The following is a 56,688-nucleotide window of genomic DNA, read 5'->3' on the forward strand; positions in this document are numbered from 1 at the left end:
AGCGCCTCCGGCTCGCTCGCCACCTTGGCTTCCCGCACGATCTTGCCGTTGGCGTCAACCACACACACGCTCGAGCATTCCAATGACACATCGATTCCGGCATAGTGCTCCATGGTCGTCTCTCCATGATGCTTGGAGCGAGGTCCATCCTCGACTCCGTCACACCATCAATGTGAGGGACGACCGCCCGCCCTCCAAGCAAGCCGCGCGCAGCGCGCCACCCATAGCGCCGTAGCAAGCGCGGCTTGCTTGGAGGGCAGACCGCGGCCCGTTACCCCATCTACAAGCGGCAACCGCTTGCTCGCGCCACAATGTACATCGGTGTTTATTGAGTCCCGGTGTGATTGGCGCCTAACCCGCGGCATCAAGCGCGAGCACGCGCCCATCTGCGCGAGTTGCATTCTCCTGTACCGCGCTCCGCCGGCCCACGATATGATCCGCCACGAACTCCGTGTCGCGACCGATGCCGACGAACCGGCCTGAACCCCAAGTGTAAAGCCAGGGCAATCCGATCACATAGGCGCCATCGACCGAGGTGATACCGCGCTTGTGCGTGGGATAACCTGCGCCGTCGAACATCGGCAAATCCACCCACGACCAGTCCGAACGAAAGCCGGTGGTCCAGATGATGCTGGTGATGCCGGCTGCCGCAAGGTCGAGCTCCGTCGGGGTCTCGGCGGGCGACCACACCGGCGCATAGTGCGGCGTCAGCGGCGCATCGATCCCGCCTCTCGCAATGTGGTCGTCGATCAGGCTGCAGATGCCGTTGTAGACTCGATCAGCATTGTCGAGGTTGGTCTTTAGATCGTCGCCGAGCCGCAACGTGGTGCCACGCGCGTCCTGCAGGCGCCCGTAGAGCTTCATGCCTTCGAGCGCAAACTTGCGCAGATCGATGTCGCGGCCGCCATCGCGGCCGGTGAGATAGTGGTTGGCATTCCTGCGAACCTTTTCACGCAGCGGATGCTGATCCACCGGCAGATCGTATTGGCCGAGATCATCGAGCCAGTCGACGGCGTCGCGGCCGCGGTAGAAGCGGGGGCAGCGCGGCGCACTGCCGACCGCGAGATGAACCTTGCGGCCGGCCAGATGCAGGTCCTCGGCGATCTGGCAGCCGGACTGGCCGCTGCCGACCACGAAGATCTCGCCCGGTGGCAACTGGTCCGGATTGCGATAGGCGGAAGAATGGATCTGCGTGATGGCCGGGCCCAGCCGCTCTGCGAAGTCGGGAATCTTCGGGATGTGATAGCCGCTCACCGCGAGCACGATGCTGTCTGCGGTGACTTCGCCCGCGGTCGTATCGAGCAGGAATCTTCCATCTGCCTGCCTCAGCCTGACGACCGCGACGCCTTCGCGGACCGGCGCCGTGATGTGCTTCGCGTAGTCTTCGATATAGCGGACGATCTCGTCGCGCAGCATGAAGCCGTGCGGATCGCTGCCGGCATAGGGGAAGCCGGGGAGCTGGCACTGCCAGTTCGGCGTCACCAGGCAGAACGCGTCCCAGCGCTGCGTCTTCCAGGAATGGGCGATGCTGTTCTTCTCCAGCACCACATGGTCGATATCGTGCCGGCTGAGCTGCGCGCTCATCGCAAGGCCGGCCTGTCCGCCGCCGATCACGACGACCGGGTAGTGAGAGTCGAGATCAGACATCATGAGCTCCTGTTATTGTTCGAACGAAACGATGGCGACGGAGGCTCCTGGCATGGCCTCGAACCGGTGAGCCGTTTCCTCGATACGGGCGAGCTGACCGAGCGCACGGGTGCAGAGGAAGCCGTATTTCTCGCGGACGCGCTCCGCTGCGATCGTCAGCGCGATGCGGCTGCGCTCCTGGAAATCGGCGAGCGGGTAGGTCGCGCCGACGGCGAGATGGTCCTTGATCACCAGCGAAGGCGAATAGCAGACCTCGATGCTTTCATCCGGCCAGCGCACATGGAAACGCATTTCAGGCATAATGCACCTCGCTCATGCGGCGATAGGCTGGAAGGTGCGCCTCAGCGGTGCGGCTCCAATCGTGACGTTCGGCGACGTTACGTCCGTTCGCGGCGAGGCGGCAGCGAAGCGGCTCGGACAGCGCGCTGATGATGGCATTCGCAATCGAGCCCGCCTGATGCGGATCGCACCAGGCAACGTCGTCCGCGCCGAGATATTCGGTGAAGGGCGGGATATGCGAGACGATCACGGGGACGCCGCTCGCCATCGCTTCGAGTACGACGAGGCCAAAGCCCTCGCGCAGCGACGGGAAGACCAGAGCGTCCGAAAGCCGATAGAGCGATGGCATCTCAGTATCGGCAAGCGGCCCGGTCTCGATCACCGCACCTGCGGGCAGCCCCGCAACCTGCAGCCGCAGCCGGAACTGCCGCTGGTAGGCGCCATGGTCGAGCAGCGACGCTCCGCCCGCGATCACGAGCTGGGCGGAGCGGTGGATGGCATGCATCTGGCTGAAGGCATCGAGGATGGCATGGGTGTTCTTGCGTTGCTCGATGCCGCCAATCGCCAGCAGCACTGGTCCCTCGCGAAGCCCGAGACGGGCGCGGAGTGCGCTATCGATGGGATTGGGGGCAGACGAATAGCGGCCGGTGTCGACGCCGTTGCCGACCAGCGTCGAGCTACAGGCCAATTCGATGCGAAGCCGCTCCTGCCACATCCGGCTGACGACAAAGAGCTGATCGGCGAGAACGATCGAGCGCTGGTCGAGCTGGCGCAGCCGCGCGTCGCTGAAATCATCGACGTGGTGCACGGTGCGGACGTAACCCTGGATCAGCCCGCGCTGCTTCAGCGTCGCCAGCGCATTGCCGGAGATGCCGTCCTGGGCATGGAAGACATCGAATTGCCGATGCGCGGCATTCTCGAAATGCCGCACATAGTCCGCGATGCGCGTTTCCACCATCGACGCGACATCGTCAGACACAGCCGACGCCGGCACCGATATGGTCGGCGCGAGACTGGAACGGAAGAAGCCCTTGCCGGTGCGATCGGGCGCATGCACGATGGCGGCATGGCCGAGCCTCGTCAAGGCGTCCGCGAGCTCGAGCGCGTGCACCACGCCGCCACGCGCATTGGTCGAGTGGGTCAGGATCGCGATGCGGAGCCCCGGCGATGAAGCGGTCATGCGACGCTCCGCTGGATCGGACGCTGGGCGGGGCCGCAGCCGATCAACGACTGCTGCGCGAAATCCCACACCGTCGCGCGGTCGGAGCCGGCGCGAATGTCGACCGTGGTTCCGGCCATCACGTCGCCAACGGACGCGGCGGCGATGCCGCGCTGGCGAAAGCGCGCGAGCGTTTCGTCGAGATGTTCCGGCTTGACCGACAAGAGATAACCGAAGCTCGGAAAGGTCTGCAGCCAGCGTTCCAGCGGAACGCCGTCCGGAATCGGGATCGCGTCGAGATCGAGGGCGAGCGCCACCTGCGAGCACTCGGCGAGCATCGCGGCGGTGCCGACGATGCCGCCCTGGCTGATGTCCTTGGCGGCGCACGCGAGCCCGGACTCGGCAACCGACGGCAGGATCTCGATGTCGCCGCGCAGCCGTTCCGGCGGCGCATCGGTTGCCGCTTCCCAGTTCGCGAACGGCTCGCGGTAGCGACCGCGAAGATCGATCGCGGCAACGAGCTTGTCGCCTGGCTTCGCATCGAAGCTGGTCAGCAGCCGCTTGGCACGGCCGAGGATCGCGACCGCGAATTGGCTCTGGCTACTGCGAATATTGGTGTGGCCGCCGATGATGGGGACCCCGAACGCCTTCGCCGCCGCCTTCAGGCCGGCGAGGATCGGCGATGCGTTATCCGGGCCATCGGACCAGATCGCATTGACGATCGCGGTGGGCCGTCCGCCCATCGCCGCGACATCGGAGATGTTGACCATCGCGCCGCACCAGCCGGCGAACCAGGGATCGGCGGCGACGAATTCGTTCATGAAGCCTTCGATCGCGAACAGGAGGTGGCCGTCACCATCCGGAATTGCCGCGCAGTCGTCGCCCACGGGGATCGCCTGATCGCCCGACAGCTCGAGCGCGGCGGCCACCGCGGCGATGTCGGCCTTGGCGGCGATGCCGCGGCTCTGCCGCAGCCGTTCCACAAGAGCATCGATGGCGGCACCGGAGAGCATGATCAGGCCGCCAGTTTCGCCAGGGAGAGGAAGCCGGTCTCAGGAGTGCGGAATGGCGGATAGTGATCGAGGTCGGCCTCCATGCGGTGATGCGGGCGGCCGTGCAGCTCGAACTCACCGAGCGAGCGCCAGTGCATGTGCTGGAACAGCAGCGCATTCTGGCTCTGGACATTGGCGAGGAAACGGCGGCAGCCGCGCGCGTGCGCCGACGATACCGCAAGCCGGATCAGGCCGGTGCCGACCGCGCTCAGCCGGCGATAGTTCTTCGCGACCGCCAGCCGCGATCCCCACCAGACATCGGGTTCGTGATCATCGGGGTGAATACGCACAGTGCCGACAACGTCGTCCTCGACCACGCCGAGCAGCGACACCGCCACGAGTGGAATGGCGAAGTCATCGATCGCATCGCGATCATCATCGGCGAAGATGTGCTGTTCCTCGCAGAACACCCTACGGCGGAGCGCAGCGGCCGCAGCCTTCTCCCAAGATTCGGTCGCGAACTTCACTTGGAATTCCGGCGCAATGAACGGCTTGAAGGATTCGAAGATCATGCGATGGCCCTCCGCTCATAGGTCGACAGCGCCGAGCAGGCGCCGCATTTGCCGCAGCCCGCCTTGATGTCGGAGGCGCGCAAGTCCCCGGCCCGCAGCATGTCCGCAAGCGGGCGCAGGATGTCGTGCATGAACGAAGGAGGTGGTGTCGGATGACTCTCCAGCGGCGTGCCGGCAATCGGTACAAACGGAACGACGAAGGGATAGACGCCGATGTCGATCAGGCGCCGGGAGGTCGCAAGGATCTCGGCAGGTTCGTCGCCGAGCCCGGCGAGGATATAGGTCGAGACCTGGCCGCGGCCGAACACCGGCACCGCCGCCGCGAAGGCTTCGAAATAGTCGTCGATGGAGACCTGGGCCTTGCCCGGCATGATCCGTTGCCGCACGTCGGCGCCGATGACTTCCAGATGCATGCCGAGCGCATCGACGCCGGCATCCTTCATGCGGCCGAACCAGGCGAAATCATCCGGCGGCTCGCATTGCGCCTGGATCGGCAGGTCGACGGCGGCTTTGACGGCCGCGGCGCTCTCGGCAAGGATCGCCGCACCGCGATCGGAGGTGCGCGGCGTGCCCGTGGTCATCACCATGTGACGCACGCCATCGAGCTCGACCGCGGCCTTGGCGACTTCGGCAAGCTGTGCCGGCGTCTTGCGTTCGACCGTGCGTCCGGCCGCGAGCGACTGCCCGATCGCGCAGAACTGGCAGGTCTTGGTGCGGCTCTGGTAGCGGATGCATGTCTGCAGCACCGTGGTTGCGAGCACGTCACGCCCATGCAGCGTCGCGATCTTGGAATAGGGAATGCCGTCGGCGGTAGAGAGCTCGTAGAATTTCGGCCGCAGCGGGAACGAGACATCGGCCAGCACGATGCCGTCGCGCGAGATGCGGCTGCGGCCCGCGGCGTCGGGCCGCTCGACGAGGTATGGGCTCTCGAACGCCGGCGCATTGTGGACCGGCACCATCACCGTGGAACCATCGATGGTGAATGGCGTGTGGTCCGAGGGGCCGGCGCCGCCGCGGCGGCTGATGCCGCCGTTCCTGGGATCAGCGAGGCGTACTCCGAAGGACTGCAACTCGTTGATCAACTGCTCGGTCGGCATCGCCTTGAGTCGCTCGTGCGGCATCTGCTGTGTCATCGGATACGTCTCCCGGATTGGGCATGAGGCGATTGGGGTGAAGGCCGTGCATCGGACGCGCCGGCTGGTCGTTGAGCACGAGCGACAAAAGCTCCGGGCGGGCATAATGGCCGACCGAGTCCATCATCCGCTTGCGCTTGGTGATCAGAGCCATGTCGAGATCGGCGATCAGAATTCCCTCGCCCCTGGTGAGCGGCGGGACGAGGTGATTGCCTTCCGGCGAGACGATCGCGGTCATGCAGCCGCCGCGCAGGCCCTTGCGCAGGCCTTCGTCCGGCGAGATCTTCGCGATCTGCTCCTCGGAGAGCCAGCCGGTGGCGTTGACGACGAAGCAACCGCTTTCGAGTGCATGGTGGCGGATCGTCACCTCGATCTGGTCGGCGAAGATCTGTCCGACCAGCGATCCCGGAAATTGCGCCGCGTGAATTTCCTCATGCTGCGCCATCAGCGCGTAGCGGGCGAGGGGATTGTAGTGCTCCCAGCAGGCGAGCGCGCCGACGCGGCCGACGGCCGTATCGGCCACCTTCAGTCCGGCGCCGTCGCCCTGGCCCCAGATCATGCGTTCGTGGAAGGTGGGTGTGATCTTGCGGCGCTTCAGCACGATCGCGCCGGTGGCATCGAACACGAGCTGCGCATTATAGAGCGAGCCGTGATCGCGCTCGTTGACGCCGAGCACGATCACCATGGCATGGCGCTTGGCGGCTTGGGCGACGGCGTCGGTCACTGGGCCCGGCACCACGACGGCGTTGTCGTAGAGCTGGATATGCTCGGCGCCGCTCAGGACCGGCGGGCGGACGAAGGAAAAATACGGATACCAGGGAACCAGCGTCTCCGGGAACACGGCGAACTGGACGCCCTTGCCGGCCGCTTCCGCAATGGCCGCAAGGATCCGGTCGACGGTTCCGCTCGGCGTCTCCAGATCGGGCGCGATCTGGATCGCGGCAGCCTTGACGATGCGCTTCGCTGTCACGGTCTCCTCCCTCGTCCGCTCGCCCCGCGTCAGAGCGTCCAGGTGTGGAGCATGAAGGCGTTGTCGTTGCGGTGGATCAGGATCAGATCCAGCACGTCGAGCGGATTGATCGGCCGGATGCCCGGGATCAGCGACGGCTCGCCATGGCCATACAGGGCCTGCAAGGCGAAGCGGCAGGCGTAGACGTTGCCGCCTTCGTCCATGAATTTTGCGAGCTGGTTGTTGAAGTTCTGGGCGCCTGGAAACGCTTCGTCGCCGATCTTCGGAAAGCCGCGCTGGATGCCGAGCGTGACGCCCGGACCATAGAGCAGGATCGAGGTGTCAAAACCCTTTCGCTTCAACCGAAGCGCCTGAAGGATGTTGACGAGACCGATCGAGCCTTCGAACGCGACTGTGTGGAACGTCACCAGCGCCTTCTCGCCGGGCTTGGCTTTGACGTCCTCGAAAACCTTCTCCTCATAATCGACAAGAAAATCGCCTTTCTGGCGAGCGGGCATCGTTACTGCGGGCATTGCGCACCTCCTGCTCTCGTCCGGCCTCCCGGATCGATTTCAGGATTAGCAATCAATGTGCCAAACGCCTGTTTGCTCGATTAATCATCAACGCAGTCAATATGCAGTCAGATATGCAGTCAATGTTGACTGGATATCTGACGGGACTGTAGGGATTGTTTCTCTGCCGTTAGAAAAAGCTGCCTAGCAGCAGTGTGCAACGCGCTCGATTGCTATGCAGGCGTCCTCGTCGAGTCCCGCAGGAATAATGGCAGTACTACGAACCCAATTGCGAAAAAGCATGCAACAACATACGGTCAATTTTGAGCTCATCTGGCTAGATCTCGCAAATGACCGACTGGCGACCCGACATCTCCAACAGTGACAAGCCGCGCTATCTCGCGATTGCCGACGCCATCGCCGATGATATCGCCGCCGGAAAACTTGTCATCGGCGACCGATTGCCGCCGCAGCGCAAATTGGCCAAGCGGCTCGACATCGACTTCACGACGGTGGCGCGCGGTTATGTCGAGGCGCAGAAGCGCGGGCTGATCGAATCCAAGGTCGGGCAGGGAACTTTCGTCCGCGACAAGCCGCGCCCGCGACGCTCAGTGCAGGCCTTCCCGCCGCGGCCGGTTGACCTCTCGATGAATCTGCCGCCCGAGCCTGATGATCCCGACTTGATCGCCAGGATGCAGGCGGGGGCAGACTACATCATACGCGATGTCGTCTCGCTGTTGCGCTACCAGGGATTCGGCGGCACCCAGGCCGACAAGGATGCGGCGTCGAGCTGGCTCGGCCGGCGCGCGCTGGTGCCGGCGCAGAGCCGTATCTTCGTGTCGCCTGGCGCGCACCCGGCGCTGCTTGGCATTCTCGCGATCCTCGCAAAGCCCGGCGAGATCGTGCTGTGCGAGGCCATCACCTATCCGGGCATACGCGCTATCGCCGCGCAACTTGGCATCATGTTGGTCGGCTTGCCGATGGACGACGACGGCGTGGAGCCGCAGGCTTTGACCGATGCGTGCAAGAAACTGAAGCCGAAGGCGATCTATCTCAATCCGACGCTTCAGAATCCGACGACGCTGACCATTCCGGATTCCCGCCGGCGGGAGATCGTTGCGATCGCCCGGCGAAACAAGTTGCCGATCGTCGAGGACGATGCCTATGGCTTCATCCCCGAACACGGTCACGGCCACGCGCCGTTTGCTGCGATTGCGCCCGATCTCACATGGCATGTCGCGGGCCTTGCGAAATGCATCGGTGCGGGACTCCGCGCGGCCTATGTCGTGGTTCCCGATACGCGTTCGGCCTGGCCGTTCGCCTCCGCGCTTCGTGCCGCAACCGTCATGGCTTCGCCGCTCACAGTGTCGCTGGTGACGCGCTGGATCGAGGACGGTACCGCGGATACGATCCTGCGGTTCATCCGCACGGAGACGTCGGCGCGGCAGAGGCTGGCAGCGGAGATATTGCCAAAAGGTTCTTATCGCGGGGATCTGCTCAGCTTCAACATCTGGGTCCCACTGCCCGCGCCATGGACGCGCTCGGCATTCGTCGAGCATATGCGATCGACCGGCATCGGTGTCGTCGCAAGCGATGCATTCGTCGTCAACGGATCGCCGCCCGAGGCGGTCAGGATATGCCTCGGCGGTCCCGTCAATCGGCCGCAGGTCAGGAGCGCGCTGGAGTATACCGCGCATGCGCTTGCCGAGAGCCCGGCTCTGGCATCATCGTTTCTCTGACGTCGTCGAAATCAGCGCAACAAATCTGTTGCCGCGTATATCCTGAAACAACAAGCGCTGCGATGTTCAATCGTCCGGCTAGCCTGTTCTGGCGCATAGGAAGACAGGTGTGCTCGTCATCACGGGTGCGCGAGCGTCCGCAATCTCAATTGAATGAACAGATCGGCCTTCTGCGCATAGCTGATTAAGATTTGGCTCGCGCGATTTTCGACGCGGCTTCATCGCGTGAGGAGAAAAGCCCTCGCCAACTCACCGGATATTGAGTGCTGCGATCCGCGCCGTCACCGAATGTTGGCTGATCGTAGCAGCTTATTGATGCGATCCGACATCCAATCGGCGCCGTCGAAACCCTAAATCGTTTTTTAGTTGAGAATGGGATGTTCGACCGCCACTTGAATCGCGTCGGCGACGTCTTTGGGCTTGTTCGGGCGGACTACCCACTAGAGGTATTCGGAAATGGAGGAGCTCGGACCGTGGGTCGCTCCACGTAGCGGCAGGTTTCGCTTGGAGGCATGTATGATCGTGCTGTCACGTTCTTTCGTTCGCAAACGCGTGATCTCACTCGCGACGACGGCCACCGTGGCGGCGACGTCGTTCGTGTTGGCCCAGAATCCCACCAAGGCGTATCACGTTCGCGGGGCCATGCCGGTTCAATATGTGGCTGATCGCCCCGACTATGCCGGCGAGCAGCCCTTCCTTTCAGAAAATGATGCCGCCATGAACAAGATGATGGCGGACATGACGATCAAGCCGACCGGCGATGTCGACCGTGATTTCGTCGCGATGATGGTTCCGCACCATCAAGGCGCGATCGACATGGCGAAGGCTGTCCTTCGCTACGGCCATAACGAGCAGCTTCGCCGTCTCGCGCAGGAGATTGTCGTGACCCAGCAGCAGGAGATTGCGGCGATGCGGCTCGCGGTTGGCGAGGATTTGCCGCCGTCGGTTGCCGCGCCGACACAGCCGGGCACTGCACCTGCGCCGCAGCCGGATACCATACCTGCCATGCAATCACCGGACGCGATGTCTAGCCACACGATGCATATGCAGTAGGGACGAAACAAATGAGGATGTCAGCTCTCGAGCCTCGCCGGCGCACGAGGCATGGCGAAGACAAAATTCAACGACGTTATCTGGTGATCACAGAGGGCGTTCCGGACAAGCCCGGTCACGTCGTGCAGGTGCATTTGAAATAGGCACGCCGCTGCTTGTGTGAGGACCGGCAGAGCGGCGCGCGGTTAAGGACCGATTATGGGTATCGTTCGCTTCGCTCTGCGGTTTCCACATACGTTCTATGTGGTCGCTGCGCTGATCCTGTTTCTGGGTGCCGTCGCCAGCTACAAGATGCCGACGGACATCTTTCCGGAAATCAACATCCCCGTGGTGACGGTGATCTGGAGCTATACCGGGCTGAGCACGCCCGAGATGGAGCAGCGCGTCACCACCTACAGCCAGTATTCGATCAGCTCCAACGTCAACGGCATCAGGAACATCGAAGCCCAGACCATGGCGGGGTTGTCGGTGCAGAAGATCTACTTCCAACCCGACGTCAATCTCGATCTCGCCATCGCCCAGATCGTCTCCGCCACCAACTCGATCCGCGCGCTGATGCCGCCGGGGATCCAGCCGCCGGTGGTGGTGCAGTTCAACGCCTCGAGCGTTCCAGTGCTGCAGATCAGCCTGAGCTCCGACACGCTCAGTGAGCAGCAGCTCTACGACTACGGCATCTATCGCATCCGCCAGCAACTGGCGCCGATCCCCGGCATCACGCTGCCGACGCCGGCGGGCGGCAAGTACCGCCAGATCATGGTCGATATCGATCCGGAAAAGCTGCTCGCCAAGGGATTGACGCCGCTCGACGTGGTGAACGCCGTCAACACCCAAAACCTGACATTGCCGGCGGGCACGGCGAAGTTCGGCAAGACGCAATATGCCATCCGCACCAATGCAACGCCGCCGAGCATCGACGACCTCAACAATATTCCGATCAAGGTGGTGAACGGCGCGACTGTGTTCGTCAAGGATGTCGGGCAGGTACATGACGGCTGGCTGGTGCAGCAGAACGTCGTGCGGCAGAACGGCCGGCGCTCGGTGCTGCTCAGCATCATCAAGAACGGCAATGCCTCCACGCTCTCGGTTGTCAATGCCGTGCACCAGGCGTTGCAGACGGCGCGCGCCGCGGCGCCTCCGGGCATGCAGATCAAGGAACTGTTCGATCAGTCGGTGTTCGTCAAGGAGTCGGTCACGGGCGTGCTGCGCGAGGGCGCGATTGCGGCGGCGCTGACCGCGCTGATGATCTTGCTGTTCCTGGGATCATGGCGCTCGACCGTGGTGGTCATGATCTCGATCCCGCTTTCGATCCTGACTTCGCTGATCGTGCTTTATTTCCTCGGCGAGACCTTGAACACGATGACGCTCGGCGGATTGGCGCTCGCGGTCGGCATTCTCGTCGACGACTCGACGGTCACGATCGAGAACACCCATCGGCTGCTGACCGAGGCGGGGATGCCGCTGCCGCAGGCGACGCTGCACGGCGCCGCCGGCATTGCCGTGCCGACCCTGGTCTCGACGCTCGCGATCAGCTGCGTCTTCACCTCCGTGGTGTTCCTGGATGGGCCGGCAAAGTACCTGTTCACGCCGCTCGGGCTCGCCGTCGTGTTCGCGATGCTGGCTTCCTACGGCCTGTCTCGAACCCTGACGCCGATCGTGATCGGACTTCTGCTCAAGGGTGAACATCACGGCGCGCCAGGAGCGGCGGCGAGCGGATTGTTCGCGCGCTTCCATGCGGCGTTCGAGCGCGGTTTTGAGGCCATACGCCATGCCTATTCGCGCTGGCTCACCGAACTCTTGAACCACCGCTTTATCATTCCCATCGGCATGGGATTCGTGCTGCTGCTGGGCGGCGTGATGTTTCCGATGGTTGGCCGAGACTTCTTCCCGGCGATCGACGGCGGACAGATTCAGCTTCACGTCCGCGCGCCGGCCGGGACCAGGATCGAGGCGACGGAGCGCGTCTTTCAGCAGGTCGAGAACAAGATCCGCGAAATCATCCCGGCCGATCAGCGCGAATTGATCGTCGACAATATCGGGCTGCCCGCACGGCCGTATAACCTCGCCTTCAGCGACGGATCGACCATCGGCGTCAATGACGGCGTGATCCTTGTGGCGCTCAAGGAAGGCCACGCGCCGACGGCGAACCATGTGCGCAAGCTGCGCGAGGAGCTGCCCAAGGCCTTCCCGGAGGACACGTTCTACTTCCAGGCGGCGGATATCGTGACGCAGATCCTCAATTTCGGACTGCCGGCGCAGATCGATGTCCGTACGGTCGGCTACGACAAGGACAATAATCTGCGGGTCGCACAGGAACTGCGGCAGCGCATCGCCGATATCCCTGGCGTGGTGGATGCGCATCTACAGCAGGAAGTCAACGCGCCAGCGTTCTATGCCGACATCGATCGCACCCGCGCGGCCCAGCTCGGCCTGAACGCCAACACGATCGCCACCAATCTCAATGTCAGCCTGAGCTCGTCCGAGCAGGTGCAGCCGAATTTCTGGACCGATCCCAAATCCGGCATTCCATACTACTTCGCGGTGCAGACGCCCGAGAGCAGGATTTCGTCCGTCAGCGATCTCGGCAACACGCCGGTTTCCACGACGCTGGCGTCGCTGACCGATACACCCGTGCCTGGCCTGCTCAGCAACGTCGCCACGTTCAGGCGCGGCAGCGTTCCGACCAATGCCAACCAGGCCAATATTCAGCCGGTCTACGAGACCTATGCCAGCACGCAAGGCCGTGATCTCGGCAGCGTCGCGAGCCAGATCAGCCATATTGTCGGGGATCTGCAGAAGCAGCTGAAGCCAGGCAATTCGATCCAGGTGATCGGCCAGATCGACAGCATGAACAGCTCGTTCGTCAATCTCGGCATCGGCCTGCTGTTTGCCGCCGTGTTTGTCTACATGCTGATGGTGGTGAACTATCAGAACTTCGGCGACCCCTTCGTCGTTATCCTGGCCTTGCCCGCGACGCTCTGTGGCATCCTGACCATGCTGTTCGTGACCGGCACGACCCTGAACGTGCCGTCGCTGATGGGAGCGATCATGGCGGTGGGTGTGGCATCGGCCAACTCGATCCTGCTGGTGACTTTTGCCCGTGAGCAGCAGCTTGCCGGCAAGACTGCCTTCGAGGCCGCGATCGAGGCCGGGCATACCAGGATCCGACCGGTGCTGATGACCGCGGCCGCAATGATCGTGGGCATGATCCCGATGGCGATCGGAGCGGCCGGCGAAGAGCAGAATGCCGCACTTGCGCGCGCGGTGATCGGCGGTTTGCTGTTTGCGACGCCGACGACGTTGCTGGTGGTGCCCTATCTGTTTGCCATGCTGCGCAAGGGCAATGACGGCGAAAAACATCACGGGGTATTCGACGAGGTGCTGGAATGAATTTCAATCGGCCTTTGAAAATCGAGCCGACGCCCGGGGATCGCAAAAGCGATCCGGCGCCGGTGCGGCATGGCCGTTCGAGACGGTGGATTGGCCGGACTGTGGGCGTCGCCCTGGGGCTGATCGGAGGGACCGCACTGGCGTTCGGGGGATGGAATCACTACGCCCAATATCGCCAGACCATGGCCACGGCCGCACAGCGCCACGATCTCGTCCCGGACGTTCGTGTGGCGACCGTCGAGCCTAGCGATGGGATCGACGTCGTGAACCTGCCTGCAACCACCTCGGCTTTTGCCTCCGCCAACATCTTCGCGCGCGCCAGCGGCTATATCGCCAAGCGCGAGGTTGATATCGGTGACCATGTCAAGGAAGGGCAATTGCTGGCGGAGATCGTTGCGCCGGAACTCGACCATCAGATCGCACAGGCTGAGGCGACGCTCGGGCAGCTCAGGTCTGCGCTGCAGCAGGCGCAGGCCAATAGGGAACTGGCCAAGGTGACCTGGGACCGCGACAAGCCGCTGGTGGAGAAGGGCTGGCTCACCGCGCAGCAGGGAACGATCGACTCCCAGACGCTGAAGGCGCAAGAGGCCGCGGTCTCGGTCGCGCAGGCCAATGTGGTCGCCGAGGAAGCGCAGGTGCAGGTGTTGCATCAGCAGAAGATCTACCAGCAGGTCGTTGCACCCTTCGACGGCGTGATCACCCAGCGCAATATCGACGTCGGCAGCCTGGTGCAGGCGGATGCGACCAGCGGCACGTTCATGTTCACGATCATGCAGAGCAATGTCATCCGCACCCAGGTGTTTGTTCCACAGGATGCGGCGTTCGGAGTACGTGCGGGGATCGATGCCATCGTGCACGTTCCGGAACTGCCCGACCGCACCTTCCCCGGCAAGGTGACGCGGATCGCCGATGCGCTGCAGCCGGGTTCGCGAACGCTGTTGACCGAGGTCGATATCCCGAATCCGGACGGCGCGCTCACGCCCGGCATCTACTGCACGATCGAACTGCGCATCCCGCGCAAGCCGCCGAGCTTCAAAGTGTCTGCGGATGCAATCATCTTCAATCAAGGCGGCCTGCAGGTCGCCGTGGTCGAGAACGGGGTGGCGCATCTGCACAGGGTCAACGTCGTGCGTGACCTCGGCCAGCAAGTGGAGATCAACAGCGGTGTTAAAGCGGGCGACAAGGTGATCCTCAATCCGTCGGTCGACTTGGCCGACGGCAGCCGCGTGAGCCTCAGGACCCAGGCCGTTTCCTGATCTCTCTCCGCGGTCCGCCCGGATCGGCAGCAAAACCCCTCCCTAAAATGCAATTTAATGGCGTGGTTCCGCCGCCGAGCCTATGTTGGTTGAGCGGAGGGCGGACGCACGCTGCCAGCGGCGCGGGCCGGCCCCCGGCAGGGTGTTGTCGAGAACGGATTGATGACAAAGGTGCTCTTGATCGAGGATGACGGCGAGACCGCCGAGGAGATTACGGCCGAACTCGCTGAACGCGGGTTCGAGGTCGAATGGTCGGCCAATGGTCGAGAAGGCCTCGACAAGGCTCGCAATTTGCGGCCTGACGCCATGATTGTCGACCGCTTGTTGCCGGGAATGGATGGGCTTAGCGTGATCGAGACCTTGCGGAAAGAGCAGGTTCGCACGCCGGTCCTGGTGCTAAGTGCACTCGGCGCGGTGGACGACCGTGTGCGGGGCCTGCGCATGGGCGGCGATGACTATCTCACCAAACCGTTTGCCGTCGTGGAACTGATCGCGCGGATAGAGGCGCTGCTGCGCCGGCCGGTGGAATCGCGAGAGACATTGCTGCGGGTGGGGCAGCTCGAACTCGACCTGATCGAGCGCAGTGCCAGGCGCGGCGATCGGGTGATCGATCTGTTGCCGCGCGAATTTCGCCTGCTCGAATACATGATGCGACGCAGCGACCAGTTGCTGACGCGCGCCATGCTGCTTGAAGAAGTCTGGAACTACAAGTTCGTCCCGGCGACAAACCTGGTCGATGTGCATATGGGCCGCCTGCGCCACAAGGTGGACGGGCCGGACGAGACTCCGATGATCCAGAATGTCCGCGGTGCCGGCTTCATTCTCCGTGCGGCCTCCTGAGATATTGCGCGCTCCGATCGATGGCCGTTGACTTCATGCAGAGACATCCGAACACGATGGGCCAGTGGCAATTCATTCGGTCGAACAGCTTTCGCTGGGCACTTGCGGTGGCCGGCGTCCTTGCCGTCTTCATGATCGCGCTGTTCGGTTTCATCTATGTGAAGATCGACAATTATCTGATCGAGCGGACCGACCGCATGCTCGGCCGTCAGATCGCCTTCATGGCGACACTGCCGATGGAGCGCCAGCTCAACGCGATCGAAGATCATCTGCGGCAGGATTCGCGCGGCGTTCAGTTTGCAGGGGTGTTTGGCTCGGACGGGCGGAGGTTGGCCGGCAACATGGAGCGTCTTCCGGCCGGTCTCAAGATCGACGCCCCGGCGCAGAGCGTCACCGCGGCGAGGGTAGACCAGCCGGATCACAATCATTCAGTTCGCGCGATCGCAAAGCGCATGCCAAACGGCAACGTTCTGGCGATTGCACGCAATGTCGATGAGACCAAGGAAATCTCCCACGTCGTCGGCGAAGCGCTCGCGTTCGGATTGTTGCCGGCATTCATCATCTGTCTTCTGGCCGGCGCGTGGCTGAGCGTGCGGGCGCAACGGCAGGTCGAGGAGGTCAACCAGCGCGTCCAGCGCATTATCGCGGGCGATCTGCGTGAACGGCTGCCCTATCGCGATGGCAGCGAGCCGTTCTCCAAGCTCGCAGTCATCGTCAACGGCATGCTCGACGAGATGGAAACGATGATCAACGCGCTGGCCGGCGTCGGCAACGATATCGCCCACGATCTCAGGACGCCGCTGACGCGCGCAAGGCTCGCGCTCGAGCGCGGCCGCACCCATGCAACGTCGCTGGAGCAGCTTCAGACGGTCGCGGACAAGGCGATCGCAGGCATCGATCAGTCGCTGACGATCATCACTGCGCTGTTGCGGCTTGCCGAGATCGAGAACAGCCGGCGGTCGGCCGGCTTCGGCATCGTGCGGCTGCATGAGATGTTGCGGGAGGTCTGCGACATCTACGAGCCGATCGCGGAGAACAAGAATATCGCGCTGACGGTCCACGCCGAGCACGAGCTCAACGTGCGCGGCGACCGGGACCTGTTGATCGAGGCGGTCACCAATCTCGTCGACAACGCCATCAAGTTCACGCCGGAAGGCGGCAAGGTCGATATCGAGCTGCTGCGCAACGGGAATGAAACCGTGATCCGCATTGTCGATACTGGTAGCGGGATCACGGCAGAGGAGCGCGACGCTGTGCTGCGGCGGTTCTATCGGTCCGACAAGATGCGCAACACGCCTGGCGTCGGCCTCGGCCTCAATCTGGTGGCTGCGATCGTCAAGCTGCACGGCTTCCGGCTGACGATCCACCCGGGCGCGGGATGCCGCGTCGAGATCGCCTGCCCGGATCCGGAAGCGTAATCGCCGAGGGGAGGGCCGCGGCCTGTCCATGCGGCTTGCGCATAGCCTGCTTTTTCTCCGATATTGAGCGTGTCGTTTGGAGGAGCGGGCCATGAGCACAGCGATACAACCCTATCGGATCGCGGTCGGTGACGATGTGCTCGAAGATCTCAAATCAAGGCTCGGCCGGACGCGGTGGCCCGAGGCCGAGCAGGTCGAAGACTGGAGCCAGGGTGCTCCGCTGAAGTGGATCCAGAAGGTCTGCCGCTACTGGGCCGACGAATATGACTGGCGCAGCCGCGAAGCGCGCCTCAATCGCTTCGCGCAATTCACGACAGAGATCGACGGACTTGGCATCCATTTCCTGCATGTTCGCTCGCCGCACGCGAACGCGTTGCCGCTGATCATCACCCATGGCTGGCCGGGATCGGTGGTCGAATTCCACAAGGTGATCGAACCGCTAACCGACCCGACCGCGCACGGTGACCGTGCGGCCGACGCGTTTCATGTGATCTGTCCGTCATTGCCGGGCTTCGGCTTCTCCGCCAAGCCGCGTGCAACCGGCTGGGGCGTCGATCGCATTGCCGCGGCCTGGGCCGTACTGATGGAACGTCTTGGCTATGCGCGATACGGCGCGCAAGGTGGCGACTGGGGTTCGGCCGTCACGACCGCGCTGGGCGCGCAAGACGCTGCGCGTTGCGCCGGCATTCACATCACGCTGGCGATGGCGACGCGGCCCAATGTCGAGGGACAGCCGACGCCGGAAGAGGTGCGGGCGCTGAACGGTATCAAATACTACGCCGACTGGGATGCCGGCTATTCGAAGCAGCAGTCGACCCGCCCGCAAACGCTCGGCTATGGGCTGACGGATTCACCGAGCGGTCAGGCCGCGTGGATCCTCGAGAAATTCTGGGCCTGGACCGACTGCAACGGGCATCCCGAGAACATCCTGTCCCGCGACGAACTGCTCGACAACGTCATGCTGTATTGGGTGCCCGCCACCGCGGCTTCCTCGGCGCGGCTCTATTGGGAAAGCTTCGGATCGAAACGGCGAACCGCGCACAAGGTCACCGTGCCGACCGGCGTCGCCGTCTTTCCCAAGGAGATTGTCACGCCGGTTCGAAAGTGGATGGAGGCGAGCTACACCAACATCTGTCATTGGAGCGAGATGCCAAAGGGCGGGCACTTCGCCGCCTTTGAGCAGCCCGAGTTGTTCGTGCGCGAGGTGCGCGAATTCTTCCGGCCGTTGCGCGAGGAAGCGAGTCAGTCATGAGCGAAGGATGCTATCGCCTGATCGGATCCACCGCTGCTGGAGCGCGCGGAGTGCTGGGCGCATCTGGCTGCGAACTGATCGCCTTCGGTTTCATCCAGCGAACCAGCTATCGCGAGCAGGACGGCAAGGTCTTGATCGCTTCCTCCGCCTCGGCCCGGCTCTTGTAAACCGTGTCGCTTGCGACCGTGATGTTCGGGGTATCCGTCTTGGGCGTCTTGTCGACGACCGAGCAACTCTTGGTCAGCGAGTTGAGCACAACATAAAATGCCGGACCGGTTCTCGTGCTTTGGGCGAGGGCAGGGGCATGGCAGACAGCCGCGAGCAACGCAACCAAATTGAGACAAAGCAGATAGCGTTTCATCATGACCTCCCTCGGTTCGAGCGAAATTAGCGCGCGAAGAGGAGTTCGGTTCCGGATCTGGATGGCAGACCTCAACGCCTCCCCTCCAAATTAATGGGCCCCGGTGCATTGGAGCATCGCGGGGCCCTGCATCTTCGTTTTAGCGAAGGATTCTGGTAGAGACCAGGATAACTCTGGATCGTAAAGCGCGTGGCCTTTGCGCTCCCATCCGGTGGATATGTTCAGATTGTCGACGGCGCAATGCGGCTAGCAGCTGCTGTTCGCCTCAACTGCGCCGAGACCTTGCCGCTGAGCAAGGTCACAGGATTGTCCCGGTGGCGTCATGCTCCTCTCCAAGAGTGGCCCGACGGACATCTGTCCGTATCCTCTGCTTGCCGCCCGACGACATAATCGATCGGCAATCCCTGCAAGGCCGGGAGCCAAGCTCCAGCACCCCGACAGGTGCATCAATAAAATGCTGCGGCAGATATTGGAGGCTGTCAAGTGAAGTCGCGGTTCCCCGAGGTGAGGGAACCATGAAGCGCAGGATCATTTCCTATGTCGGCTGCCAAGCGCTATCGCGATGGAGGTCGGATCCTTGATGCGCTCGATCAGCAAGTCGATGCGATCGCCACCCCAGAACAGCTCGCCATTGAATACCATGGTCGGGACGCCGAACACGCCGAGCGCCTCCGCTTCCTCGACGATCCGATCATGTTCCGCTCGCGCGGGCCCATGAACATATTCCTCGAACTCTTTTGCCGAGCCGCCGATCGTCGCGATCACGCCAGCGATATCAGATAGTTCGTCGATCTCCAGATCATGGTTCCAAAAGCGGCGAAAGACCATGTCGTGGTACGGCCGGAACAGGCCGTGGCGTTGGGCGAACAGCATGCCGGCGCTGGAATAGAAGGCGTCGTAGATCTGCCGCGGTCCCTTCATGGTCAGGCCCTGCGCGTTGGCGAAACGCCGCGCGTCCATGTAGGCGTAACGCACCTTGCGCCAGAAATGCGGGGTGCGCTCTTCCACCGTCCCCATGAATTCCGGGATCCGCAGCGTATAGGGCAGCCATTCCAACTCGACGCCATGCTGCTCTTCGAGCTCGAACAGGCGCTTGTTGGCGACGAAGGCGTAAGGGCTCTTGTAGTCGGTATAGATGCGTACGCGCGGCCTTTCCATCCTTAGCCCCTCCGTGATCATGGTGGCTCTCAGGCGTCTGCACGTTTGGTTTGTCGATACTGACTCAGGTCGGGATCATGAGTCATCCCCCAATAGTCGACGAAGCGCCAGGGCATGGCCGAGAACACGCGGCCCCGGCTGTTGCGATAATAGGTCGTCATGCCCGGATGGGTCCAGATCAACTGCTCATGTTCGGCATCGACCTTGCGGACATATTGATCATGGGCTTCCTGACTGACATCGATGGCGGCAATGCCTTTCTCGATCATCTCGACCAGACAAGCCGAGATGTAGCGGCTCTGGCATTCCGACTGGAAAATCACGCTGCCGCCATGCGCAGGTCCTGAGTTCGGGCCCAGCATCAGGAACAGGTTTGGGAAGTTTGGCACGGTCAAGCCGAGATAGGCCGTCGGGTTATCGTTGGCCCAGACATCCCTGAGATTGTTGCCGCCGCGCCCGGTGATGTTGAGCCGCGCCGCCATCTCCGAAACCCTGAAGCCGGTTGAGATGATGATGATGTCGTGCGCACGCTGCTTGCCGTCTGCCGTGACGATGCCATCGCGCGCAAAATGATCGATCGGGGCGGTGACCAGCTCGACATTCGGCTTGGTCAGCGTCTTGAACCAGTTGTTGTCGAGCAGGATGCGCTTGCCATAGGGCGGATAGGTCGGCACGCATTTTTCGATCAGGTCGGGGCGATCCTTGAGCTCGGACAGGATGAAATCCGTCAGCTCCTGCCGGTGCCGATCGTTGCCCTTGTTGACGGCGCGCGCCGGATGCGGCCAGTTCGGATCCTTGCGCAGGAATGGCAGCAGGCCGTCGCCATAGCGCCAGAACATGTTGAAGCGGTACCACTGCACATAGAAGGGCAAATGCGCGAGCAGCCATCGCGCGCCTTCGGTGATCGGGTCGGAGTAACCTTTGACCGGGCGTGCCCATTGTGCCGTGCGCTGATAGACCGTGACCGACGATACGCGATCGGCGATGGCGGGCACGAGCTGCATCGCGGTGGCGCCGGTGCCGATCACGGCGACGCGCTTGCCGTCGAGATTGATATCGTCGGACCACAGCGCCGAATGCACGGCGAGGCCCTGGAAACCTTGCTCGCCCTTGAAATGGGCCGGCGCGGGGTCGTTGAGCTGGCCGATCGCGCTGACGAGAGCGGTCGATTCAAAAGTTTCTTCTCCTTTCTCGGTCTTGAGGGTCGAGATCCAGCGCCGCTTGTTGTCGTCCCAGCGTGAGGCGATCAGCTCGGTGTTGAGACGGACATGGCGTCGGATGCCGTGTTCGCGCACCACCTTCAAGAGATAGTCGAGCAGTTCCTGGCGCGGCGCGAAATAACGCGTCCACTGGTTCCGCTCGCCGAACGAGAAGGAATAGGAGTGGTTCGGGGTATCGACGCCGCAGCCGGGATAGCGGTTGACATACCAGGTGCCGCCGATCTCGTCCTCTTTCTCGACGATGGTGTAGGGGATGTCGAGCCGGTCCAGCGCAACGCCCAGCGCAATCGCGCAGACGCCGGCGCCGACGATCAGGACGTGCTGTTCGGCGAGCTTCTCGTCCGATGGACGTTTGGTCCAGCGCGCATCGCGCGGGATGAAACCCATTTCCTCGCGCATCAGCGGCGCGTATTCCGGCGCGACGTTCTCGCCCAGCGTCGCGCTCATCATCTTCAGCATCAATTCGTTGCCGGGATCTGTGATAACAGGCTTGGGCTCGCCGTTCTCATAGAGCTTCAGGACCGCGGCGCGGATTTCGTCCTGAATTTCTTTCGGCACGCCGGCGTCCGGATCGGGGATCAGGCGCACGTCGCGCTTGGGCTTGTACGGTGGTTCCAGCCAGCGCTCATCGCCAGTCATGTGCACGAGCACCATCAACAGCACGCGGATGTCGCCTTCAGCGATCGCGGAAGCAAGGTCGAGTTTCTTGCGCGGCATTTCGATGTTCATGCTGTTGTCCTCACGCTTCCGGTGCTTCCGGCAATCCGCCATAGGCGGCCCATGTTGACCCCGCGATAAAGCCGGCATCGACAGGCAGGTTGATGCCAGTGACGCCGCTGCTCTTTGGTGAAAGCAGCCAGGCAATCGCCTGCGCCACCTCGAACGGCTCGACCAGCCGGTTCATGGCAGATGGCCGCGACAGCAGTTCCTTGTCGAGCGCGCCCGAGGCGATGCCGGCTTCCAGCATCGCCGTGCGGGTGAAACCCGGCGATACCGCGTTAACGCGCACGCCGACCCGGCCCCATTCGGCGGCAAGCGTCTGTGTGATCTGGATGACGCCGGCCTTCGCCGCGGTATAGGCGTGGATCGGGCCCGAGGTCATGCCGGCGACTGAGGCGACATTGACAATGGCGCCGTTCGCCGCGCGGCCATCCGCACGCCGACGCTGCGGGCGACCAGAAACGTGCCGCGCAGGTCGATGTTGACCTCGCGGTCCCATTGCTCCATCCGCACCCGCTCGATCCGATGCATCTTGCCGAACACGCCGGCGGCATTGACAAGGCCGGTGATCGGCCCATGCGCGGCCTCGATGTCGGCAACGCCGGCGGTGACGGCCGCTTCGCTCGCGACATCGAACGGGGCGGGCCAGAGGATCGCATCGGTCCCGACCAGCGGTTCCGGCGCGATGTCGACGATGACGACGCGCTGGCCCTGATCGGCAAGCAGCGTGGCGGTGGCGGCGCCAATGCCGCGGCTGCCGCCGGTGACGAGAACGAGGCCGTCAGCGCTCATGACCATTTTCCTGACTTGCTTTGTTGAACAGGCCGCGGGTCACAAGCTTCCGATAGGCCGAGATCACGTGATCAGGGGGAGCAGTGACCTTGCCATCGACGTAGGAATAGCGGCGGCTGAGATAGCCGCGCGCGCCCATCAGCATCTGCACGATGGCCTCAAACTCCTCGTCGCTGAAATCGATGATCTCACCGGCCTGCCGAGCGCGGCGCAGGATGCGCACATAGGCAGTCGAGATATTGTCGAAATGCTTCTGGTAGCCGATCGGCGCAAAGAACTCGGCCTCGTTGAGGATGCGCAGGAACTCCGGCACTTCGAGGATGAAATCGAAGAAGGCGGAAAAGCGCTCGATCTCCTGCCGCGCCGTATGCGGGGTGCCGGTGCGCGCGTGAATGAAGCGCACCATGTCCAGTCCGATCTTCGGCAGGAGCTGCTCGAGCAGTTCCTGGCGATTCTCGAAATGATTGTAGAAGGTGCCTTGCGCGACGCCGGCTTCCTCGGTGATGCGGGCAACGGAGGCTTCGGCGTAGCCATATTTGCCGACCACCTTGGTCGCGGCGTCGAAGATCTTTTGCTTGGTCCAGGCGTTGCGCTCGACCCGGTTCAGCTTGGGGATCTTGATGGGCGCAGCGTGCGGTGCTTGGGTCATGTAGCGGTCTCCAGTTCGGCGCGCAGCACGCGCTTGAGCACCTTGCCGGAAGGGTTGCGCGGCAGGCTGTCGCGGATGATCAGTTGTTTCGGCAGTTTGAAGCTGGCGAGCCGGGTGCGGCAGTAATCGGTGAGGGCGGGCAGATCGAGCGCAGCGCCTTCCGCCAGCACGACGATTGCGACCGGCTTCTCGCCCCAGCGCTCATCGCGCGCGCCGATGACGGCCACCTCGCGAACCTCAGGCATTTCATAGATGACGCGCTCGACCTCGGAGGAGGCGATGTTCTCGCCGCCGGAAATGATCAGGTCCTTCTTGCGGTCAGTGAGATAGAGGAAGCCCTCCTCGTCGAGATAGCCGACATCGCCGGTGCGGAACCAGTCGCCGAAGAAGGCGGCTGCGGTCTTCTCCGGATCCCGCCAATATCCTTTCGTGACCTTCGGTCCGCGCAGGCAGATCTCGCCGTTCTCGCCGGCGGGGAGAGGATTGCCCTGGTCATCACGGATCTCGACCTCGACATGGGCGATGGCGCGTCCGGTCGAGCCGATCTTCTCGATCTCGCGGCCCGGCTCCATGAAGGTGTCACCGCCGACGCTCTCGGTCAGACCATAGGCGTCGATGTAGCGGGCATTCTTGAAACAGTCGGAGAAAGCGCGGATGCGCAGCTCCGGCGTTTTCTCGCCGCCGCCGATCGCCCATGCGAGACTTGAGACATCGTAACGGTCACGGGTGGGGCAAGTGAGGATCGCGGTCGTCATCACGGGGGCGAGCCACGCCGCGTTCAGCTTCTCCGCTGCGATCGCAGCGAGCGCCTGTTCGGGCTTGAAGTCGCGATGGACCGAGAGCATGCCGCCGTGCCACAGCACACCGATTCCAGGCAGATCGAGGGCGCCGACGTGATAGAGCGGGCCGACGACAAGCAGGCGCGTATCCGCATTGAGGCCGAGCACCAGCGTCTGGTCGGCCGACTTCCAGTACATGTTCTCGTAACTGAGCATCACGCCCTTGGGGCGGTCGGTCGTGCCTGACGTGTACATCAGCCGCATCAGGTCCTGTGGTCGGCGGACATGCATAGGCGCGGGCGCGATGTCGCCGGCGAACTGCGTGGCAGTCGATTGCGCGGCTTCATCCAGCAATACGATTGGCGCATGGCCCGCCGCGGTTGCGGCAAGCTCTTGATCCGCGATCAGGATGCGCGCGCCGGCATTGCCGACGATGTAGCCGACCTCATCGGCGGAGAGGCGATAGTTGATCGGTAGGAACACCGCGCCGATATGGCTGGTGGCAAACACCAGTTCGAGAAAGGCGGCGCTGTTCTTCATCAGCACTGCGACGACGTCGTCGGGACCGATGCCGCGGGAGGCGAGCCAGCCGGCCACCCGGCGGATGCGCTCGTCGAAGTTGCCGTAGGAAATGTCCACGCCGCGATATTTCAGCGCACACCGATGCGGCGTCCGCTTGGCATGAAAGGCGATGAAGCTCGAAAGGTTGATCATCTGCCGCTCAAAGGGCCGTTTCGGCCTCGTTTCCTTCCCCGATGAACTATGACTCGTAATTCATCTTTGGCTTGACGTCACCCCCCTTGCTCTGAAATCCTTGTGTCCACGGAGACGAGATGATCTCCGGCAAGGGAATAGGGAACGACAACCCGACTGGGAGGGGAGAATGAAGAGAACCCGTCAACCGGGCGTCAGCCGCCGTGCGACTCTGGCGCTGATGGGCGCCGGTGCGGTGACGATCGCTGCGCCATGGGTGGCGCGCGCGCAGGCCAAGACCATCAAGATCGGCATGCCGACGATTTTGTCGGGTCGCGTCGCGCAGCTCGGCACGTCCTCGCGCAATGCCGTGCTGCTGGAGGTCGAGAAGGTCAACGCCGCGGGCGGCCTGGCTGGCCGGCAGATCGAGATGGTGATCCGCGACTCCAAGGGCCAGCCGCAGGAAGCAGCCCGCGTCGCGCGCGAGCTCGTCAACACCGACGGCTGCGAGATGCTGTTCGACGGCGAGGCTTCGTCCGGATCGTTCGCAGTTCACGAAGTGGCACGCGACCTCGGTGTGCTCTGCATCCATACCTGCTCGGAAGCCTCGTCGCTGACGGCCGATCCGAAGCAGCACATTCCCAACGCGTTCCGCTGCGTCCGTCAAGGCATCCACGATTCCATCGTCGGTGGCAGCTATGCGGCGGCGATCGCCAAAGCCAAGGGCCTGAAGAAATGGGCGACCTGCTCGCCGGACTATGCCTATGGCCGCGATACCACCGGCGAATTCGCGCTCTATCTCAAGCGCTTTGCGCCCGATGTCGAGATCATCAGCGAGTCCTGGCCAAAGCTGTTCCAGCCTGACTACACCGAAGTGGTGACGAAGATCCTGCAGGCCAAGCCGCAGGCGCTGTATACGTGCCTGTGGGGCGGCGATCTGACGTCCTACATCGACCAGGCCAACATCTACGCGCTGTTCACGCAGATGGAAGTGTTCGCCGTCAACATGGCCGACTACACGGCGCTCACGGTGGTGAAGAACCTGCCGAAGGGCATTCACTCCGGCAACCGCTACATCAAGACATTCCCGAAGACGCCGGAGAATGCCGCGTGGGGCGACGCCTACCGGGCGAAGTACAACGAGTACCCGACCAACTGGTCGTGGCAGAATGCGACTGCGGTGATGCTGCTCACCGAGGCGGTGAAAAAAGCCAACTCCACTGACGGCAAGAAGGTCGCGGAAGCGCTGCGCGGGTTGACGATCAAATGCCCGTTCGGCGCCGACGGCACCGTGACGATGCGCGCGGAGGACAACACCCTGGTCGGCTACGCCATCGGCTGGGGCACCACGATCCCGCAGGAACCTTATGTGCCGGAGGTGAAGGCCGGCGATTGGAAGACCATCTTCGAGCTCGAAGCCGAGTGGAAGAAGAGCAAGGGCTACACCTGACCGGCCTGTGAGTGGAGGCGGGCGGGCCGCTTCCACATACGTCACGTTTGGCGAGTTGCGCGCCGACGGTTTCGGCGCGCTGAGATGGAAATACTGCATTGGATATAGACGCGCTCGCTGGCTGCCTCGCCAGTCCGGCCTGCCTGGTGACGCAAACCACCAGCGGCCTCATTATCGGTATGCTGCTGTTTCTCGTCGCCGTCGGGCTGACGCTGATCTTCGGCGTGCTCAAGGTGGTCAATTTCAGCCACGGCGCCTTCTATATGTTCGGCGCCTATTTCGCGATGACGGCCTACCAGCTCACGGACAGCTTTGCGCTCGCGATGCTGTGCGGCGCGGCGGGCACGGCGCTCCTGGGCCTGATCTTCGAGCGCGTGTTCATGAGCCGCGTCTATGGCGCCGACGTGCTGATGCAATTGCTGGTCTGCTACGCCTTCGTGCTGATCTTCGACGACGTCGTGCGCATGATCTGGGGACCTGAATTCAAGTCGATGGGCATGCCATCGGCGTTCCAGGTACCACCGCTGTTCATCGCCGGCGGCGTCGTGCCGCCCTATTACCTGCTGCTGATCGGGGTCGCATTGGCCGCCGCCTTGGTGCTTGGCCTTGGGCTTGCCCGCACCCGGATCGGCAAGGTGATCCGCGCGGCCGCCCACAATCCGGGCATGGTGTCGGCGCTCGGCATCAATACCGGGCTGCTCTATGGCGGCGTGTTCGCGCTCGGCGGCATGCTCGCTGGGCTTGGCGGCGCACTGGCGGCGCCCGTGCGCTCGCTGACGCCGGGAATGGGATTTTCGGTGCTGATCGAATCCTTCATCGTTACCGTGATCGGCGGCATGGGCTCGATCCTGGGCGCGTTGATCGGAGCTCTGCTCATCGGCCTGATCCGCTCGTTCGGCTCGCTCGGCTTTCCCCTGTTCACCGAAGGCCTGATGTACCTGTTCATGGTGATCGTCCTGGTGTCACGGCCGACCGGCCTGTTCGGCAAGGAGGTCGCATGACCGAGCTGCAGGCTGATCGCGCGTCGGAGACCTTGACTACGCCGCGCATCGAAACGCGCTCGTTCCGCTCGCGTTATCGCGACATTCTGATTGCGCTGGTCGCCTTTGCGGTGCTGGCGGCGCTGCCATTCTTCTTCGGCAGCAAGGCGCTGCTCGATTTCGTGATCCGCTGTTCAGCGTTCGGCCTGTTCGCGACGTCGCTCAATCTGCTCGTCGGCTATACCGGCATGATCTCGTTCGGGCACGGCATGTTCTTCGGTCTCGGCGCCTATGGCTTCGGCCTGCTGATGCAGCGCACCGGCGTGCCGATACCGGTGGCTTTTGTGGCGACGCTCGCGATCACCGCCGTTTTCGCTGCGATCATCGGTGCGATCTGCGTGCGGCTGAAGGAGATCTACTTCGCGTTCGTCACGCTGGCATTCCAGATGCTGATCCACTCGACGATCCTGACCTGGGCGTCGCTGACCGGCGGCGACCAGGGCTTGCGCGGCGGCATCCCACGGCCGGTTTTTTTCGGCATCGATCTTGCCAATCATGTGCATCTCTACATCACAAGCTGCGCGCTGCTGGTGCTCGGCCTGCTTCTGATGCGCCAGATCGCGCAATCGCCCTTCGGCTATACGCTGCGCATGATCCGCGACAATGCGCGGCGCGCCAGCTTCATCGGCATCGATGTCTGGCGCGCCAAGCTGACCATCTTCGTGCTGGCGGCGCTGTTTGCGTCCACCGGCGGCATGGTGATGGCGCTGTTCGTCTCCGGCGCCTATCCCGAATTCGCCTACTGGACGATTTCGGGCGAGGGCATCTTCATCAACATGCTCGGCGGCGTCACCACGTTCCTGGGGCCGATGGTCGGCACGGTGCTGCTGCTGATCCTCAACGATACCGTCACCCGCTACACGGAATATCATGGCATCGTGCTCGGCGTCGTGATCCTGTTCTTCGCCATCGGCCTGCGCAAGGGCCTGATGGATTATGTGCTCGAGTGGTATGCGCAGCGGCGCGACGGGCCAGGGGAGCGCGGCTAGGCATGCTTGATATTCGCGAGCTCTCAAAGTCGTTCGGCGGGGTGAAAGCGACGGACAACGTTTCGCTCGACTTTGCCGATGGCTCGCTGACGGCCGTGATCGGTCCGAACGGTGCCGGCAAGAGCACCTTCTTCAATCTGATCACCGGCGCGCTCAGACCGGATTCCGGCGAGGTAATGCTCGACGGCGTCGATCTCGCCGGCAAGTCGCCGCCCGAGATCGTGCGGCACGGCATCGGACGGGCGTTCCAGGTCGCCAGCATCTTTCCTTCGCTCACCGTGCAGGAGACCATGCTCGCTGCGGTCTGCGCGGATCAGCGCCGCTCGACCGTGCTGCACCGGCGTTTCCCGCTCGTCGAGACGCGGGACCGCGCGGAGCACGCGATGGAATTGCTCGGCCTTGCCAACAAGCGCCACCGTACCGCCGCGACACTGTCGCATGGCGATCAGAAGCTGCTCGATATCGCGCTGGCGTTGGTGCTCGACCCAAAGGTGCTGCTGCTGGACGAGCCGACCGCCGGCATGGGCACCGAAGAGCGCTGGCGGATGATCGACAAGGTCCGGGAGCTCTGGGAGACGCAGAAGATCACGGTCGTCTTCATCGAGCACGACATGGACATCGTGTTCAAGATCGCGCCCAGGATCGTCGTGCTCTGCTACGGCCGCATCCTTGCGACTGGCACACCTGATGCCATCAGGCGCAACGACGCGGTGATCGAGGCTTATCTCGGCACCGAGGACCATGCCGAGGCCGTGACATGAGCGCTTTGCCAGTCGTGCAGGTCGAGGACCTCGACGTCTACTACGGCACGAGCCAGATCCTGTTTGGCGTCGGCCTCTCCGTGCGGCAGGGTGAGACCATGGCGCTGCTCGGGCGCAACGGCGCCGGCAAGTCCACTACCATGAAGGCGATCATGGGGCTCGCGCCGGCGCGTCGCGGCAAGGTGACCCTGAACGGCAGGACCGTTTCCGGGATGCGGCCGCATCGCATCGCCCGCGCCGGATTGGGTTTTGTCCCGGAGGACCGCCAGATCTTCCCGGAGCATACGGTCGAAGACAATCTCGTCATCGGCCAGAAGAAGGGGCCAAATGGCGAGGACGAATGGTCGATTCGGCGCATCTATGACGTTTTCCCGCTGCTCGAGCCATTGCGCTACCGGATCGCGGGACGGCTGTCCGGCGGCGAGCAGCAGATGCTGGCCATCGCGCGGACGCTGATGGGCAACCCAGCGCTGCTGCTCTTGGACGAGCCGAGCGAGGGATTGGCGCCGATCATCGTGCAACGAATCGGCGAACTGTTGCGGCAGCTTCGCGCAACCGGCGCCACGGTGTTGATCGCCGAGCAAAACATGCATTTTTGCCTTGGCCTTGCAAGCCACGCGACGGTTATCGACAAGGGCCAAATCGTCTACACATCTCCAATCGAAGAGCTGAAGGCCAACGACAACATTCGGCAGCGCTATCTGGCGCTGTAGCCTTCGGCCTCCATGGGGAGGATGAATGGCGGTTGAAAGCAGGCTGGCGCCGACGCACGAGGCGCCCTATCGCGGCCTTCGGGTGCTCGATTTCGGACAGGGCATTGCGTCGCCCTATTGCGCGATGCTGCTTGGGGTCTATGGCGCCGACGTCATCAAGGTCGAGCCGCCGGAGGGTGACTGGTCGCGCTATCTCGGGACGACCTATGGCAACCATACCACGCTGTCCGCCGTCTACAACCGCGGCAAGCGCAGCCTGTGCCTCGACCTGAAGCAGAAGGATGGGATCGCGATTGCTCAGAAGCTGGCAAGGGACGCCGACGTCCTGATCGAAGGCTTTAGGCCCGGCGTGGCCGCGCGGCTTGGGCTCGGGTATGAATTGCTGTCACGCGACAATCCCGGCCTGGTCTATCTCTCGGTCAGCGGCTTCGGGCAAAGTGGGCCTTACGCGAAGCGTCCCGGATCGGATTCCGTGGCGCAGGCATTTTCGGGTCTGGTCTCGGTCAATGTCGGCGCTGACGGCACACCGCACCGGGTCGGCACGACGATCTCCGACGTCGTCACCGGCGTCTACGCCTTCCAGGCCATCGCCATCACGCTGTTCGCGCGGGCGACCGTGGGCACGGGGCGCTGGATCGACGTCAATCTCTGCCAGTCGACGGCGGCGCTGCTGGGGCACAAGGTTGCTGAGTTCATTCTGGAAGGCGGTGCACCGCGCGCGCTCAACGTGCCGGCTGGCACCTACCAGGCCAAGGACGGCTGGATGATGGTGACGCTGGTGAACGAAGCGCAGTACAGGCGGCTCTGCACGGCGATCGGGCGCGAAGATCTCGCCACTGATCCGCGTTTTGCCGATTTCGCTCGGCGTGCGGATTCGGCTGATACGCTGATCCCGCAGCTACGGGAAGTCTTCCTGACCCAAACGGCCGAGGCGTGGCTGACGCGGCTGCATGCGGCCGATATCATCGCGGAGCGCATCCACAATCCCGGCGAATGGCTGAGGAATGCTCACGTCGAGGCAACCAAGGCCGCGGTCTGCCAGGATACGCCCGGCGTCGGCCCGGTTTACACGCCGCGGACGCCGGGAATCGCAAGTCGTTCAGAGGACGATCTGCGTCCCGCGCCGGATATCGGACAGGACAGCGTCGTGGTTCTGACAGAGGCTGGCTTCGACGGTGCCGCTATCGATGCGTTGATCGCGGCCGGTGCCGTGCGTCAGTCGCGGCCAAATGGAGGTGGTGCATCATGAGCCACAAACTCGTCCACTACTCGGTTGCCGACGGTATCGCCGAGATCATGCTGGATCGCCCGCCGGTCAACGCGCTGAGCCTGTCCTTGATCGATGCGCTGCTGGCTGCATTGCAGGCGGCCAAGGACGATGCGGCCGTGCGCGCCGTGATCATCGGGAGTGCCCACAAGGTGTTTTGTGCCGGGCTCGATCTCGACATCGTGCGCGGCAAGCCGGCGATCGAGATCAAGGGCTTTCTCGAACGGCTCTACTTCGCCCTCAACGATGTCCAGTACCGAATGGGCAAGGCGACGATTGCAGCGATCGATGGTGCCGCGCGGGCTGGCGGCATGACCATTGCCATATCCTGCGACATGATCATTGCCGGCGACGCCTCGACCTTCGGCTATCCGGAGATCGATGTCGGGCTGATACCGGCGCTTCACTTCGTGCATTTGCCGCGGTTGGTGGGAAAGCACCAGGCCTTCGGGCCGTTGTTTCTCGGCGAACCGTTCGATGCGGCAACCGCGTTTCGCATGGGCCTTTTGAGCGAAGTCGTGACGAAGGGGACCGCGCTCGATCGCGCCCGCGAGGTCGCCCGAACGCTCGCCGCCAAGTCGCCGATCGTGATGAAGATCGGCCGCGATGCCTTCATGCGCGCAGTGGATGCGGACTACCGCCGCGCGATCGAGAACGCGGCCGAGAGTTTTGCGCTTGTCGCGACGACGGAAGATTGTCAGGAAGGGTTGAACGCGTTCGTCGAGAAGCGGACGCCAAACTATCGGGGACGCTGATGGCAGGACTATATTTCGAGGAGTTCGAGGTCGGGCGGGAATTCCATCATGAATTCAGCCGCACCGTGACCGAGATGGACAATACGATGTTCAGTCTGTTGACCATGAACCCGCAGCCGTTGCATCTCGATGCCCATTTCGCCGAGAAGACCGAATATGGCCAGCGGCTGTTCAACAGCCTCTATACGCTCGGCATCATGATCGGCATGAGCGTCTATGATACGACGCTCGGCACCACCGTCGGCAATCTGGGCATGACGGACGTGAAGTTTCCGAAGCCGGTGTTTCATGGCGATACGCTGCGGGCGCACACCAAGATCGTCTCGAAGCGCCCGAGCAAGTCGCGGCCGACCCAGGGGCTCGTGGAATTCGAGCACACAATGACCAACCAGCGCGGCGAGGTGGTGGCGAGTTGCCGCCGTACCGGGCTGATGCTCTGCAAACCGAAGGCGTGAGGCGATGCGTTCGTTCCTGTTTGTTCCCGGCGACAGCGTCCGGAAATTCGAAAGCGCGAAGAAGACGGCCGCGGATGCCCTGATCCTCGATCTCGAGGATTCCATTGCGCCGGAGCAGAAAGAGGCGGCGCGCGGCATCACGCGCGAGATGCTGAATTCGCGCAATCCGGATCAGAAGATGTATGTCCGCGTCAACGCGCTCGACACCGACATGACGCTGGGCGATCTCGCAGCCGTCATGCTGGGGAAGCCAGACGGCATCGTCCTGCCGAAATGTGCAGGGGCCGCCGACGTCAACAAGCTCGCGCTTTACCTCGATGCGTTCGAGGCGGCATCCGGCATTGCCCAGGGCACGACACGCATCGTGACGGTTGCGACCGAGACGGCGCGGGCGGTGCTGAAACTGCTCGACTTCGAGAATATGAGCCCGCGGCTATGGGGTATGATGTGGGGCGCCGAAGACCTCGCCGCCTCGCTCGGGGCCTCGCGCAACCGCACCGGTAGTCGTTTTCACAGCCCGTTCTGGCTGGCGCGCGATCTCTGCCTGATCAGCGCGGCTGCCGCCGGCGTCGTCGCCATCGATACGATCGCGACCGACATCAACAATCTGGATGCGCTCCGGGAGGAATGCATCACGGCGCGGCAGGATGGTTTCCTGGCAAAGGCGGTGATCCATCCAAAGCATGTCGACGTCGTCAATGCTGCCTTCATGCCGACGGACGAGGAGATCGCGTGGTCGGAGCGCGTCGTCGCTGCGTTCGCGGGAAATCCGTCCGGTGTGGTGAAGATGGATGGCAAGATGGTAGACAAGCCGCATCTGCGCGCCGCGGAGAAGATTCTGGCGCTGCGGCGGGGGTAGCGTAGGGTGGGCAAAGCGAAGCGTGCCCACCTTTCTGGCATCGACCGTAAGTGGTGGGCACGCCTCGCTTTACCCACCCTGCGACAGCGAATTGACTTTGCCGGGTGATCGGCTGCAAATGCGCCGATGTAATACTGTCTGAGGAACACACCATGGTTGACGCGCTGATCATCGATGCATGCAGGACGCCGCGAGGCATTGGCAAGGCGGGCAAGGGCGCGCTGTCAGGCATCCATCCGCAGCAGCTCGGAGCCACCGTGCTGCGCGCGCTGGCCGATCGCACCGGCATCGATACCGCTGATATCGACGACATCATCTGGGGCACCAGTTCCCAGCGCGGCGCGCAGAGTGGCGATCTCGGCCGCATGTCGGCGCTCGATGCCGGTTATGACGTGAAGGCGAGCGGCGTCACGCTCGATCGCTTTTGCGGTTCCGGCATCACCAGCGTCAACATGGCAGCTGCTTCGATCATGTCCGGCTCCGAGGATCTCGTGATCGCCGGTGGCACCGAGGTGATGTCGATGGAGGGACGACGCGGCGAGGGGCCGTTCATGATGGACGCCGGCAATCTCCGTCTGCGCGCAAGGCATCCACAATCGCACCAGGGCGTCTGCGCCGACGCCGTGGCGACGCTCGAGGACATCAGGCGGCAGGACGTCGATGCGCTCGGACTGGAAAGCCAGAAGCGGGCAGCGGCCGCGATCAAGGGCGGCCATTTCGACAAGAGCCTGGTTCCTGTCTATCGCGAGGATGGCGCGCTCGCGCTCGACAAGGAGGAGTATCCACGGCCGCAGACGACGCTCGAAGGGCTCGCGGCGCTGAAACCTGCCTTCCCGGCGGTCGCCGACTACGCGCTCGACGACAAGGGGACGACCTATCGCAAGCTGATCCTGGAAAAATATCCCGATCTCGATATCGATTTTGTCCATCACGCGGGAAATTCGTCCGGCGTGGTCGATGGCTCTGCCGCGATCCTGCTGGCTTCGCCCGACTACGCCAGGAAGCACGGCTTGAAGCCCCGGGCGCGCGTGGTTGCGATGGCCAATATGGGAGATTCGCCGACCCTGATGCTGAACGCGCCAGTGCCGGCGGCGCGCAAGGTGCTGGCCAAGGCCGGGCTGACGCTTGACGATATCGACCTGTTCGAGATCAACGAAGCGTTTGCCGTGGTCGCGGAGAAGTTTATCCGCGATCTCAAGCTGGATCGCGAGAAGGTCAACGTCAATGGCGGCGCCATCGCGCTCGGTCATCCCATCGGCGCCACCGGCTCGATCCTGATCGGCACGGTGCTGGATGAATTGGAGCGGCGTGACCTCAAGCGTGGTCTGGTGACGATGTGTGCCGCCGGCGGCATGGCGCCTGCGATCATCATCGAGCGGATGTGAGGTTCAAGCGGCGGGAAACCTAAGCTCGAAGGTCACGCCTTCACTGGTCGGCAGCAGTCGGATCGAGCCGCCGTGACTTGTCATCACCGCGCGCACGATCGCAAGCCCCATCCCCGTGCCGCCGGCATCGCGGCGGGTGGTGAAGAAGGCGTCGAAGATCCGTTCGCGGTTGGCTTCCGAGATCGGATCACCATCATTGCCCACGACCAGCCTGACGGCCGTATGCTCGTCCACGGCGTCGAGCCGTATATTCCTGGCGTTGTGCCGCACGGCGTTGTCGGCAAGGTGTGAGAGGACGATCAGCGCCTTTTCACCGGACATCCCGATCGGCCGGTCGAGACTGCCGGCCGCCGTGACAACGCAAGCCGGGAACCGGCCCTTGAGATCGCTGATCACGGACGCGAGTTCGGTGCGCTCGTTCTGCGGCACGGTTTCGGCGCGCGCCAGTTCGCGCAAGCGCTGGGCCATCGCTTCGAGGCGCTCCGTATCGCCGAGAATGTTCGACACGAAGCTCTTCTGCTCGGAACGGGTCAGGCCGTCCGATTTGTCGTCCAGAGAATCCAAGAGCAGTTCCGCCGCGCCCTTGATCGAGGTGAGCGGCGACTTCAACTCATGCGTGAGGTGCGCCGAGAACGTTGCGATGTAGTCCGAACGCCGCGCCAACTGTTCGGCCATGCCGAAGAAGCTATGCGAGAGCTGTGCGAATTCGCGCGTGCCGTAGTGCCGCAACGGGCGGAATGCGCTGCGATCGCCTTTGCCGATGCGCGCGGCGCGGCCGATCAGTTCGTGCATGGGCTGGGTGATGGTGCGGGAGAAAAACAGCCCGATCGCCATTGTCGCTAGGATTACGGCGAGGGCGGCAAGCAGGAACTTGACGCGTTCCTGATAGAGATGGTCGAAAATGTTGCTGGGCGTCCGGGTCGTATAGATCACACCGGCCACGCGGTTGTTGACGATCACCGGCATCGCGGAAAACACGTGCACGCCGACGCCGCGGCTGATGGAATAGATCGGCGGCGGGGGCTTGTCCGGCACGGGGATTCGCAGCGCGGCGCGATATTCGCCATGGAGCGCCGCGGCGATTTCCTCGATATGGGCGAGCGATTGTCCGACTTCCTGACGTCCCGCGATCACGACGCCCTGCGGATCGAGGATCCTGAATCCGGCAAGCGTTACCTTCTGCGTCTCGCGGATGATCGGTGTGCAAATCTCGAAATGGTCGTCTGCACGACTTCAGGAGTTTTGTGCAGTTTCCGTGCAGACGTGGTTAAGTGCTCGCGCGGCATGTGTGCATTTGATAGGGGCGGGGTCTGTTGTTTTACACGCGGCGTCGCCAACCATGAAATTTCGAAATCGTGTCGTTATCATCGGGCTCTGGTTCGCCGGGTTGGTGCTCGCCCTTGTCGCCGCTAACAAGAACGAGCCCTATCTCGCCGTGCTGCGCGGAACGGGAAACATCGTGCTCGTGGTCACGAGCGGTGTGGTGGTCGTTGTCCTGCTGCTTCGCGGCTCCTGGCGGCAAGGGTTTTCGCGAAGATTGCTGGTCCTGTTCTGGTGCCTGCCGCCGCTTCTGATGCTGGGCGCGCATCTTACGTTCGAGCTGCGCAAGCGCGAGGTGTTGCAGGTCGATACTGTGCAGGTGCGCAGCCTTGGGCCGCACTTCATGGTCGGCTATTCGTCGGTCTCAGCGGTGACAGTGCTGGCGGAGAAGGGGTTGATCGGCGGCATCTATGTCAGCAAGCACAATCTGCGGCGAAAGTCGGCGGAGGCGTTGAAAGCCGAGATCGCAGCCCTTCAGGACAAGCGGCGCGCTGCAGGGCTGCCGCCCTTGATCGTCGCGGCCGACCAGGAAGGCGGCATCGTTTCGCATCTGTCGCCGCCACTGACAAAACTGCCGGCGCTGGCCACATTGGCGGAAATGACGCCGGACCTACGGAAGGCGAAGGCCGAAGAATTCGGCCGCATTCACGGACAGGAATTGGCGGCGCTCGGGGTCAATCTCAACTTTGCCCCAGTGCTCGACCTGCGGCCGGAGGCCGGACGCAATCGATTTGATTTCAATACGCTGATCGGCCGTCGGGCGATCTCAGCCGATCCCGCCATCGTCGGCGAGATCGCGCAGGCTTATGTTCACGGCCTCGAAGCGTTCGGCGTTGGCGCGACCGTCAAGCATTTTCCCGACTTGGGCCGCGTGCGTGCCGATACCCTTCACTTCAGCGCGGAGCTCAGCACATCGGCGGATGAATTGGAAGCGTCCGACTGGCGTCCGTTCCGGGATGTGCTGGCGAACTCAAAGGCACAGCTCATGGTCGGCCATGTGACGCTCACCGCGATCGATCCGGATCATGCGGCCTCGCACTCAAAGCGCGTCGTCGACGGGATCATTCGAAACAAATGGAATTATCAGGGCATCGTGATGACGGATGACCTGGTGATGGGAGCGATCTACCAGCACAGTGTCTGCGATGCCGTCGTCGAGGCGCTGAATGCCGGCGTCGACATGCTCCTGGTCGCATTCGACGGCGCGCAGTTCTATCGCATCTTTGCCTGCGCGCTGGACGCGTCCAGACAGGGAAAGCTGGACCCGGCCATGCTGCGCCAAAGCGAGGCGCGCTTGAGACGCGCATTTCCGGGAGATTGAGGACGCCCGTGGGGCGGCTGGCGACGCGGATGCTCGGAACAAGCCCAGATGCTGCGAGAGCAAACTGCGCCGCCTTTTTTCAAAAATGAACGATCGAGCCCGCTGATCGCCGCGAGGCGGTTGAAATTTGATCGGACAATCCCGCAATGAACCTCTAAAGTCAGTGTATGAGTCTTCCCGTCGGGACCCGGCGCCGTTGCCTTGATTCCGACCAAGCCGATCTCGTCCGCCGAAGTGTCGTTCCAACACCCCGCTGTAGCAACAACACGGTCACGGCTTCGCGATGAACATCTTCGATCCGCAAGGTCCGATCGCCGCTGCGCAGAAGACAATTCTGATCGACTCGGTCGGGATCATGCTGGCGATCGTCCTGCCGACGATCGCGGCAATCTTTGCCTTTGCATTCTGGTTTCGCGAGTCCAATCCACGGGCGACCTATCAACCTCATTGGGCTTATTCCGGCCGCCTCGAGCTCGTGGTGTGGTCAATACCGACGCTGACGATCATCCTGCTTGGCGGGGTGGCGTGGATTGGATCGCATCAGCTCGATCCCGCCCGGCCCATCGATGGGACCGGCGCGCCGGTCCGCATCCAGGTCGTGTCGCTCGATTGGAAGTGGCTCTTCATCTATCCGGACCAGGGGATCGCAACGGTCAACACGCTGACGGTACCGGTCGGCTCTCCCCTTGATCTTGAGTTGACCTCCGGCAGCGTGATGAACGCGTTCTTCATCCCGCAGCTTGGCAGCATGATCTATACGATGAACGGGATGGTGACGCGGTTGAAGCTGCGCGCCGACAATCAGGGTACCCTTCAGGGCCTGTCGTCTCATTTCAGCGGGGATGGCTTTCCCAATATGATGTTCGACGTTCAGGTCGTACCGCAACTCGAGTTTCCTGATTGGGTGGCACGCACCGCCCAGACCAATCGTGTCTTGAATGCGGAGAGCTATGGAAAGCTCGCCCAGCAGTCAGTCGAGACCGTGACATCGACCTATCGGCTCGAGGATCCGCGGCTGTTCAACGCCATCGTGACCCAGGAGATACCCCCGGGGCCGGGACCGAAGCTGACGTCAGAAAGCGCGCAGTCGCATATCGGAGGCCAAGATGTTCGGTAAGCTGAACTGGTCCGCGATTCCGATCGATCAGCCGATTCCGATGATCGCCTCGGGCGTGGTCGCACTCGTGATCCTCGGAGTCCTCGCCTGGGTCGTCCTTGCCGGCCACCTGCCATATCTCTGGCGCGAATGGATCACCAGCGTCGATCACAAGCGGATCGGTGTGATGTATACCTTGCTCGCCATGGTCATGCTGCTGCGCGGCTTCTCCGACGCTATCATGATGCGATCGCAGCAGGCAGTTGCCTTCCAGTCGCAAGGCTATCTGCCGCCGGAGCACTACAACCAGATATTCTCCGCGCACGGCACCATCATGATCTTCTTCGTGGCGATGCCGTTCGTGATCGGGCTGATGAATCTGGTGGTGCCGCTGCAGCTCGGCGTGCGGGACGTGGCGTTTCCGACCTTGAATTCCGTCGGCTTCTGGCTCACCGCAACAGGCGCGCTGCTGGTCAACATCTCGCTGGTGGTGGGCGAGTTCGCGCGCACCGGATGGCTGCCTTATCCGCCGCTGTCGGGACTCACTTATTCGCCGGGTGTCGGCGTCGACTATTATCTCTGGGCGCTTCAGATCTCCGGCGTCGGCACGCTGGTTGCCGGCATCAATCTCGTTACCACGGTGCTGAAGCTGCGCACCAGGGGCATGACCTATCTGCGGATGCCAATGTTCTGCTGGACCACGCTCGCCTCGAGTTTGTTGATCGTGGCGGCGTTTCCGATCCTGACAGCAACGCTGGCGATGCTGATTCTCGACCGTTATTTCGGCTTCCATTTCTTCACCAATGAGGCCGGCGGCAACGTGATGATGTTCATGAACCTGATCTGGGCGTGGGGTCACCCCGAGGTCTACATCCTTGTACTGCCCGCGTTCGGAATCTTCTCCGAGGTGGTCTCGACGTTTTCGGGCAAGCCGCTGTTCGGCTATCGGTCCATGGTGCTCGCAACCATGGCGATCTGCGTCATCTCCTTCATGGTGTGGCTGCACCATTTCTTCACCATGGGTGCCGGTCCCTATGTCAATGCGATCTTCGGGATCGCCAGTATGATCATCGCGGTGCCGACCGGCGTGAAGATCTACAACTGGCTGTTCACGATGTATGGTGGACGGGTGCGGTTCGACACGCCGATGCTGTGGGCGATCGGCTTCATGGTGACGTTCATCCTCGGTGGCCTCACCGGCGTGCTGGTCGCCGTGCCGCCGGCCGATTTCCTGCTTCACAACAGCCTGTTCCTGGTCGCTCACTTTCACAATGTGATCATCGGCGGCGTGCTGTTCGGCGCTTTCGCGGGCTATGCCTACTGGTTTCCAAAGGCGTTCGGCTTCCGCCTGCATGAGGGGCTCGGCAAGGCGGCGTTCTGGTGCTGGCTGATCGGGTTTTACGTCGCGTTCATGCCGCTCTATGCGCTCGGCTTTCTCGGCATGACGCGGCGAATGCAGCACTACGACGTCGCGGAATGGCGGCCGTGGCTCCTGGTCGCGGCCGCCGGCGCCGTCATTATCCTGATCGGAATCATCTTCCAGATCATGCAGCTCACCGTCAGCATTCGTCATCGCGAAGAGCTGCGTGACCGCACCGGCGATCCCTGGGATGGGCGATCGCTGGAATGGGCAACAGCCTCGCCGCCGCCGGCATTCAATTTCGCAATTTCACCTGATGTGACCGGCGAAGATGCCTACTGGTCATTGAAGGCGCATGCCAAGCAGCAGGGCCTCGAGAAGCGCGAGCTCGACTACAAGGACATCGAGATGCCGCGCAATTCCCCGACCGGCTTCGTGTGCGCCTTCTTCGCGACCATCATGGGCTTTGCGTTGATCTGGCACATCTGGTGGATGGTCGCGGCCGGCGCGCTCGGCGCCTTCGCCACCTTCGTCGCATTCGCATGGCGGGACCATGACGAATACGTCATCCCCGCGAAGGAGGTGGCGCGCATCGACCGCGCCAATATCGAAGAGCGGCGCGCCCTGACTAGCCTGGCGGGAGCCTGAGCCATGGCCGACACGACGCTGGCATACGCTCAAGCCGATCCGCACCGTCTGCGCGGGATCGCGCATGCCGCGGTCGCGCACGCGGGACCGGCACCGAAGCGGATCGTCACAGGCTTCGGCTTCTGGATATTCCTGCTCAGCGACATCGTCATGTTCTCGTGCTTCTTCGCGACCTATGCGGTCCTGGTTGACCAGACCGCAGAGGGGCCGAAGGGAGCCGAACTGTTCGATCTCAGGAGAGTCGCGATCGAGACCGTCTTGCTGTTGCTGTCGAGTTTCACCTGCGGGCTCGCCAACATCGCGGCTGACGTCCGAAACAAGCTCTGGTTCCAGGTGAGCATGGCGGCAACCTGCGTCCTCGGGCTCGCCTTTCTCTATCTTGAGGGACGGGAGTTTGCGGACTTGGTCGCACGCGGTGCGGGGCCGACGCGCAGCGCGTTTCTGACCGCCTTCTTCAGCCTGGTCGGTTGCCATGGCCTGCATGTCTCTGCCGGCATCCTCTGGCTGCTGACGATGATGGCGCAAGTGGTCGCCAAGGGCTTTCGGGCCGACATCGGGCGACGCATCATGTGCTTTGCGCTGTTCTGGCACGCCCTCGATATCATCTGGGTCGCGGTATTTTCGGTGGTCTATCTGCTCGGGAGCAAGCCATGAGCGATCAAACCTCGGACCAGCACCGCATCGATCTGGCGCCGGGCGACGAACGCGAAGGCGGCGTTGGCCTGCGCGTACTCGGCTATGTCACCGGCCTCGGCCTTGCGCTCCTGCTGACGGCGACCTCGTTCTTTATTGCCGGCACCGATCTGGTCTGGCAGCCGAGCATTCCCGTCGCCATTATCGTGCTGGCGATCGCCCAGATGGGCGTGCATCTGGTCTTCTTCCTTCACCTCACGACCGGTCCTGACAACACCAACAACGTGATGGCGCTTGCCTTCGGCGTGCTCATCGTCTTCCTGGTGATTGGCGGCTCGCTATGGATCATGGCGAACCTCAATCAGAACATGATGCCGATGGACCAGATCATGCAGATGCAGCGCTAGCGCCGCACGCCTCCATGAAGCTGCATCAGGATCGCACGCCGACCGCGGATTTGTGGTCCTGCCGCTTGGACCAGGACGCGTAATAGGCGACGCAGGTCATGCCGAGAATGCCGGCGGCGCTGACCAGCACCTGCATCGCCAGCGACTTGGGGCCTGTGATCAGAACCAGGTGCCCGGCAAATGAAAGGAAGATGCCGGAGCAGAACACCGCCAGCCATTCCTCGCCGCATTTGATGAGGGGCTGCACCGCCTGCAATTGAAGTCCGTACCAGTCGCGAGGTATCAGCATGGTGAAGAAGAACGCCATTGCGAGCAGGTGCAGCACCCGATAGGGAGCGAGGTTCGCCTTGTCGTTGGGCGGAAAGGCATCGAGCACCGAACTGGGTATCATTTCCGCCAGCGCAGGTGATTTCCCGGCCGACATGATCGTCAGAGCGACGAGCAGGTAGGTCAACGCGGTGACGCGCAAGGCCGGAAGCTTCTGCATGGCGCGAACCAGGTGTGCATCTCCTGCGCCACCGACCGCGAACCAAGCGCCCAGCACGAACAGCAATTGCCAGCAGAACGGATTGAGATACCAGCCTCCCTCCGGAAAGGCGGTCAGATTCCAGTCGAAGTGCCGCGCCGACAGATAGAGTGCAAAGGATCCAAGCATCGTCAGGCGCGGCCAGCGCATCATGCCGAAGAGCACGGCGGGAAGGAACGCCATGAGGACGATGAAGAGCTGCAATACGTCCAGGTTGAGCGGCTTGGCCTGCAGCAGCAAGCCGCGGACGATTACGCGTATCGGGTGCTCGATGAAGTCGGTGATGTTGAATTCGGCGAAGAGATCGGGCGCGGCGGATTGGGCCGCGACATATCCGATCAGGTCGACGTAGACGACGAACAGCACCACATAGGCTGCGTAGAGCTGCCATACCCGCTTGAGCACACGGGTCGCTCCCACGACGAAGCCACGTTCCACAACGATCTTCCCGTACATGATCGCAGCGGCATAGCCGATCACAAATACAAACAGCTCGGTCGCCCCGCTGAATCCAAAGTTCCGCAAGGTCAACGCACTGACGGCGTTGTGCGGAATATGATCCAGGAACAGGGACCAGGTCGCGATGCCGAGCAGAAGGAATATGCGTAGATCGCCGTCGCGCGCCGCGATCTCAGCCTTCACATATGGATTCATTGAGAGCAAGACTTCACAAATTCGGAGCAGCGAATCGCGAATCCATCGCACCCCGCCGCTACTCCGAATAGCCGTTTGGTCGAAGATATTTGATCTGCAGCTGACGAATTAAAGCCGCGGACGATCACGTTTTCGAAATTGGAATGTGATTCATCGCGATTCATGTGAAGGGCCGATCATGCTTGCTCGTGCTTGCGCAGATCGCGGCGATGGTCGAAGGTGCTCGCCTGCAGGTCGGCTTCGGCCGCGCTGACGTCGGGGAGGGCGGCCTCGGCGAGAATATCGGCCGTCACGTCCTCGACAACCGAATCGGAGATTTCGTGGATGAAGCTGATATTCCTGTATTCGCCCGATACAACCCGCGCGATGACCTCGCGCCTTGTGATTTCGGGATCAACGACGGCCTCGCGGCCGCGCCGGCCGTAATCGATCATCACGACGAAATACTGCATGTCGGCCAAATTGGCCACCTCTCTCGACAGGAGTCGATGGCGACATAATTTCCGAAAATCGGAAATTTGTCAAGTGTAATTTCGGAAAATCAGAAATTGGGCCGTCTATTTCTCCGGCGTCCGAGACCCCTGCGTCTTGGCGGCTTTGCGGGACCGTGCGGCCGCCTTGCTGCGCAGTCGCTCGATCTGGCCTCGCGGCAGGGTCACGCAAATTTCGCCGATCCATTCGAGCTTCACCCCGTTGATCGGCTTGGCGTTGAAGCTCGTGAGGTTGACTACCGTCGGCGACTTTCCGCGCTCGATCGTCTTCAGATAGCGCTCGCCGGTCTTCAGGCGAACGGCAGCCTCTTCCCCATAGAAGCTCGAGAGCGGATGTCGCTGCTCGCGATAGACGACAATGATGTCGCCATTTTCGTATTTCGGCAGCATGGAATCGCCCGATACTTCGAATGCGATGATTTCTTCTGCGATCGGGAAGGGCAACTCGACTTCACCGAGCCCCTCGGGCGGCACCTGCTCATATTCCGGCTCGATCGACGCGCCGGCACCGACACGCCCCATGACCGGCACCGAGTTGAGCTCGAGATATTCCATGATCGGTGCAATCTCGGACGCCTTGATCAGGCGTATCCCGGAGAGGATTTCGGAAACAGCGCCGGGGCGAACACCCATCGCCTGCGCGAGCCCACCCTTGGTCTTGCCTGGCTTCCGCAGGCCCCGCTCGATCAATCTGGCGTCCAGCATGGCGTATCCTTTCGAATCCCCAGAAAGCGTAGCAATTCTGATAATCAGAAATCAAGCTTGACTTCATTTCGGAATATCAGAAATTGGCGGGTGAGGCGTCGGGCGCCGAAGGGAAGGACAAGAATCAACAATGGAAGTGACAGGCTGGGCGCCCGAACATTCGGACGCGTTGCGGGAATATCTCGCCCAAGGCATGAGCTTTGCGAAGATTGCCAAGACGATCAACGCCAGATTCAACACCGACTATACGAGAAGCGCCGCGATCGGCCGGGCCAGGCGGCTCGGCCCGTCGACGCCGGACGGTTCGCCACCGGTGACGCCGCGGCCGACGCCAGTGCCGCAGTTGAACAGGTCGAGCGAGCCGCGGGAACGCCAGCCAAGATCGATCGAATTCCCTTGGCCGATGCCCGTGTTCGAGAAGGCGCCGCAGGTCGAGCTCCGTTGTGTCGAGATCGCGCCGCGCCACCTTTCGCTGGTGGAGCTCGAATACGGAGATTGCCGATACCCCTATGGCGGTGACAGCGATGGCGAACCCATCACGTTTTGTGGTCATCGGAGGCGGCCAGGCTCAAGCTATTGCACGCCCCATTTCCACTTGAGCCGCAATCCGGAGCTCGAGACGGAGCCGCTACAGAGCACCGCGCCGCTGCACCTAAGCGAGCCGGCATAGCGGCGTACGCGTCTCCCACCTCATCCATCTTGCTAGCGATCCGTCTTGCCGCCGGCGAGATGGTCCCGGTTGAATTTTGCCCTGAAGGAGCTAAGCCATGCCGCGCGCCAAACGCAAGAAACCATATCATCCCGCAAGAGCACATGACCGCCGCGCCCAGGATTTGCCGTACAACGCCGAAGTCGCTACCGTTGAGGTCGACGATCCACTTGCGCTCGAGCCTGGAGACAAAGTCGTTGCGCTGCGCTCGGTCCGCAACGATCCGCTCGGACGCCTGCATTCGCACCGTCAGATCGATGATACCCAGTTTCGAGGTGGCCGCGCGTTTCAGAGTGATTGGGAGAAGGCCGAGCGTGGGCCGCGCGCGGTCGACACGACCAGGGAATATGTCGATGGCGGCACGCAGCGCGAGCCGATCACCGAGGCCCAGCGCAGGGCGGTATCGCGGCTCAACCGGGTCGAGCGCGAACTCGGCGCCGACGGTTCGGCACTGGTGCACGAAGTCCTGATCCTCGGCATGACCATGGAGCAGGTCGGCGAGCGGCGGGGACTGCGAACCCAGCGCTGGAACGATTACTTTGCGCGGCGCCTCAAGGAATGTCTCGACCGGCTGGCGCTAATCTACGGCTTTGCGACGCCGCATCCCGTTCCCGTCAAAAGCCTCCAGCGCTGAAGCGGAGCGGCTGCACCACGTCATAGGCGGCTTTGGTCAATGGCAAGGCATAGTCAACGGTGAGGGCACCGAAGGGGGAGGCCCAAGTGAGGCCCATGCCGACCGAGGAGCGCACGACGTTTTTATTGCCAACTTGCAGCGCGGTGCCGCCCACACTGGTCGGACCGGTATAACGGAATACACTTCCGGCATCGACGAAAGCCGATGCCTTGAGGCCGTATTCGTCCGGCACGCCGGGAATTCCGCTCTGTAGTTCCGCCGTCGTCGCCCAATAGGCACTGCCGCCGACGTTATCCATGGTGGTGCCGGGCGTCAGATCACGTGGGCCGAAGCCGTTGGTGGCAAAGCCCCGGACCATGGTCGGGCCGCCGAAAAAGCTGTTCATCAGCGGCACCTGCTGACCGCCCCAGCCGGTGACGTAGCCGCCCTGAGCGCGGACCATGCCGACGAGGTCGCCCGCGAGTGATTGATAGTAGCGCGCGTCTTCGCTGGTCCGCAGGAACTTCACGTCACCGCCGAGGCCGGCCAGATCCTGGCTCAGTTGCGACCTCAATCCGCTCGTAGGGCTCTTGTTGTTGTCGAGCGTGCTGTAGGTCGAGGTCGAACCAACGGCGGAGACCCAGGCTGGCCCATTAGCGGCGGCCTGCTGGACTGCGCGGGAAGGGGGCAAGCCGGAGCTGGTCGGGCCGAGCGAGATGTCCTGGTTGTAGATCGAGTAACGCCATTGCACGCCGATCTGCTCGGTGATCGGCGTGCCCAATTGCAGGGTCGAGCCATAGGTCGTGCTGTTATAGGACTGATAGCTGCTCACCTCGCTCTGCCGGCCGAACAGTTCGATTCCCGCCGACACCTTGGTGCCGAGGAAATAGGGCTCTGATGCCGCGAGGTCGATGCCGCGGGCGTATTGGCCATAGCTCGCAGAGGCCTGAACGTTCTTTCCGGTCCCATAGAAATTGCGCTCGCCCACCTTGACCTCGACCAGCGCGCCGTCAGTACTCGAGTAGCCGCCGGAGATGTTGAACTCGCCGGTTGCCTGCTCCACGGTCTCGACATCGAGCACGACGCGGTCAGGCGTTGAGCCGGGCCGATTGGTGATCTTGACGGTCTTGAAGTAGTTCAAGTTCTTCAATCGCCGCTCCGCGCGATCGATCAGCGTCTTGTTGTAGGGATCGTCCTCGGCGATGTCGAACTCGCGTCGGATCACATAGTCGCGCGTGTGGGTGTTGCCGTGGATCTCGATGCGCTCGACATAGGTGCGCGGCCCCTGGTCGATCACGAACGTGACATCGATCCGCTGTGCGGCGGCATCGCGTGCGATGCGCGTCACCGCCCGCGCAAAGGGATAACCGAGCTTGGCCATCTCGACGGCAAGGAGTTCGGTGCTCTCGTCCAGCGCGTTGCCGTCAAACACCGCGCCGGCGCGAGCGAGCGCGACCCCGCGCAGTTTTTGCGGATCGAGCCCGGGAATGTTGCAGGCGATGCTGACATCGCCGAAGTGATAGAGTGGGCCTTCATCGATCACAAAAGTGACTGCAAATCCCTTGGCCGCTGGATCGTATTCGGCCGTTGCCGAGCGAACGGCGGCATCCGCATAGCCCTTGCTGCGATAATAGAGACGCAACTGCTCCTGATCCTGCGCGACGCGGTCCGGATCGTAGACGTCGCCGCCGGTCAGAAAACTGAGCATGTTGGTGGCCGACGTCTTGATCACGGCGTTGAGCTGGCGTGCGCCGAATGTCCGATTGCCGACAAACTTGATCTGGCGTACGGGCGTTTTCGCACCCTCCGTGATCACATAAACGAGATCGACGCGGCCGTTGCCGCGGTCGATGATCTCGGGCGCGACGCGGACGTCGTCGCGACCGACATGGCGGTAAGCTTCGATGATACGGCCGACGTCCGACTGTACCGTTGCGCGCTGCAGGCTGCCGTGCGGCTTGGACGCGATCGCGGCGGCGAGATCGGCATCCTTTATCTTCCTGTTACCCTCGAAGGCGACACGGTCGAGGATTGGCGCTTCCGCTACACGCACCGTCAGACCATCGCCGGTACGCTCGATCGAGACTTTCTCGAACAGGCCCGTTGCGACCAGCGCCTTCAAGGCTTCATCGCGCGCGGCTTCATCGAGCCGGCCGTCCGGCCCTGGATGAAAGTAGGAGCGTACGGTATCGGCCTCGACCCGGCGATTGCCTTCGAGGATAATTGTCGCTGTTGGCGCCGGCACGCCCTCGGCGGCAAGCGGTGCGGCCGCGTTCAACAGGGCTGCGGCGGCGACAAGCACCGAGCCGATCAGGCGCAGCCTCGATGGTTGCCGATACAGCGTGATGCGCTCGAGCTTCACGTCCCTTGCGGTCTCCCATTGACCGGCGATATCGAATTGCCGGTGCCGGGCAAAACGATGTCGCATCTGGGGTGAGTTGCAGGCTGGAATTGGCCGCCCGCCATAATTTGAGCGCGCATATTTAACCTGGCCGTTCTCAGAATTGTCGTAATGGCCGCATCATGCTTTGCAGCACAAAGTCCGAGATGTTGGTGCGGTGATACATCAACGCTCGCCAGGAGTGCCGGATGCGTTACGCAGCTCTCGTCGTAAGCTCCCTGCTGCTGATGCAATCGGCGCATGCGGAGAAGACGCCGGACATCGACCCGCGCGCCTCGCTCGCCGTGGTCCAGCAGTGGATCTATAATTATCGCGCCAAGCCGGACTACGCCCATGTGCCGGCCGCGGTGCGCATTCTCTTCCATTCGCAAAGCTTCAAGGAGCCGGAAAATGCCGGCATCTATCTCGGCTTTATCGCCGGTGCGATCGGCTCCAATCCGGAAAAGGCCGAGCAACTGGTTGCGAGTTTCTTCCCCGTCGCGCCGGAAGATGAATGGGTGATCGTGCGCGCAATCGCCTATTCCGGGCTGGTTGACTGGCGGAATATCCTGCGCAGGGTCGCGGCGCGAATGCCAGGGCGCCGCGTGATGATTGACAGCTACCTTTCGGGCAGGCTGCCGACACTCAACAATATTCCACTCGAGGAGGCGACTCCCGGGATGATGGACAAGCTGCGCGTCGCGTTTACGCGCAATCCGTTCTCCAAGGAGGAGAGGAAGCTGAACACAAAGCTGACCTTTGCCTCCAACCAGGATCTCCTTGACACGCTATGGGGATATTATTTTGCGACCGGCTCCCATGTTCCGATCCAGCGCATCATCGAAATGCTGCCGTGGAGCAGGAGCCGTGATACCGTTGACAAGCTCACGGTCGGCAGCATGGCGCGCTATACGCTGGCAAGCTATGCGATCCGCGACGCCAGCCTGCGTGAATTCCTGCGCAACGAACTGGCGCGGCAGAAACCGCCGATCAAGGCGCCGCTCGCGGAGGTCGTCGATGCGGCCGATACGGTGGAGATCGCGGCGCTGCGCAAGGATGCCCTTGCTGCCGTCGATGAACTCAAGGCCAAAGGCTCCGATAGCCGGCGCAATCTGGACTTCTGGGGCCAGGTTGGCGTCGGTGCGCTTTCGCTTGGGTGCGTCTCGGCTGCGGCGCTCGGGCAGGTCGCGATCGGCATCCCCTGCGTGATCGGCGGCTCGGCTTCGCAGGGACTGTTGCAGTTCTGGGAAAAGCAGCAGTGAGGCTCGGTCGGGCCTGATGCTCTTTCTTGCCGCGGAATATCGCCGGTCTGAACTGGTAGCCATGTCAGCCTGATATCCCGCTCTGCAAAATCCAGGTTTGGCCTGACCTTGGTGCTTCCGCTAGAAAGTGGTGGCGTCGCCTTTGCCGGCAACGGTGGGCGTTTGCCCAATAACTGACAATAAGAGGAAGCGCTGAGCCATGACCGCTGGACCACAATTGCCCGAGCGCGCGCCGCGCGCAAAGGGCGAACCGGCCGCCCTCGATGGTCTGCTGGTTATCGATTTCACCCGCGTGGTTGCCGGTCCCGCCTGTACGCAGACGCTTGCCGACTTCGGCGCGGAGGTCATCAAGATCGAAAATCCAGACGGTGGCGACGACACGCGCGCCTATGAGCATGCGGAAATCGGCGGCGAGAGCGCGGCCTATCTCAGCCTCAACCGCAACAAGCGGGGTATTGCGCTCGACTTCACCAATCCCGCAGCGCTCGAGGTGGTGCGCGAGCTCATCGCCAAGGCTGATGTCGTGGTGGAGAATTTCTCCGGCGGCGTGATGAAGAAGTTCGGCCTCGACTATGCTTCGGTGGCGCCGAGCAATCCGCGACTGATCTATTGCTCGATCTCGGCCTATGGCCGCAAGGGCGAGTTTGCCCTGCGACCGGGGTTCGATCCGATCACGCAGGCCGAAAGCGGCTTCATGTCGCTGAACGGTTTTCCCGATGGCGAGCCCGTACGGACAGGTCCGCCGATCGTCGACATGGCAACCGGCATGTCGGCCTGCAATGCGATCCTGCTTGCATTGCTGGCACGCGACCGGCTCGGGCGTGGCCAGCATGTCGAGGTCGCGCTGATCGATATGGCGGTAGCGATGACCGGATTTTACGGCATGGCCTATCTGATCAGCGGCCAGAATCCTGGTCGCTTCGGCAATTCGCCAAACGGTTCGCCAACGGTCGGTCTCTACCAGGCCGCCGATGGTCCGCTCTACATGGCCTGCGCCAACGACCGGCTGTACCGCCGCCTCGTCACCGAAGTGTTCGACCGGCCGGATCTCATCACCCATCCCGATTTCGCGCACCGCAAGAACCGGACCGCAAACAGAGAGAAGCTGCGCGCGATCATTGCCGGCATCTTTGCCACCGACCGGCTCGAAAACTGGATGGCGAAGATGAAGAAGGCCAATATTCCGGTCGGCTATCTGCGCACGGTCGAGCAGGGATTCAATGCGCCGGAAGTGCGCGACCGTGATCGCCTCAGCAGGATTCCGCACCCGACTGCTGGATTCGTTCCCAATATCGAGACGCCGATCGGGATGAGCGTTACGCCGACCGTCGACCCGGTTGCCGCGCCGCTGCTTGGCCAGCACACCAGCGACGTGCTGCGCACCACGCTCGGCTATGACGACGGCCGTATCGCGGCGCTGAAGAAAGCTGGAGCGTTCGGGAAGACGGACTAAGCGGACCATCGTCTGGCGGATCGGCCTGGGCACGCTCCGCCGGCGATCTCTAGAGCATATTCGGTTCTGACTGAATCAGAACCGGAGCTCTAGATTCTTGTTTTGACGCGTTTTCTTCACGCGAACCGGCATCCACTTCGCTCGAAAACGCTGTAGCCTTGGGCCGATCTCGCTTTTCGAGCCAGCCAAGCTACAGCTTCAGTTCGGCTTGCTGCGGAGTTTGTTGTTTGGCCTCTCGTCCGCTTCCTTGTGCTCGGCCCGGTCGATCTCGAGCCGCGCCATCCGCAGTATCAAGGTGGCCGTGGTCAGACCGAGGCGTTCGGCCTCCTGGGCTGCGGTTTCAACCTTCTTCGCCAAGCCGTCGCGTTTGCCCGGATATGCCATAAATTCTTCCTCTCTTAATAAGTGGATTAACAATCCAGTTGTGTTGCGGAGCTGCAGTAGATAGCTCGGAGCTCCGTCGAGCGAAACGATCAGTTCCGCGCCATATTGGCGGGTGGCTGGGTCGCGATTGCATAGACCGCACCGCCTTCGAGCGCTTCCGATTGGTGGACCGTGCCGGCCGGGAGAAAGATGGTATCGCCGGCGCTGACGATGCGCTGACCGCCATCCCAGGTGAAATTCAGTCTGCCGGTGATGATCATCAGGATCTCGTCGACCGGATGGGTGTGGAAGCTATGGACCTTGCCCGCAACGTCATGCTGCAGTTCGATCGAGCCTTGTTCCGGAAGCAGGTTGAGGATCGCCGGATCGATCGCGAATTCGGTCTTCTGAGCTGTCACAATCCTGGTCATGCCGCTTGCTCCGTGTTGCTGGTGTGAGCCGACTTGTTCTGCGCGAGCTTGGCGAAGGGGCAGCCCCCTACGGAATGGTTGTCGTCCTGCAGGAAATATTGCTGGTACTCGCGCCCGTTGGTCGCGCCGTAGCGTCCGAGCAGCGGCGAGGGACTGGTGCTGTCGTAGGGAATGAGCCGTTTGCGCACTTCCGCGAATGCCGCATTGGCCGCCTTTTCCGTTCCGAGGATCTTTTCGAACACCCACCGCGGCTGGAAGGTCAGCATGAACGCGCTGGAGCGACGGCTCTGGCGCATCACATGCGCGGGCGTCGTGCACACCACGAAGATCGGTTCGCCGGCGAAGGAGAATTCCCACATCGGATCGTCCAACTGTTCAGGAATGTCGTTTGGCCAAGCAGACTTGTCCAGCCGCGCAAGCTGGTCGAGCGTCGACCACATCTTGCGATAATAGGCGTCAAGCGTTTGTACCGGGCGCGGCCGCGTAAACATGATCAGCGAAGTATTGGGGCCGAACGAGCGGGCCTGCGAGACATAATGCGCGAGCTGTTCTCCGAGTACTTCGACGTCGTACGGATCGAGGAATAGGTAGCGGAGCTGGTCCTGGCGATAACCGGCTACGCCGAACACGCAGGGGAACGGTCTCGCTTCGCTGCTCATCTGCGCTTCGAACTCGGCGAACATCACGCTTTGCCAACTGCTCACCGCAAATTTCGACGCGACTTCTTCTTTTCTCAAGAACAAACGCTCCATAACGCCCCCTACAAGGTTAACGCCACTACTGAACTATCAGCTTGCCTCTCATCAAAAGCGGTCCGGCAATCCCGGGCAGCGACATGAGCAGCAGAATTGCGATCAAGGTGCCGTAGCCGGCATCTCCGATCGCACCTGCGCCATGTGCGGTATCGACTACGGCGAACTGGCTCGCGACAAGCATGGCGAACCCGATGATCGGTTGCGCGATGCCGGCAAAGATCCCGGCCGCGGTCGTGTTCACGGATGCGCCGACGCCGATGAGGTCGGCCGTGTAGAGCCGCTTGGTGCATTTGAGCACAAGGGGGACCGTTCCGCCGGCGACCAGGCCGAGCGTGGTGAACACCACGGTGACATAAACAAGGCCGAATGCCTTGGCGATCGGCGGCAGCAGCATCGCGACGAGGATCATGCGGAGCACGCAAATGCGGATCAGTGCTGCGTCGAGTGCCGCCACGCGGTCGGCTGCGTGACCGAGGAAGATGGAGCCGATGGCGTTGCCGATCATGAAGGCAAGCAGCGGCGTTCCGGCGGCGGTCGGCGAGATGTTGAAAAAGTGCGCCACCATCGGAATGCCCCATACTCCCGACAGCGTCGTCACCACTGCGAAATGGGACGCAAAGGTCATGGCGCATCCCCAATTGGCGACATGCGACAACGATTGCCGTGCGGCGCCGATGACGCTCTTCAGCGTCTTGTTGCCGGATGACACCGGATTTGGTTTTAATGCGAACTTGGCGGCGACGAGATTGGCGAGGCCGACAACGGCTATGAACAGAAAGCAGGCGCGCCACCCGAAGCCCGTTACGGCGGCCGCAAGCGGCGTCGTCGCGATCACGCCTCCGACATATCCCGACACCTGTGAGATGCCCGACATGATGCCGAACCGCTCATCGGAGAAGTTCTGCGCGACCAGCTTCAAGAGCGCGGTGAACACCAGCGCATCGCCGCAGGCGACGATCAGGCGCGCTGCGAAGACATCAGGCAGGTTCGGCGCCAGCGCAAAGGCTGCGCTGCCCAGCGACGAAGCGACCATGCTGGCCAGCACCACGCGCTTGACGCCGTAACGGTCGACCAGAAGGCCGGCCGGAATCTGCATTAGCGTGTAGCCCCAGAAGTAGCCGGAGGCGAGCATCGCGACGCCTGCGGCGTCGGTGCCGAAGTCGTGCATCAGGCTCAGATTGACCGATTGCGGCGAGACGCGCTGCAGGAAGGCGATGGCGTAGGCGACAGCGACCGTCGCCCAGGCCCAATAGGCCCGGTCCCCGAGCCGCGAGGCCGTCGAGGCGTATGCGGTTTGCTGACCCAGCATCGACATCACACCCTCGCAAATCCAACCGAGAATAGTGCATCCGCCGAATCCGGAATCATGCGGGACATCGCCGCATCGACCAGGGATGCGGTGCCGCGGTAAGCTTGCCGGTGGTGCTTAATGTGGCCATAGGCGCCGCGCATGATCATTTCCGGCACCTCGAGCGGTTTGCCGGGATAGAGGGTTGCGCACATCTCGACGCAGGCTGCCTGCAGGGCGGAATCCCTGATGTCGTCGAGCAGCGAAGGTGTCACTTTCTCGCAGATCTTGGCATTGGCCGCCCAGACGATTGGATTGCGTGTCCGCCATCCGTAGAACAGGCCGCCAATTCCCTTTGCTGCTGAGCTTGCACGCTTCAGCACTTCCTGAGTGAAGAAGCCGTACAGACCGTGTCCCTGGTGAGCCGGAAGCACCTCGGTGCCGCTGCGATAGACCGCAGGTCCGCATGACATCTGCAGCACGCGATAGACGGAAAAGGCCGCCAGTCCCAAGCTGTCAAACACAAGGATGAGGCTATACTTGCGGTCGAACGGGGGAGAGCTTGCGGTCCAGTGCGGCTCCGTCGCCTTCCAGTTTACGGCGATGATGCCATTCATGGCGTCCATCAGCGGCTGGCGGTCGGAAGCTCCGATGCAGGATGCATCCGGAAAACTGTAGACGGCATAACCGGCCCAGGGCGAGTTGATGGCCTGGTATTGGCTGCCGAGCTTTCGCACCATGGCAGAACTCCACTGTCCATAGAGAGCTATACAGGCGAGGCTCGAATGGCTTAAAGGACAATATGCCCTCGAAATCTGCCAAATCCCGACGGCTCCCTCCGCGCCCGCAGGCCGCGATGCGGCGGATTGCGATTGTCGCTTTTCCCGGCGTGACACTGCTCGACATCTCCGGGCCGGCGCAGGTGTTCGCCGAATTGGAGGCAATCGAATTGCCGGGCCCCGGATATTCGCTTTCCTATCTGTCCACCTCGGGCGGATTGGTTTCGACGGATGTGGGGATGATGATCGGCACGGCTCCGATCAGCAGCGTGCGACCGCACCAGATCGACACGTTGGTGATCCCGGGTGGCCCCGGCATCTGGGAGATCCGCAATGACGCGCGCTTGATGAAATGGATTTCGCAGGCGCTGCCGCAGGTACGCCGGATCGCCTCGGTCTGCCTCGGGGCTTTCGCGCTCGCCTGGACCGGTGTACTGGACGGCAAGCGCGCTGCGACGCACTGGCGCTATTGCCCGCGGCTGCAGGACAGCTTTCCAAATGTCCGCGTCGAGCCCAATGCGATCTTCGTCAAGGATGGGCATGTCTGGTCATCGGCCGGCGTCAGCGCCGGCATCGACCTCGCGCTCGCCATGATCGAAGAGGATTTCGGCCATAGGATTGCGCTCGATGTTGCCCGACGGCTGGTGGTGTTCCTGAAACGGCCGGGCGGTCAGAGCCAGTTCTCGACCGTTCTCGCAGCACAGGCTTCCGATGTCGAAGGTCGCTTCAGCGCGCTCCATGCCTGGATCATCGAAAACATCGCCAGCGATCTCCGGGTGGAAACATTGGCCGCGAAAGCCGGCATGACACCGCGCACCTTCGCCCGCACCTATGCCAGCCGCACCGGCATGACGCCGGCAAACGGCGTCGAGGCCCTCCGCGTCGAAACCGCTCGGCTGCTGCTGGAGAGCCGGCAAATACGCGGCGTCGTCGAGGTCGCAAAACGTGCCGGCTTTGGTGACGACGAGCGGATGCGGCGCGCCTTCCTCAGGCATCTCGGCGTATCGCCGACCGAATACAGAAACCGCTTTTCGGGCGGTTGAGCGCTGGAGTTCTCCGCTGTCGGCAGACGGGTGATCGCAAGCGAATAGCTGCCCTTCATTTGCATCCGGGATTTAGCCCTTCAAGGCGGTAGCTTTTGCCGCTTATCTGCGGCTAATGTGCCGGTCAAAACGGGAGAGAAACTACCATGAATGACGGGACCTCCATGCGGCCGACACGCAATGTCGAACTCGGGGCCAGCGGCGAAGAATACCAGAACCTGCACGAATTTGTCCGTAAGGCTCGCGCCAGGCTGAACCAGAACGCCTGGGATTACATCGTCGGCGCTTCCGAGACCGAGACCACGCTGCGGCGCAACCGGGTGGCGCTGGATGAGATCGCGTTCCGGCCGCGTGTGCTGCGCAACGTCGTTCACGTCGATGCTTCGACGGAGGTGTTCGGACGCAAATTGCGACTGCCGGTCATGCTTGCACCGGTCGGCGCGCTTGAGATCTTCGATCCTGCGGCGGGAGCGGCGGTCGCCCGCGGCGCGGGCGCATTCGGCGCGGCGCACATGCTGAGCTCGGTGTCCGAGCCAGGGCTTGAGAATACCGCGAAGGCCGCACCCGATGCGCTGCGCATTTTCCAGCTCTATGTCCGCGGGGATGATGCCTTTGTCGAGGACGTCGTCAGCCGCAGTGTTGCCAACGGCTATTCCGCATTCTGCCTGACCGTCGATACCGCCCATTACAGCCGTCGCGAGCGCGACATTGCCAAGCGGTACGTGCGGGAAAGCCGTATTCGCGCCACCGGCGGCGACTTCCAGAAAGGGCTGGAATGGCGGACGGTGAAGTTGATCAAGGACAAGTTCAAGATACCGCTGGTCATCAAGGGGATCGCGACCGCGGAGGACGCGGTCATCGCGCTCGATCACGGCGTCGACTGGATCTACGTTTCCAACCATGGAGGCCGTCAGCTCGATCACGGCCGCGGTGCGATGCACGTCCTGCCGGAAATCGTCGAGGCGGTGAGGGGCCGCGCCAAGATCATGGTGGACGGCTCGTTCTGCCGCGGCACCGACATCGTGAAGGCGATCGCCTCGGGCGCCGATCTCGTCGGCATCGGTCGCCTGCAATGCTGGGCCCTGGCCGCCGATGGCGAGAGGGGCGTCGCCCGCATGCTGGAATTGCTGGAAGACGAGGTGATCCGCTGCCTCGGTCTGCTCGGCGTGACCAGCTTCGCCGAACTCGACAAGTCCTACCTGCACCCCGCGACGGCGAGCAATCCGCCGGGCGCGTTCAGCGCATTTCCGCTGCTGGACATTGAGCCGTATCGCTACTAGCGGCATCGATTTCCGACCTGCGGAAGCGGCGAGGGAACGCGAAGGCGGCTGTCGCGTTATCGCAACCATCGCCGCCGCATCCGAGAAGCGGGAAACGAGAATGCCGGAATGGTCTACGCGAATGGCGGATAACCCGTTCGCAGATTTTTCTCTCGAACGAGCCATTGCGCTCCGCTGGGCGTTGCGGGACATCCAGGCTCGCCGCCTGAAGATATCCCCTGTCAGCGACGAGGACCTCCGCATCCTGAGCGAGCTCGGTCTGGTCGAGCTGCAGGACGAGAGTCCCGTTCTGACTCAGGCCGGCATGGCGGTGCTGAGCGGCTGATGCAAGCTTTAGCGGGCCTGCAGGAAGCTCTCGCCGGAGTCGCACGGCGTGCAGCGATAGGTCAGCACGTCGTAAACCTGATCTCGCGGCTCGATCGAGGCGAGGCGCATCTGTGCGCCGCACTTCATGCATGGCATTTCGATGCCGGTCTTGAATCGCGTGCAGGTCGGCGTCGGCCGGAATGTGCGCAGCATTGGATCCCCTCTCCCCCAAGAGACGCAACGCCACTGACTTGTGGGCGAACAACCCACCGAATCACTGTGCCACACTCTCGCCACCATTGGAATCCGGCAGGTTCGATGCAGCCAGAAAATGTTTATCGAGGGAGGTGTCGACAGCCGTGCCTGGCCACTGCGCTCAACGCCGCCGCGCTACCGCGACGCCGAACAGGAATGCGACGAACAGGCTCGTTAGCGGCGCTTCGCGGGTGATCGCGCTGATCGTGGAAAGCATGCCGCCGGGTTGACGGGAAGTCTTGATCGCGTCGCTGAGCCGATCGATCGCAGCCCGAAGACCATCGGAAACCTCCGTGATCGTACGCGATACATCGGTTGCGGTGTCGATCGCGCGTTCGCCAAGGCTGGGCTGCAGCGGGGATTCGGGTGTTTCGAA

The 56,688-nt window shown here is 62.6% G+C and carries 53 protein-coding genes and 3 pseudogenes (1 of these 56 only partly in view); 29 read left to right on the plus strand and 27 right to left on the minus strand.

The features are described from left to right. The 9 genes and pseudogenes from YY7_RS60495 to YY7_RS0120510 form a co-directional block, all read right to left on the minus strand. Positions 1-113 (minus strand): annotated as a pseudogene (locus tag YY7_RS60495) (IS110 family transposase); the annotation flags it as partial. Positions 114-351: 238 nt separating this feature from the next. Further along, positions 352-1,647: an MSMEG_0569 family flavin-dependent oxidoreductase gene (locus YY7_RS0120475; protein WP_028164849.1), complete on the minus strand. Its 1,296-nt coding sequence runs from the start codon at positions 1,645-1,647 to the stop codon at positions 352-354. A 12-nt stretch (positions 1,648-1,659) separates the two neighbouring features. Further along, positions 1,660-1,947, minus strand: coding sequence for an MSMEG_0570 family nitrogen starvation response protein (locus YY7_RS0120480; RefSeq protein ID WP_028164850.1), 288 nt, complete (start codon positions 1,945-1,947; stop codon positions 1,660-1,662). Further along, positions 1,940-3,106 (minus strand): MSMEG_0565 family glycosyltransferase, encoded by a 1,167-nt coding sequence (locus tag YY7_RS0120485; RefSeq protein WP_028164851.1) that lies wholly within the window; start codon positions 3,104-3,106, stop codon positions 1,940-1,942. The genes YY7_RS0120480 and YY7_RS0120485 overlap by 8 nt, the downstream gene beginning before the upstream one ends. Then, the gene (locus tag YY7_RS0120490; RefSeq protein ID WP_028164852.1) at positions 3,103-4,098 is read right to left on the minus strand and encodes a sll0787 family AIR synthase-like protein; all 996 of its coding nucleotides are present in this window, start codon (positions 4,096-4,098) and stop codon (positions 3,103-3,105) included. The genes YY7_RS0120485 and YY7_RS0120490 overlap by 4 nt, the downstream gene beginning before the upstream one ends. Positions 4,099-4,100: 2 nt before the next feature. Continuing rightward, a complete protein-coding gene (locus YY7_RS0120495; RefSeq protein WP_028164853.1) occupies positions 4,101-4,649 on the minus strand; it encodes an MSMEG_0567/Sll0786 family nitrogen starvation N-acetyltransferase in 549 nt (182 codons plus the stop codon). Continuing rightward, the gene (locus YY7_RS0120500) at positions 4,646-5,782 is read right to left on the minus strand and encodes an MSMEG_0568 family radical SAM protein (RefSeq protein WP_245287340.1); all 1,137 of its coding nucleotides are present in this window, start codon (positions 5,780-5,782) and stop codon (positions 4,646-4,648) included. The genes YY7_RS0120495 and YY7_RS0120500 overlap by 4 nt, the downstream gene beginning before the upstream one ends. After that, complete coding sequence (locus tag YY7_RS0120505; RefSeq protein ID WP_028164855.1) at positions 5,691-6,752, minus strand: Nit6803 family nitrilase; 1,062 nt, start codon at positions 6,750-6,752, stop codon at positions 5,691-5,693. The genes YY7_RS0120500 and YY7_RS0120505 overlap by 92 nt, the downstream gene beginning before the upstream one ends. Before the next feature lie 29 nt (positions 6,753-6,781). Then, a complete protein-coding gene (locus YY7_RS0120510; protein ID WP_028164856.1) occupies positions 6,782-7,264 on the minus strand; it encodes an MSMEG_0572/Sll0783 family nitrogen starvation response protein in 483 nt (160 codons plus the stop codon). A 329-nt stretch (positions 7,265-7,593) separates the two neighbouring features. Here YY7_RS0120510 and YY7_RS0120515 point away from each other — a divergent pair, with 329 nt between their 5' ends. The 7 genes from YY7_RS0120515 to YY7_RS0120545 all read left to right on the plus strand — a co-directional run bounded on the left by YY7_RS0120515 (position 7,594) and on the right by YY7_RS0120545 (position 18,188). After that, positions 7,594-8,982, plus strand: coding sequence for a PLP-dependent aminotransferase family protein (locus tag YY7_RS0120515; RefSeq protein WP_028164857.1), 1,389 nt, complete (start codon positions 7,594-7,596; stop codon positions 8,980-8,982). A gap of 642 nt (positions 8,983-9,624) precedes the next feature. Beyond that, positions 9,625-10,035 carry a DUF305 domain-containing protein gene (locus YY7_RS52300; protein WP_051396825.1) on the plus strand — a complete coding sequence of 137 codons (411 nt, stop codon included), beginning with the start codon at positions 9,625-9,627 and terminating at the stop codon, positions 10,033-10,035. Between the two features lie 198 nt (positions 10,036-10,233). Beyond that, positions 10,234-13,422: an efflux RND transporter permease subunit gene (locus YY7_RS0120525; RefSeq protein ID WP_028164858.1), complete on the plus strand. Its 3,189-nt coding sequence runs from the start codon at positions 10,234-10,236 to the stop codon at positions 13,420-13,422. A 101-nt stretch (positions 13,423-13,523) separates the two neighbouring features. Then, entirely contained in the window at positions 13,524-14,678 is a 1,155-nt protein-coding gene (locus YY7_RS0120530) for an efflux RND transporter periplasmic adaptor subunit (protein WP_245287341.1), read from the plus strand. 162 nt (positions 14,679-14,840) lie between these two features. Next, complete coding sequence (locus tag YY7_RS0120535; protein WP_028164860.1) at positions 14,841-15,518, plus strand: response regulator transcription factor; 678 nt, start codon at positions 14,841-14,843, stop codon at positions 15,516-15,518. 35 nt (positions 15,519-15,553) lie between these two features. Beyond that, positions 15,554-16,936 (plus strand): sensor histidine kinase, encoded by a 1,383-nt coding sequence (locus YY7_RS52305; RefSeq protein ID WP_051396818.1) that lies wholly within the window; start codon positions 15,554-15,556, stop codon positions 16,934-16,936. A gap of 91 nt (positions 16,937-17,027) precedes the next feature. Further along, on the plus strand, positions 17,028-18,188 hold the full coding sequence (locus YY7_RS0120545; RefSeq protein WP_028164861.1) for an epoxide hydrolase family protein: 1,161 nt from the start codon (positions 17,028-17,030) through the stop codon (positions 18,186-18,188). A 106-nt stretch (positions 18,189-18,294) separates the two neighbouring features. Here the strand turns inward: YY7_RS0120545 and YY7_RS60500 are convergent, their stop codons facing one another. The 6 genes and pseudogenes from YY7_RS60500 to YY7_RS0120575 all read right to left on the minus strand — a co-directional run bounded on the left by YY7_RS60500 (position 18,295) and on the right by YY7_RS0120575 (position 24,581). Then, positions 18,295-18,549 (minus strand): hypothetical protein, encoded by a 255-nt coding sequence (locus tag YY7_RS60500; RefSeq protein WP_155255254.1) that lies wholly within the window; start codon positions 18,547-18,549, stop codon positions 18,295-18,297. 528 nt (positions 18,550-19,077) lie between these two features. Next, on the minus strand, positions 19,078-19,707 hold the full coding sequence (locus YY7_RS0120555; RefSeq protein ID WP_028164862.1) for a 2-hydroxychromene-2-carboxylate isomerase: 630 nt from the start codon (positions 19,705-19,707) through the stop codon (positions 19,078-19,080). Positions 19,708-19,736: 29 nt separating this feature from the next. After that, positions 19,737-21,656: a flavin-containing monooxygenase gene (locus YY7_RS0120560; RefSeq protein ID WP_028164863.1), complete on the minus strand. Its 1,920-nt coding sequence runs from the start codon at positions 21,654-21,656 to the stop codon at positions 19,737-19,739. Between the two features lie 127 nt (positions 21,657-21,783). Beyond that, positions 21,784-22,445 (minus strand): annotated as a pseudogene (locus tag YY7_RS65100) (SDR family NAD(P)-dependent oxidoreductase); the annotation flags it as partial. After that, a complete protein-coding gene (locus YY7_RS0120570; RefSeq protein WP_028164864.1) occupies positions 22,429-23,088 on the minus strand; it encodes a TetR/AcrR family transcriptional regulator in 660 nt (219 codons plus the stop codon). The gene YY7_RS0120570 and the pseudogene YY7_RS65100, both read right to left, overlap by 17 nt. Continuing rightward, a complete protein-coding gene (locus YY7_RS0120575) occupies positions 23,085-24,581 on the minus strand; it encodes an AMP-binding protein (RefSeq protein WP_028164865.1) in 1,497 nt (498 codons plus the stop codon). The genes YY7_RS0120570 and YY7_RS0120575 overlap by 4 nt, the downstream gene beginning before the upstream one ends. 169 nt (positions 24,582-24,750) lie before the next feature. Here YY7_RS0120575 and YY7_RS0120580 point away from each other — a divergent pair, with 169 nt between their 5' ends. The 10 genes from YY7_RS0120580 to YY7_RS0120625 all read left to right on the plus strand — a co-directional run bounded on the left by YY7_RS0120580 (position 24,751) and on the right by YY7_RS0120625 (position 34,234). Beyond that, positions 24,751-26,010 (plus strand): ABC transporter substrate-binding protein, encoded by a 1,260-nt coding sequence (locus YY7_RS0120580; protein WP_028164866.1) that lies wholly within the window; start codon positions 24,751-24,753, stop codon positions 26,008-26,010. Positions 26,011-26,108: 98 nt separating this feature from the next. Continuing rightward, entirely contained in the window at positions 26,109-27,011 is a 903-nt protein-coding gene (locus YY7_RS0120585) for a branched-chain amino acid ABC transporter permease (RefSeq protein ID WP_028164867.1), read from the plus strand. Beyond that, positions 27,008-28,039, plus strand: a complete 1,032-nt coding sequence (locus YY7_RS0120590) for a branched-chain amino acid ABC transporter permease (protein WP_028164868.1) — start codon at positions 27,008-27,010, stop codon at positions 28,037-28,039. Before YY7_RS0120585 ends, YY7_RS0120590 begins: the two co-directional genes overlap by 4 nt. 2 nt (positions 28,040-28,041) lie before the next feature. Continuing rightward, positions 28,042-28,800: an ABC transporter ATP-binding protein gene (locus YY7_RS0120595; RefSeq protein ID WP_028164869.1), complete on the plus strand. Its 759-nt coding sequence runs from the start codon at positions 28,042-28,044 to the stop codon at positions 28,798-28,800. Next, positions 28,797-29,513, plus strand: a complete 717-nt coding sequence (locus tag YY7_RS0120600; protein WP_028164870.1) for an ABC transporter ATP-binding protein — start codon at positions 28,797-28,799, stop codon at positions 29,511-29,513. Before YY7_RS0120595 ends, YY7_RS0120600 begins: the two co-directional genes overlap by 4 nt. 25 nt (positions 29,514-29,538) lie before the next feature. Next, positions 29,539-30,762, plus strand: coding sequence for a CaiB/BaiF CoA transferase family protein (locus YY7_RS0120605; protein WP_028164871.1), 1,224 nt, complete (start codon positions 29,539-29,541; stop codon positions 30,760-30,762). Further along, positions 30,759-31,535 (plus strand): enoyl-CoA hydratase/isomerase family protein, encoded by a 777-nt coding sequence (locus tag YY7_RS0120610; RefSeq protein WP_028164872.1) that lies wholly within the window; start codon positions 30,759-30,761, stop codon positions 31,533-31,535. Before YY7_RS0120605 ends, YY7_RS0120610 begins: the two co-directional genes overlap by 4 nt. Continuing rightward, a complete protein-coding gene (locus YY7_RS0120615; protein ID WP_028164873.1) occupies positions 31,535-31,990 on the plus strand; it encodes a MaoC family dehydratase in 456 nt (151 codons plus the stop codon). The genes YY7_RS0120610 and YY7_RS0120615 overlap by 1 nt, the downstream gene beginning before the upstream one ends. 4 nt (positions 31,991-31,994) lie before the next feature. Beyond that, the gene (locus YY7_RS0120620; protein ID WP_028164874.1) at positions 31,995-32,849 is read left to right on the plus strand and encodes an HpcH/HpaI aldolase/citrate lyase family protein; all 855 of its coding nucleotides are present in this window, start codon (positions 31,995-31,997) and stop codon (positions 32,847-32,849) included. A gap of 152 nt (positions 32,850-33,001) precedes the next feature. Further along, positions 33,002-34,234, plus strand: coding sequence for an acetyl-CoA C-acetyltransferase (locus YY7_RS0120625; protein ID WP_028164875.1), 1,233 nt, complete (start codon positions 33,002-33,004; stop codon positions 34,232-34,234). Positions 34,235-34,237: 3 nt separating this feature from the next. Here YY7_RS0120625 and YY7_RS52315 read toward each other — a convergent pair. After that, positions 34,238-35,437: pseudogene (locus tag YY7_RS52315) on the minus strand (HAMP domain-containing sensor histidine kinase); the annotation flags it as partial. A gap of 136 nt (positions 35,438-35,573) precedes the next feature. Here YY7_RS52315 and YY7_RS52320 point away from each other — a divergent pair. The 5 genes from YY7_RS52320 (at position 35,574) to cyoD (ending at position 41,019) form a co-directional block, all read left to right on the plus strand. Beyond that, the gene (locus YY7_RS52320; RefSeq protein ID WP_051396821.1) at positions 35,574-36,875 is read left to right on the plus strand and encodes a glycoside hydrolase family 3 N-terminal domain-containing protein; all 1,302 of its coding nucleotides are present in this window, start codon (positions 35,574-35,576) and stop codon (positions 36,873-36,875) included. Positions 36,876-37,158: 283 nt separating this feature from the next. Further along, on the plus strand, positions 37,159-37,992 hold the full coding sequence (locus YY7_RS0120640) for a ubiquinol oxidase subunit II (protein ID WP_028164876.1): 834 nt from the start codon (positions 37,159-37,161) through the stop codon (positions 37,990-37,992). After that, positions 37,982-39,979, plus strand: a complete 1,998-nt coding sequence (gene cyoB / locus YY7_RS0120645) for a cytochrome o ubiquinol oxidase subunit I (RefSeq protein ID WP_028164877.1) — start codon at positions 37,982-37,984, stop codon at positions 39,977-39,979. Before YY7_RS0120640 ends, cyoB begins: the two co-directional genes overlap by 11 nt. 3 nt (positions 39,980-39,982) lie before the next feature. Then, the gene (locus YY7_RS0120650) at positions 39,983-40,633 is read left to right on the plus strand and encodes a cytochrome (ubi)quinol oxidase subunit III (RefSeq protein WP_028164878.1); all 651 of its coding nucleotides are present in this window, start codon (positions 39,983-39,985) and stop codon (positions 40,631-40,633) included. Then, on the plus strand, positions 40,630-41,019 hold the full coding sequence (gene cyoD / locus YY7_RS0120655; RefSeq protein WP_028164879.1) for a cytochrome o ubiquinol oxidase subunit IV: 390 nt from the start codon (positions 40,630-40,632) through the stop codon (positions 41,017-41,019). The genes YY7_RS0120650 and cyoD overlap by 4 nt, the downstream gene beginning before the upstream one ends. A gap of 25 nt (positions 41,020-41,044) precedes the next feature. Here the strand turns inward: cyoD and YY7_RS0120660 are convergent, their stop codons facing one another. The 3 genes from YY7_RS0120660 to YY7_RS0120670 form a co-directional block, all read right to left on the minus strand. After that, entirely contained in the window at positions 41,045-42,187 is a 1,143-nt protein-coding gene (locus YY7_RS0120660; protein ID WP_349642666.1) for an OpgC domain-containing protein, read from the minus strand. Positions 42,188-42,375: 188 nt separating this feature from the next. Beyond that, positions 42,376-42,651, minus strand: coding sequence for a hypothetical protein (locus YY7_RS0120665; RefSeq protein ID WP_028164881.1), 276 nt, complete (start codon positions 42,649-42,651; stop codon positions 42,376-42,378). Between the two features lie 105 nt (positions 42,652-42,756). Beyond that, positions 42,757-43,395, minus strand: coding sequence for a S24 family peptidase (locus tag YY7_RS0120670; RefSeq protein WP_028164882.1), 639 nt, complete (start codon positions 43,393-43,395; stop codon positions 42,757-42,759). 130 nt (positions 43,396-43,525) lie between these two features. Between YY7_RS0120670 and YY7_RS52325 the strand changes: the two genes are divergently transcribed. Both YY7_RS52325 and YY7_RS0120680 read left to right on the plus strand, forming a co-directional pair. After that, entirely contained in the window at positions 43,526-44,065 is a 540-nt protein-coding gene (locus YY7_RS52325) for a GcrA family cell cycle regulator (RefSeq protein ID WP_035690500.1), read from the plus strand. 97 nt (positions 44,066-44,162) lie between these two features. Further along, a complete protein-coding gene (locus tag YY7_RS0120680) occupies positions 44,163-44,738 on the plus strand; it encodes a DUF6456 domain-containing protein (protein ID WP_028164883.1) in 576 nt (191 codons plus the stop codon). Here YY7_RS0120680 and bamA read toward each other — a convergent pair. Next, positions 44,719-47,079: an outer membrane protein assembly factor BamA gene (gene bamA, locus YY7_RS52330; protein WP_349642667.1), complete on the minus strand. Its 2,361-nt coding sequence runs from the start codon at positions 47,077-47,079 to the stop codon at positions 44,719-44,721. The genes YY7_RS0120680 and bamA overlap by 20 nt on opposite strands. Before the next feature lie 227 nt (positions 47,080-47,306). Here bamA and YY7_RS0120690 point away from each other — a divergent pair, with 227 nt between their 5' ends. Together YY7_RS0120690 and YY7_RS0120695 are read left to right on the plus strand one after the other, a co-directional pair. Then, positions 47,307-48,359 (plus strand): hypothetical protein, encoded by a 1,053-nt coding sequence (locus tag YY7_RS0120690; protein ID WP_028164884.1) that lies wholly within the window; start codon positions 47,307-47,309, stop codon positions 48,357-48,359. A 199-nt stretch (positions 48,360-48,558) separates the two neighbouring features. Next, entirely contained in the window at positions 48,559-49,812 is a 1,254-nt protein-coding gene (locus tag YY7_RS0120695) for a CaiB/BaiF CoA transferase family protein (protein WP_028164885.1), read from the plus strand. 198 nt (positions 49,813-50,010) lie between these two features. Here the strand turns inward: YY7_RS0120695 and YY7_RS0120700 are convergent, their stop codons facing one another. The 5 genes from YY7_RS0120700 to YY7_RS0120720 form a co-directional block, all read right to left on the minus strand. Beyond that, a complete protein-coding gene (locus tag YY7_RS0120700; protein ID WP_028164886.1) occupies positions 50,011-50,196 on the minus strand; it encodes a hypothetical protein in 186 nt (61 codons plus the stop codon). Positions 50,197-50,285: 89 nt separating this feature from the next. Beyond that, a complete protein-coding gene (locus tag YY7_RS0120705) occupies positions 50,286-50,606 on the minus strand; it encodes a cupin domain-containing protein (protein WP_028164887.1) in 321 nt (106 codons plus the stop codon). Continuing rightward, a complete protein-coding gene (locus YY7_RS0120710; RefSeq protein ID WP_245287342.1) occupies positions 50,603-51,343 on the minus strand; it encodes a YqcI/YcgG family protein in 741 nt (246 codons plus the stop codon). The genes YY7_RS0120705 and YY7_RS0120710 overlap by 4 nt, the downstream gene beginning before the upstream one ends. A 40-nt stretch (positions 51,344-51,383) precedes the next feature. Further along, positions 51,384-52,676 (minus strand): MFS transporter, encoded by a 1,293-nt coding sequence (locus tag YY7_RS0120715; protein ID WP_028164889.1) that lies wholly within the window; start codon positions 52,674-52,676, stop codon positions 51,384-51,386. After that, positions 52,676-53,389 carry a hypothetical protein gene (locus tag YY7_RS0120720; protein WP_028164890.1) on the minus strand — a complete coding sequence of 238 codons (714 nt, stop codon included), beginning with the start codon at positions 53,387-53,389 and terminating at the stop codon, positions 52,676-52,678. The genes YY7_RS0120715 and YY7_RS0120720 overlap by 1 nt, the downstream gene beginning before the upstream one ends. A 116-nt stretch (positions 53,390-53,505) precedes the next feature. Between YY7_RS0120720 and YY7_RS0120725 the strand changes: the two genes are divergently transcribed. The 3 genes from YY7_RS0120725 (at position 53,506) to YY7_RS0120735 (ending at position 56,076) form a co-directional block, all read left to right on the plus strand. Next, entirely contained in the window at positions 53,506-54,471 is a 966-nt protein-coding gene (locus tag YY7_RS0120725) for a GlxA family transcriptional regulator (protein ID WP_433994514.1), read from the plus strand. A 146-nt stretch (positions 54,472-54,617) separates the two neighbouring features. Continuing rightward, complete coding sequence (locus YY7_RS0120730; RefSeq protein ID WP_028164892.1) at positions 54,618-55,751, plus strand: alpha-hydroxy acid oxidase; 1,134 nt, start codon at positions 54,618-54,620, stop codon at positions 55,749-55,751. A 100-nt stretch (positions 55,752-55,851) separates the two neighbouring features. After that, positions 55,852-56,076 (plus strand): hypothetical protein, encoded by a 225-nt coding sequence (locus tag YY7_RS0120735; RefSeq protein ID WP_245287343.1) that lies wholly within the window; start codon positions 55,852-55,854, stop codon positions 56,074-56,076. A gap of 8 nt (positions 56,077-56,084) precedes the next feature. Here YY7_RS0120735 and YY7_RS0120740 read toward each other — a convergent pair whose 3' ends face one another. After that, complete coding sequence (locus YY7_RS0120740) at positions 56,085-56,270, minus strand: hypothetical protein (protein ID WP_028164894.1); 186 nt, start codon at positions 56,268-56,270, stop codon at positions 56,085-56,087. A 163-nt stretch (positions 56,271-56,433) separates the two neighbouring features. After that, a protein-coding gene (locus YY7_RS0120745) for a hypothetical protein (RefSeq protein WP_028164895.1) crosses the window boundary here: on the minus strand, positions 56,434-56,688 show its 3' portion. Its footprint extends 6 nt past the window's final position; 255 of the gene's 261 nt are visible here — the last part of the coding sequence; the start codon falls outside the window, past its right edge; the stop codon is at positions 56,434-56,436.

Origin of the sequence: Bradyrhizobium elkanii WSM2783 (assembly GCF_000472865.1) — a bacterium.
In the GTDB taxonomy this organism is placed as follows: domain Bacteria; phylum Pseudomonadota; class Alphaproteobacteria; order Rhizobiales; family Xanthobacteraceae; genus Bradyrhizobium; species Bradyrhizobium elkanii_A.

Bases quoted from the DNA above. Each gene is read 5' to 3' on its own strand.
- YY7_RS0120475 (WP_028164849.1), bottom strand. From the start codon at position 1,647: ATGTCTGATCTCGACTCTCACTACCCGGTCGTCGTGATCGGCGGCGGA.
- YY7_RS0120480 (WP_028164850.1), bottom strand. From the start codon at position 1,947: ATGCCTGAAATGCGTTTCCATGTGCGCTGGCCGGATGAAAGCATCGAG.
- YY7_RS0120485 (WP_028164851.1), bottom strand. From the start codon at position 3,106: ATGACCGCTTCATCGCCGGGGCTCCGCATCGCGATCCTGACCCACTCG.
- YY7_RS0120490 (WP_028164852.1), bottom strand. From the start codon at position 4,098: ATGCTCTCCGGTGCCGCCATCGATGCTCTTGTGGAACGGCTGCGGCAG.
- YY7_RS0120495 (WP_028164853.1), bottom strand. From the start codon at position 4,649: ATGATCTTCGAATCCTTCAAGCCGTTCATTGCGCCGGAATTCCAAGTG.
- YY7_RS0120500 (WP_245287340.1), bottom strand. From the start codon at position 5,782: ATGACACAGCAGATGCCGCACGAGCGACTCAAGGCGATGCCGACCGAG.
- YY7_RS0120510 (WP_028164856.1), bottom strand. From the start codon at position 7,264: ATGCCCGCAGTAACGATGCCCGCTCGCCAGAAAGGCGATTTTCTTGTC.
- YY7_RS0120515 (WP_028164857.1), top strand. From the start codon at position 7,594: ATGACCGACTGGCGACCCGACATCTCCAACAGTGACAAGCCGCGCTAT.
- YY7_RS52300 (WP_051396825.1), top strand. From the start codon at position 9,625: ATGCCGGTTCAATATGTGGCTGATCGCCCCGACTATGCCGGCGAGCAG.
- YY7_RS0120525 (WP_028164858.1), top strand. From the start codon at position 10,234: ATGGGTATCGTTCGCTTCGCTCTGCGGTTTCCACATACGTTCTATGTG.
- YY7_RS0120535 (WP_028164860.1), top strand. From the start codon at position 14,841: ATGACAAAGGTGCTCTTGATCGAGGATGACGGCGAGACCGCCGAGGAG.
- YY7_RS52305 (WP_051396818.1), top strand. From the start codon at position 15,554: ATGCAGAGACATCCGAACACGATGGGCCAGTGGCAATTCATTCGGTCG.
- YY7_RS0120545 (WP_028164861.1), top strand. From the start codon at position 17,028: ATGAGCACAGCGATACAACCCTATCGGATCGCGGTCGGTGACGATGTG.
- YY7_RS60500 (WP_155255254.1), bottom strand. From the start codon at position 18,549: ATGAAACGCTATCTGCTTTGTCTCAATTTGGTTGCGTTGCTCGCGGCT.
- YY7_RS0120555 (WP_028164862.1), bottom strand. From the start codon at position 19,707: ATGGAAAGGCCGCGCGTACGCATCTATACCGACTACAAGAGCCCTTAC.
- YY7_RS0120560 (WP_028164863.1), bottom strand. From the start codon at position 21,656: ATGAACATCGAAATGCCGCGCAAGAAACTCGACCTTGCTTCCGCGATC.
- YY7_RS0120570 (WP_028164864.1), bottom strand. From the start codon at position 23,088: ATGACCCAAGCACCGCACGCTGCGCCCATCAAGATCCCCAAGCTGAAC.
- YY7_RS0120575 (WP_028164865.1), bottom strand. From the start codon at position 24,581: ATGATCAACCTTTCGAGCTTCATCGCCTTTCATGCCAAGCGGACGCCG.
- YY7_RS0120580 (WP_028164866.1), top strand. From the start codon at position 24,751: ATGAAGAGAACCCGTCAACCGGGCGTCAGCCGCCGTGCGACTCTGGCG.
- YY7_RS0120590 (WP_028164868.1), top strand. From the start codon at position 27,008: ATGACCGAGCTGCAGGCTGATCGCGCGTCGGAGACCTTGACTACGCCG.
- YY7_RS0120595 (WP_028164869.1), top strand. From the start codon at position 28,042: ATGCTTGATATTCGCGAGCTCTCAAAGTCGTTCGGCGGGGTGAAAGCG.
- YY7_RS0120600 (WP_028164870.1), top strand. From the start codon at position 28,797: ATGAGCGCTTTGCCAGTCGTGCAGGTCGAGGACCTCGACGTCTACTAC.
- YY7_RS0120605 (WP_028164871.1), top strand. From the start codon at position 29,539: ATGGCGGTTGAAAGCAGGCTGGCGCCGACGCACGAGGCGCCCTATCGC.
- YY7_RS0120610 (WP_028164872.1), top strand. From the start codon at position 30,759: ATGAGCCACAAACTCGTCCACTACTCGGTTGCCGACGGTATCGCCGAG.
- YY7_RS0120615 (WP_028164873.1), top strand. From the start codon at position 31,535: ATGGCAGGACTATATTTCGAGGAGTTCGAGGTCGGGCGGGAATTCCAT.
- YY7_RS0120620 (WP_028164874.1), top strand. From the start codon at position 31,995: ATGCGTTCGTTCCTGTTTGTTCCCGGCGACAGCGTCCGGAAATTCGAA.
- YY7_RS0120625 (WP_028164875.1), top strand. From the start codon at position 33,002: ATGGTTGACGCGCTGATCATCGATGCATGCAGGACGCCGCGAGGCATT.
- YY7_RS52320 (WP_051396821.1), top strand. From the start codon at position 35,574: ATGAAATTTCGAAATCGTGTCGTTATCATCGGGCTCTGGTTCGCCGGG.
- YY7_RS0120640 (WP_028164876.1), top strand. From the start codon at position 37,159: ATGAACATCTTCGATCCGCAAGGTCCGATCGCCGCTGCGCAGAAGACA.
- cyoB (WP_028164877.1), top strand. From the start codon at position 37,982: ATGTTCGGTAAGCTGAACTGGTCCGCGATTCCGATCGATCAGCCGATT.
- YY7_RS0120650 (WP_028164878.1), top strand. From the start codon at position 39,983: ATGGCCGACACGACGCTGGCATACGCTCAAGCCGATCCGCACCGTCTG.
- cyoD (WP_028164879.1), top strand. From the start codon at position 40,630: ATGAGCGATCAAACCTCGGACCAGCACCGCATCGATCTGGCGCCGGGC.
- YY7_RS0120665 (WP_028164881.1), bottom strand. From the start codon at position 42,651: ATGCAGTATTTCGTCGTGATGATCGATTACGGCCGGCGCGGCCGCGAG.
- YY7_RS0120670 (WP_028164882.1), bottom strand. From the start codon at position 43,395: ATGCTGGACGCCAGATTGATCGAGCGGGGCCTGCGGAAGCCAGGCAAG.
- YY7_RS52325 (WP_035690500.1), top strand. From the start codon at position 43,526: ATGGAAGTGACAGGCTGGGCGCCCGAACATTCGGACGCGTTGCGGGAA.
- YY7_RS0120680 (WP_028164883.1), top strand. From the start codon at position 44,163: ATGCCGCGCGCCAAACGCAAGAAACCATATCATCCCGCAAGAGCACAT.
- YY7_RS0120690 (WP_028164884.1), top strand. From the start codon at position 47,307: ATGCGTTACGCAGCTCTCGTCGTAAGCTCCCTGCTGCTGATGCAATCG.
- YY7_RS0120695 (WP_028164885.1), top strand. From the start codon at position 48,559: ATGACCGCTGGACCACAATTGCCCGAGCGCGCGCCGCGCGCAAAGGGC.
- YY7_RS0120700 (WP_028164886.1), bottom strand. From the start codon at position 50,196: ATGGCATATCCGGGCAAACGCGACGGCTTGGCGAAGAAGGTTGAAACC.
- YY7_RS0120705 (WP_028164887.1), bottom strand. From the start codon at position 50,606: ATGACCAGGATTGTGACAGCTCAGAAGACCGAATTCGCGATCGATCCG.
- YY7_RS0120715 (WP_028164889.1), bottom strand. From the start codon at position 52,676: ATGTCGATGCTGGGTCAGCAAACCGCATACGCCTCGACGGCCTCGCGG.
- YY7_RS0120720 (WP_028164890.1), bottom strand. From the start codon at position 53,389: ATGGTGCGAAAGCTCGGCAGCCAATACCAGGCCATCAACTCGCCCTGG.
- YY7_RS0120725 (WP_433994514.1), top strand. From the start codon at position 53,506: ATGCGGCGGATTGCGATTGTCGCTTTTCCCGGCGTGACACTGCTCGAC.
- YY7_RS0120730 (WP_028164892.1), top strand. From the start codon at position 54,618: ATGAATGACGGGACCTCCATGCGGCCGACACGCAATGTCGAACTCGGG.
- YY7_RS0120735 (WP_245287343.1), top strand. From the start codon at position 55,852: ATGCCGGAATGGTCTACGCGAATGGCGGATAACCCGTTCGCAGATTTT.
- YY7_RS0120740 (WP_028164894.1), bottom strand. From the start codon at position 56,270: ATGCTGCGCACATTCCGGCCGACGCCGACCTGCACGCGATTCAAGACC.